The organism is Streptomyces sp. NBC_01618 (genome assembly GCF_045209435.1).
Lineage (GTDB): Bacteria > Actinomycetota > Actinomycetes > Streptomycetales > Streptomycetaceae > Streptomyces.
This window is the reverse complement of the sequence record NZ_CP109297.1, coordinates 6468783-6525338: the sequence shown is the minus strand read 5'-3', so window position 1 is coordinate 6525338 and position 56556 is coordinate 6468783. Positions and strand designations below refer to the sequence as shown.

At 70.2% G+C, this 56556-nt stretch carries 52 protein-coding genes and 2 pseudogenes (2 of these 54 running past the window's edge); 23 read left to right on the top strand and 31 right to left on the bottom strand.

Annotation, left to right across the window (positions count from 1 at the left end):
• The 6 genes from OH735_RS30175 to OH735_RS30150 all read left to right on the top strand — a co-directional run.
• A protein-coding gene (locus OH735_RS30175) for an FGGY family carbohydrate kinase (protein ID WP_406384839.1) crosses the window boundary here: on the top strand, window positions 1–237 show its 3' portion. 1335 nt of this gene lie to the left of the window's left edge; 237 of the gene's 1572 nt are visible here — the last part of the coding sequence; the start codon falls outside the window, past its left edge; it ends in the stop codon at window positions 235–237.
• 77 nt (window positions 238–314) lie between these two features.
• Window positions 315–1988, top strand: a complete 1674-nt coding sequence (locus OH735_RS30170) for an FAD-dependent oxidoreductase (RefSeq protein WP_406384838.1) — start codon at window positions 315–317, stop codon at window positions 1986–1988.
• On the top strand, window positions 1985–3538 hold the full coding sequence (locus OH735_RS30165) for an FAD-binding oxidoreductase (RefSeq protein WP_406384837.1): 1554 nt from the start codon (window positions 1985–1987) through the stop codon (window positions 3536–3538). Before OH735_RS30170 ends, OH735_RS30165 begins: the two co-directional genes overlap by 4 nt.
• A 214-nt stretch (window positions 3539–3752) precedes the next feature.
• A complete protein-coding gene (locus OH735_RS30160) occupies window positions 3753–4412 on the top strand; it encodes a glycerol-3-phosphate responsive antiterminator (RefSeq protein ID WP_406384836.1) in 660 nt (219 codons plus the stop codon).
• Window positions 4413–4417: 5 nt separating this feature from the next.
• Complete coding sequence (locus OH735_RS30155) at window positions 4418–4720, top strand: putative quinol monooxygenase (RefSeq protein WP_406384835.1); 303 nt, start codon at window positions 4418–4420, stop codon at window positions 4718–4720.
• Complete coding sequence (locus tag OH735_RS30150) at window positions 4717–5856, top strand: zinc-binding dehydrogenase (protein WP_406384834.1); 1140 nt, start codon at window positions 4717–4719, stop codon at window positions 5854–5856. Before OH735_RS30155 ends, OH735_RS30150 begins: the two co-directional genes overlap by 4 nt.
• Before the next feature lie 313 nt (window positions 5857–6169).
• Here the strand turns inward: OH735_RS30150 and OH735_RS30145 are convergent, their stop codons facing one another.
• The gene (locus tag OH735_RS30145) at window positions 6170–6577 is read right to left on the bottom strand and encodes a nuclear transport factor 2 family protein (RefSeq protein ID WP_406384833.1); all 408 of its coding nucleotides are present in this window, start codon (window positions 6575–6577) and stop codon (window positions 6170–6172) included.
• Between the two features lie 238 nt (window positions 6578–6815).
• Between OH735_RS30145 and OH735_RS30140 the strand changes: the two genes are divergently transcribed.
• Window positions 6816–8072 carry an MFS transporter gene (locus tag OH735_RS30140; RefSeq protein WP_406384832.1) on the top strand — a complete coding sequence of 419 codons (1257 nt, stop codon included), beginning with the start codon at window positions 6816–6818 and terminating at the stop codon, window positions 8070–8072.
• Here the strand turns inward: OH735_RS30140 and OH735_RS30135 are convergent.
• From OH735_RS30135 to OH735_RS30100, 8 genes are all read right to left on the bottom strand, one after another.
• On the bottom strand, window positions 8059–8223 hold the full coding sequence (locus OH735_RS30135; protein ID WP_406384831.1) for an SDR family oxidoreductase: 165 nt from the start codon (window positions 8221–8223) through the stop codon (window positions 8059–8061). The two genes, OH735_RS30140 and OH735_RS30135, sit on opposite strands and share 14 nt — an antisense overlap.
• A 55-nt stretch (window positions 8224–8278) precedes the next feature.
• The gene (locus OH735_RS30130) at window positions 8279–9022 is read right to left on the bottom strand and encodes an urease accessory protein UreD (protein ID WP_406386804.1); all 744 of its coding nucleotides are present in this window, start codon (window positions 9020–9022) and stop codon (window positions 8279–8281) included.
• A gap of 2 nt (window positions 9023–9024) precedes the next feature.
• Window positions 9025–9687 (bottom strand): urease accessory protein UreG, encoded by a 663-nt coding sequence (ureG, locus tag OH735_RS30125; RefSeq protein WP_406386802.1) that lies wholly within the window; start codon window positions 9685–9687, stop codon window positions 9025–9027.
• 109 nt (window positions 9688–9796) lie between these two features.
• Window positions 9797–10462: an urease accessory protein UreF gene (locus tag OH735_RS30120; protein WP_406384830.1), complete on the bottom strand. Its 666-nt coding sequence runs from the start codon at window positions 10460–10462 to the stop codon at window positions 9797–9799.
• On the bottom strand, window positions 10462–12165 hold the full coding sequence (locus OH735_RS30115; protein ID WP_406384829.1) for an urease subunit alpha: 1704 nt from the start codon (window positions 12163–12165) through the stop codon (window positions 10462–10464). The genes OH735_RS30120 and OH735_RS30115 overlap by 1 nt, the downstream gene beginning before the upstream one ends.
• Window position 12166: 1 nt before the next feature.
• On the bottom strand, window positions 12167–12547 hold the full coding sequence (ureB, locus tag OH735_RS30110) for an urease subunit beta (RefSeq protein WP_406384828.1): 381 nt from the start codon (window positions 12545–12547) through the stop codon (window positions 12167–12169).
• Window positions 12544–12846 (bottom strand): urease subunit gamma, encoded by a 303-nt coding sequence (locus OH735_RS30105; RefSeq protein ID WP_406384827.1) that lies wholly within the window; start codon window positions 12844–12846, stop codon window positions 12544–12546. Before OH735_RS30105 ends, ureB begins: the two co-directional genes overlap by 4 nt.
• Window positions 12847–13164: 318 nt before the next feature.
• On the bottom strand, window positions 13165–16923 hold the full coding sequence (locus tag OH735_RS30100) for a S8 family serine peptidase (protein WP_406384825.1): 3759 nt from the start codon (window positions 16921–16923) through the stop codon (window positions 13165–13167).
• 165 nt (window positions 16924–17088) lie between these two features.
• Between OH735_RS30100 and OH735_RS30095 the strand changes: the two genes are divergently transcribed.
• The gene (locus tag OH735_RS30095) at window positions 17089–18828 is read left to right on the top strand and encodes an IS1634 family transposase (RefSeq protein ID WP_406384824.1); all 1740 of its coding nucleotides are present in this window, start codon (window positions 17089–17091) and stop codon (window positions 18826–18828) included.
• Here OH735_RS30095 and ltrA (OH735_RS30090) read toward each other — a convergent pair.
• Entirely contained in the window at window positions 18798–20561 is a 1764-nt protein-coding gene (gene ltrA / locus OH735_RS30090) for a group II intron reverse transcriptase/maturase (RefSeq protein WP_406384823.1), read from the bottom strand. The genes OH735_RS30095 and ltrA (OH735_RS30090) overlap by 31 nt on opposite strands.
• Before the next feature lie 866 nt (window positions 20562–21427).
• Entirely contained in the window at window positions 21428–22060 is a 633-nt protein-coding gene (locus OH735_RS30085; protein ID WP_405680137.1) for a hypothetical protein, read from the bottom strand.
• Window positions 22061–22890: 830 nt separating this feature from the next.
• Here OH735_RS30085 and ltrA (OH735_RS30080) point away from each other — a divergent pair.
• A complete protein-coding gene (ltrA, locus tag OH735_RS30080) occupies window positions 22891–24654 on the top strand; it encodes a group II intron reverse transcriptase/maturase (protein WP_406384823.1) in 1764 nt (587 codons plus the stop codon).
• A 242-nt stretch (window positions 24655–24896) separates the two neighbouring features.
• On the opposite strand, the gene OH735_RS30075 is transcribed toward ltrA (OH735_RS30080), so the two are convergent.
• The 5 genes from OH735_RS30075 to OH735_RS30055 all read right to left on the bottom strand — a co-directional run bounded on the left by OH735_RS30075 (window position 24897) and on the right by OH735_RS30055 (window position 31864).
• Entirely contained in the window at window positions 24897–26048 is a 1152-nt protein-coding gene (locus OH735_RS30075; protein ID WP_406384822.1) for an XdhC family protein, read from the bottom strand.
• Between the two features lie 57 nt (window positions 26049–26105).
• Complete coding sequence (locus OH735_RS30070; protein ID WP_406384821.1) at window positions 26106–27557, bottom strand: NCS2 family permease; 1452 nt, start codon at window positions 27555–27557, stop codon at window positions 26106–26108.
• 433 nt (window positions 27558–27990) lie between these two features.
• A complete protein-coding gene (pucD, locus tag OH735_RS30065) occupies window positions 27991–30375 on the bottom strand; it encodes a xanthine dehydrogenase subunit D (protein WP_406384819.1) in 2385 nt (794 codons plus the stop codon).
• Between the two features lie 2 nt (window positions 30376–30377).
• The gene (locus OH735_RS30060) at window positions 30378–30971 is read right to left on the bottom strand and encodes a (2Fe-2S)-binding protein (RefSeq protein WP_406384818.1); all 594 of its coding nucleotides are present in this window, start codon (window positions 30969–30971) and stop codon (window positions 30378–30380) included.
• Window positions 30972–30973: 2 nt separating this feature from the next.
• Window positions 30974–31864: an FAD binding domain-containing protein gene (locus OH735_RS30055; protein WP_406384817.1), complete on the bottom strand. Its 891-nt coding sequence runs from the start codon at window positions 31862–31864 to the stop codon at window positions 30974–30976.
• A 249-nt stretch (window positions 31865–32113) separates the two neighbouring features.
• On the opposite strand from OH735_RS30055, the gene OH735_RS30050 reads away from it, so the two are divergent.
• On the top strand, window positions 32114–33850 hold the full coding sequence (locus OH735_RS30050; protein WP_406384816.1) for a PucR family transcriptional regulator: 1737 nt from the start codon (window positions 32114–32116) through the stop codon (window positions 33848–33850).
• Window positions 33851–34014: 164 nt separating this feature from the next.
• Window positions 34015–34800 (top strand): hypothetical protein, encoded by a 786-nt coding sequence (locus OH735_RS30045; RefSeq protein ID WP_406384815.1) that lies wholly within the window; start codon window positions 34015–34017, stop codon window positions 34798–34800.
• Window positions 34801–35047: 247 nt separating this feature from the next.
• Here OH735_RS30045 and OH735_RS30040 read toward each other — a convergent pair whose 3' ends face one another.
• Window positions 35048–35899, bottom strand: coding sequence for a GntR family transcriptional regulator (locus OH735_RS30040; RefSeq protein WP_406384814.1), 852 nt, complete (start codon window positions 35897–35899; stop codon window positions 35048–35050).
• Window positions 35900–36044: 145 nt separating this feature from the next.
• On the opposite strand from OH735_RS30040, the gene OH735_RS30035 reads away from it, so the two are divergent.
• On the top strand, window positions 36045–36893 hold the full coding sequence (locus OH735_RS30035; protein WP_406384813.1) for a (2Fe-2S)-binding protein: 849 nt from the start codon (window positions 36045–36047) through the stop codon (window positions 36891–36893).
• Window positions 36894–37084: 191 nt separating this feature from the next.
• Window positions 37085–38161: a DUF2637 domain-containing protein gene (locus OH735_RS30030; protein WP_406384812.1), complete on the top strand. Its 1077-nt coding sequence runs from the start codon at window positions 37085–37087 to the stop codon at window positions 38159–38161.
• Window positions 38162–38243: 82 nt separating this feature from the next.
• On the opposite strand, the gene OH735_RS30025 is transcribed toward OH735_RS30030, so the two are convergent.
• Window positions 38244–38606, bottom strand: coding sequence for an ATP-binding protein (locus OH735_RS30025; RefSeq protein ID WP_406386801.1), 363 nt, complete (start codon window positions 38604–38606; stop codon window positions 38244–38246).
• A gap of 424 nt (window positions 38607–39030) precedes the next feature.
• Here OH735_RS30025 and OH735_RS30020 point away from each other — a divergent pair.
• Together OH735_RS30020 and OH735_RS30015 are read left to right on the top strand one after the other, a co-directional pair.
• Window positions 39031–39132 (top strand): annotated as a pseudogene (locus OH735_RS30020) (ribonuclease); the annotation flags it as partial.
• A 91-nt stretch (window positions 39133–39223) separates the two neighbouring features.
• Window positions 39224–39610, top strand: coding sequence for a barstar family protein (locus OH735_RS30015; RefSeq protein WP_406384811.1), 387 nt, complete (start codon window positions 39224–39226; stop codon window positions 39608–39610).
• Window positions 39611–39782: 172 nt separating this feature from the next.
• On the opposite strand, the gene OH735_RS30010 is transcribed toward OH735_RS30015, so the two are convergent.
• A complete protein-coding gene (locus tag OH735_RS30010) occupies window positions 39783–41525 on the bottom strand; it encodes a pyruvate dehydrogenase (protein WP_406384809.1) in 1743 nt (580 codons plus the stop codon).
• A 65-nt stretch (window positions 41526–41590) separates the two neighbouring features.
• On the bottom strand, window positions 41591–42982 hold the full coding sequence (locus tag OH735_RS30005) for a protein phosphatase 2C domain-containing protein (RefSeq protein ID WP_406384808.1): 1392 nt from the start codon (window positions 42980–42982) through the stop codon (window positions 41591–41593).
• A 245-nt stretch (window positions 42983–43227) separates the two neighbouring features.
• On the opposite strand from OH735_RS30005, the gene OH735_RS30000 reads away from it, so the two are divergent.
• From OH735_RS30000 to OH735_RS29980, 5 genes are all read left to right on the top strand, one after another.
• On the top strand, window positions 43228–43419 hold the full coding sequence (locus tag OH735_RS30000) for a hypothetical protein (RefSeq protein WP_406384806.1): 192 nt from the start codon (window positions 43228–43230) through the stop codon (window positions 43417–43419).
• A 276-nt stretch (window positions 43420–43695) separates the two neighbouring features.
• Window positions 43696–44685, top strand: a complete 990-nt coding sequence (locus tag OH735_RS29995; RefSeq protein WP_406384804.1) for a helix-turn-helix domain-containing protein — start codon at window positions 43696–43698, stop codon at window positions 44683–44685.
• Window positions 44686–44851: 166 nt separating this feature from the next.
• On the top strand, window positions 44852–45334 hold the full coding sequence (locus OH735_RS29990) for a DUF456 domain-containing protein (RefSeq protein WP_406384802.1): 483 nt from the start codon (window positions 44852–44854) through the stop codon (window positions 45332–45334).
• Between the two features lie 165 nt (window positions 45335–45499).
• On the top strand, window positions 45500–45808 hold the full coding sequence (locus OH735_RS29985; RefSeq protein WP_406384801.1) for a hypothetical protein: 309 nt from the start codon (window positions 45500–45502) through the stop codon (window positions 45806–45808).
• A 32-nt stretch (window positions 45809–45840) separates the two neighbouring features.
• Complete coding sequence (locus tag OH735_RS29980; protein WP_406384800.1) at window positions 45841–46083, top strand: hypothetical protein; 243 nt, start codon at window positions 45841–45843, stop codon at window positions 46081–46083.
• A 7-nt stretch (window positions 46084–46090) separates the two neighbouring features.
• Here the strand turns inward: OH735_RS29980 and OH735_RS29975 are convergent, their stop codons facing one another.
• Together OH735_RS29975 and rsgA are read right to left on the bottom strand one after the other, a co-directional pair.
• Window positions 46091–47470, bottom strand: a complete 1380-nt coding sequence (locus OH735_RS29975) for a DNA-3-methyladenine glycosylase 2 family protein (protein ID WP_406386800.1) — start codon at window positions 47468–47470, stop codon at window positions 46091–46093.
• 82 nt (window positions 47471–47552) lie between these two features.
• A complete protein-coding gene (gene rsgA / locus OH735_RS29970; protein ID WP_406384798.1) occupies window positions 47553–48746 on the bottom strand; it encodes a ribosome small subunit-dependent GTPase A in 1194 nt (397 codons plus the stop codon).
• A gap of 376 nt (window positions 48747–49122) precedes the next feature.
• On the opposite strand from rsgA, the gene OH735_RS29965 reads away from it, so the two are divergent.
• Window positions 49123–49623, top strand: a complete 501-nt coding sequence (locus OH735_RS29965) for a DUF5949 family protein (RefSeq protein WP_406384797.1) — start codon at window positions 49123–49125, stop codon at window positions 49621–49623.
• A 161-nt stretch (window positions 49624–49784) separates the two neighbouring features.
• Here the strand turns inward: OH735_RS29965 and OH735_RS29960 are convergent, their stop codons facing one another.
• The 6 genes from OH735_RS29960 to OH735_RS29935 form a co-directional block, all read right to left on the bottom strand.
• The gene (locus OH735_RS29960; RefSeq protein WP_406384795.1) at window positions 49785–50195 is read right to left on the bottom strand and encodes a rodlin; all 411 of its coding nucleotides are present in this window, start codon (window positions 50193–50195) and stop codon (window positions 49785–49787) included.
• A gap of 118 nt (window positions 50196–50313) precedes the next feature.
• Window positions 50314–50505: a hypothetical protein gene (locus OH735_RS29955; RefSeq protein WP_406384793.1), complete on the bottom strand. Its 192-nt coding sequence runs from the start codon at window positions 50503–50505 to the stop codon at window positions 50314–50316.
• 254 nt (window positions 50506–50759) lie between these two features.
• Window positions 50760–51170 carry a rodlin gene (locus OH735_RS29950; protein ID WP_406384792.1) on the bottom strand — a complete coding sequence of 137 codons (411 nt, stop codon included), beginning with the start codon at window positions 51168–51170 and terminating at the stop codon, window positions 50760–50762.
• A gap of 151 nt (window positions 51171–51321) precedes the next feature.
• Window positions 51322–51612: a hypothetical protein gene (locus OH735_RS29945; RefSeq protein WP_406384791.1), complete on the bottom strand. Its 291-nt coding sequence runs from the start codon at window positions 51610–51612 to the stop codon at window positions 51322–51324.
• Between the two features lie 246 nt (window positions 51613–51858).
• Window positions 51859–52092 (bottom strand): chaplin, encoded by a 234-nt coding sequence (locus tag OH735_RS29940; RefSeq protein WP_406384789.1) that lies wholly within the window; start codon window positions 52090–52092, stop codon window positions 51859–51861.
• Between the two features lie 279 nt (window positions 52093–52371).
• Window positions 52372–52773, bottom strand: a complete 402-nt coding sequence (locus tag OH735_RS29935; RefSeq protein ID WP_406384788.1) for a rodlin — start codon at window positions 52771–52773, stop codon at window positions 52372–52374.
• A gap of 362 nt (window positions 52774–53135) precedes the next feature.
• On the opposite strand from OH735_RS29935, the pseudogene OH735_RS29930 reads away from it, so the two are divergent.
• Both OH735_RS29930 and OH735_RS29925 read left to right on the top strand, forming a co-directional pair.
• Window positions 53136–53747: pseudogene (locus OH735_RS29930) on the top strand (chaplin); the annotation flags it as partial.
• On the top strand, window positions 53739–54452 hold the full coding sequence (locus tag OH735_RS29925; protein ID WP_406386798.1) for a chaplin: 714 nt from the start codon (window positions 53739–53741) through the stop codon (window positions 54450–54452). The pseudogene OH735_RS29930 and the gene OH735_RS29925, both read left to right, overlap by 9 nt.
• A 95-nt stretch (window positions 54453–54547) precedes the next feature.
• Here OH735_RS29925 and OH735_RS29920 read toward each other — a convergent pair whose 3' ends face one another.
• The 3 genes in view from OH735_RS29920 to OH735_RS29910 are tightly spaced (each overlapping or abutting the next) and all read right to left on the bottom strand, a layout consistent with a single transcriptional unit that may run on beyond the window.
• On the bottom strand, window positions 54548–55483 hold the full coding sequence (locus OH735_RS29920; RefSeq protein ID WP_406384787.1) for a dihydrodipicolinate synthase family protein: 936 nt from the start codon (window positions 55481–55483) through the stop codon (window positions 54548–54550).
• Window positions 55480–56487, bottom strand: a complete 1008-nt coding sequence (locus OH735_RS29915; RefSeq protein WP_406384786.1) for an ABC transporter ATP-binding protein — start codon at window positions 56485–56487, stop codon at window positions 55480–55482. Before OH735_RS29915 ends, OH735_RS29920 begins: the two co-directional genes overlap by 4 nt.
• On the bottom strand, window positions 56484–56556 hold the end of the coding sequence (locus tag OH735_RS29910) for a dipeptide/oligopeptide/nickel ABC transporter permease/ATP-binding protein (RefSeq protein ID WP_406384785.1). Its footprint extends 1895 nt past the window's final position; 73 of the gene's 1968 nt are visible here — the last part of the coding sequence; its start codon lies off the right edge, out of view — the gene reads right to left on this strand; the stop codon is at window positions 56484–56486. The genes OH735_RS29915 and OH735_RS29910 overlap by 4 nt, the downstream gene beginning before the upstream one ends.

Genomic DNA, 56556 nt, shown 5'->3' with positions numbered 1-56556 from the left:
GACTCCGCCACCGCCAGCCTGCGGGGCACCGCCTACCTGGCCGGGGTCGCCCAGGGCCTGTGGTCCTCGCTCGAAGAGGTCGTCGAGGCCCAGCCGCACGGCCAGGTCTTCGAGCCGTCGATCACTGCGGCCGAGCGCGCCGAGCAGCGGGCCGCCTGGCGCGACGTGCTGATCGCCCACCTGAACGACGCCGCGCTGCTTCCCCTGACGGACCCCGAACCCCGAACCCCCCACTGACGGCCCTCCCGACCGTCGCACTGGCGGCCCGTACCCGACCACGCGGCCGCCACACCGAAACACCAGGAGTTGATGTTGTGATCACCATGCCCGCCCGGAAACCGCGGCGCAGCGCCGCGGCGACCCGCCGAACGCCCCTGCTGCTCGGCCGGGCAGCCCTCAAGCGCCGGCTGGCCGACGACACGTACGACGTGCTCGTCATCGGCGGTGGCATCACCGGGGCGTACGCCGTGCTCGACGCGGCCTCGCGCGGGCTGCGCGCGGCACTGATCGAGAAGGACGACTTCGCCTCCGGCACGTCGTCGAAGTCCTCGAAGATGGTGCACGGCGGCCTGCGCTACATCGAGCAGGGCAACGTCAACCTGGTCCGCCACTCGCTCCTGGAGCGTCACCGCTTCCGCAAGAACGCCCCGCACCTGGTGCACCGGCTGCCGTTCCTCTTCCCGATCCTGGAGAAGGAGGGCATCTTCGACGCCCGCCTCGCCAAGGGCTTCGAGGGTCTGCTGTGGACGTACGACCTGGTCGGCGGCTGGCGGATCGGCAAGCTCCACCAGCGGCTCACCGTCCCGGAGGTGCTCGCGCAGGCGCCGACGCTGCGCGCGGAGAACCTCAAGGGCGGGCTGATGTACTTCGACGCCCGTACCGATGACGCCCGGCTCGTGCTGACCATCGTCCGGACCGCCGCCGCGCTCGGTGCGACGATCCTCAACGGTGCCAAGGCCGAGGGTCTGCTGATGCAGATGGGCAAGGTGTCCGGAGCCCGGGTCTCGGCGGACGGCGACACCATCGACATCCGATCGCGGGCCGTAGTCAACGCCACCGGTGTGTGGACCGACGAGCTCGACGCGAAGGCCGACGACGGTCACAAGCCGCAGGTACGGCCTGCCAAGGGCGTCCACATCGTGGTGCCGTGGGACAAGGTGCGGATCAACTGCACGGTCACCGTGCCGATCCCCGGCCGGGCCCGCCGCGCGACCTGCACCCGCTGGGGCAACAGCGTCGTGCTCGGCACCACGGACGAGGACTACCAGGGCTCCCCCGACGATGTGCACTGCACCCGCGAGGAGATGGACTTCCTGCTGGAGGGCGCCAACACCGCCTTCGAGGGGAAGCTCACCCCGGACGACGTGGTCGGCTCCATCGGCGGCCTGCGCCCGCTGGTCGGCGGCAAGGAGGGTGCGACCCTCGACATGCGCCGCGACCACCACATCACCGTCGGCCGCACCGGCATGGTGACGGTGACCGGCGGCAAGCTCACCACCAGCCGGCACATGGGCGAACTCGTCATCGACAAGGTGATGACGGTCCTCGGCCGCAAGGGCAGGAGCCGCACCACCGACCTCCCGCTGCTCGGCGGTGCCGGTTACGACGCCGAGGCCGTCGCGGCCTCCGGTGGCATCGCCGCCCACCTCGGCGAACGCTTCGGCACCGAGGCCCGGTTCGTCGGCGACCTGATCCAGGACGACCCGACGCTGGCCGAGCCGGTCGTCGCGGGACTCCCGTACACCAAGGCCGAGGTCGTGTACGCGGCCCGCGCCGAACTGGCCCGCTCGGTCGACGACGTGCTCTCCCGGCGGCTGCGCGCCCGGCTGTTCGCCCGGGACGCCTCCGTGGACGCCGCCGGGGCCGTCGGCGCGATCCTCGGCCGGGAACTGAACCTCTCGGAGGCCGAGGTGGAGCGTTCGGTCTCCGAGTACCTCGCAGCCGTCCGTCACGAAAAGTCCGTACTCCTCGAAGGAGCAGCAGCATGATCAGCCGTCAGACCATCACTCACCCGTTCAACCGGGGCAACTACACGATCGGCGCCCCCAGCTTCGCCAAGTGGGCGCAGAACACCCCGATCGGGGACGGCGAGGCCGCCCTCCAGGTCGACCCGGTCGACGTTCCCGAATCCGTGATCGAGGCGCTGCGCGGGGCCGCGCACGCGGTACACACCTCCCGCGACGAGGTCGTCACCCGGACCCGCGACTGGTGGGCCGGCTCGATGATCGGCGAGACCGAGGGCCGTCCGGCGACGCCGAACGCCGTGATCGTCGAGGCGGCCGACGCCGACCAGGTCGCGGCCGTGCTGCGGATCTGCCACAAGGCCGGCATCCCGGTCACCCCGTCCGCCGGCCGCTCCAACGTCACGGGCGCGGCGCTCCCCGTCTTCGGCGGCGTCGTCCTGGATGTCTGCGGACTGAACGAGATCACCGGCTTCGACGCCGAGTCGAACATCGTGGACGTCCAGGCCGGCATGTTCGGCGACCTCTTCGAGAAGCAGCTCCAGGAGGAGTACGGCGTCACCACCGGCCACTGGCCGTCCGCGTTCGCCGTGTCCACGGTCGGCGGCTGGATCGCCTGCCGCGGCGCCGGCCAGCTCTCCACCCGGTACGGCAAGATCGAGGACATGGTCGTCGGCGTCGACGTCGTGCACGCGGACGGAACCCGTGCCACGTACGGCGACTACGCGCGCGCCGCGGTCGGCCCGGACCTGCGCCAGCTGTTCGTCGGCTCCGAGGGCACCCTCGGCGTCATCGTCTCCGCGCGCCTGCGCGTCCACCCGCTGCCCGAGTACGCGAACGCCGTCGCGTACGGCTTCAACACCTTCGCGGAGGGCCTGGACGCCTGCCGCCGGATCATGCAGCGCGGTGCCACCCCGGCCGTCCTGCGGCTGTACGACACCCTGGAGTCGGGCACCCACTTCGGCCACCCGGAGACCAATCTCCTGCTCGTCGCCGACGAGGGCGACCCGGCCATCGTCGACGCCTCGATCAAGGTGGCGCGGGAGGTCTGCGAGGCGTACGGCCCCGAGCTGGACAGCAAGGCGGTCTTCGAGCGCTGGCTGGACGAGCGGATGCTGGTCGGCAAGTCCGCCGACGGCTTCAAGCCGGGTCCCGGCTTCGTCGCCGACACCCTGGAGATGGCCGCTTCCTGGACCGACCTCCCGGTGATCTACGACGAGGTGGTCGCCGCGATCCAGTCGGTGGACGGCACCCTGGCCGCCTCGGCCCACCAGTCCCACGCGTACACCGACGGCGCCTGCGTCTACTTCTCGCTGCGCGGCGACGTGGCTCCCGAATCGCGCCGCGACTGGTACCGCTCGGTGTGGGACGCGGCCAACGCCGTACTCATCAAGCACGCGGCGGCGCTCAGCCATCACCACGGCTGCGGCCTGCTGCGCGGCCCCTACCTGGAGGAATCCCTCGGGGCGGGCTTCGCGACGTTCGTCGCGGTGAAGAAGGCCCTGGACCCGGCCGGCATTCTCAACCCTGGCAAACTGGGCCTTCCCAGCCGATTCGGTACGTCTGCGCTGAACTGACGCCAGGGCCTTTCGTTTGGATCAGGCCGGACCAGAGAGCGGGGTCTGGTGCGTGCGATCGCAAGGCGCAGGAGGGAGGCATGGCGGAGCCATGGCGACCGACGACAACGCGGCGAGCGTGCGTGCCAGACCCCGCGACCCCGGCAGGATCCAAACGAGAGGCCCTGGGCCAGCAGCAGCCACGAACCCCTCCCTCCCCAGGCAGGCCCTTGCCATGACCCCTTCCCCCTCCCGGTCCGGTGCCCCGCTCGACCCCCGGCTCACCACGGCGTTCGCCGAGGTGCCGGTCGTCGCGTCGGTCGTCGGTACCCAGCCGCTGCGGCAGTTCCTGACCGCGCCGGCCAAGGTGTGCATCCTCGCCTCGTTCGCGGTGGGGCAGTTGCCCCAGGTCGTGCCGGCGCTGGGCCGGGCGGGGAAGACCGTGTTCGTGAACGTGGACAGCAGCCCCGGTCTGGCTCAGGACCGGGGCGCGCTGGAGTTCATCAAGAACATGGGCGCGCACGGCGTGGTCAGCACCCGGCTCTCCCTCATAGAGAAGGGCCGCCCGCTCGGCCTGCTGACGATGATGAAGGTGTTCGTCACCGACCGGTCCAATCTGCGCCGCTCCACGGACGCGATCTCGCGCGGGGCGCCGGACCTGGTCGAGATCATGCCCGCGCCGATCATCGGCCGGATGAGCGCGCAGGCACAGCGCGCGATGTCCCCGTCGGTCGCCGCCGGCTTCGTGGAAACCGCCGCGGACGTGGCGCTCGCGCTGGCCCTCGGGTCGGCCGCGGCAGCCACCTCCGACCCCCGCCTCTGGCACCTGCGCCGGGACCAGCTGCCGCCGGTCCCGCCCACCACGCCGAAGAGGCCCCCCGCACCCCAGGAGTAAGCCCCATGACATACGTAGTCGTCGCCCGATACCGCACCAGGGCCGGCGAGGAGGACACCGTCCTCCCCCTGCTCGACACGATGGCCACCGCCTCCCGCCAGGAGCCGGGCAACCTCGCCTACCGGGTCCACCAGGGCACCGAGGACCCGCGGGCGATCGTGCTGTACGAGGAGTACGGATCCGAGGCCGACTTCACCGCGCACTGCGCCACCCCGCACTTCCAGGAGATCGTGCTCGGCAAGGTCGTCCCGCTGCTGGAGAGCCGCGACGTGCTGCGCTGCGCCCCGCGCCCGGAGGTGCGGGCGTGAAGACCCGTGCGGTGGTGCTGCGCGGGATATCGACGGCCCGCCCCTACTCCGGGACCCGCCCGGTGGAGGTGGAGGAGCTGGAGCTGGGCGCCCCGCGCGAGGGCGAGGTACTGGTCCGTATCGCGGCCGCCTCGCTCTGCCACTCGGACCTCTCGGTGGTCAACGGCGACCGGGTCCGCCCGCTGCCGATGGCGCTCGGCCACGAGGCGGTGGGCGTCGTCCAGGACACCGGACCGGGTGTCGGCCGGGTCTCCCCCGGTGACCACGTGGCGCTCGTCTTCGTGCCGAGCTGCGGCTTCTGCGCCGACTGCGCGGCGGGCCGGCCCGCCCTGTGCGCGCAGGCAGCGGCGGCGAACGGATCGGGTGCGCTGCTGCACGGCCCGTCGCTGCTGACCGACGCCTCCGGCAACCGGGTCCACCACCAGCTGGGCGTGTCCGCTTTCTCCGAACACGCGGTGCTGGCCCAGGAGTCGGTGGTCCCGATTCCCAAGGACATCCCGTTCACCGTGGCGTCGATGTTCGGCTGCGCGGTCCTCACGGGCGCGGGCGCGGTCATCAACACGGCGGCCCTGCGTCCCGGCCAGTCGACGGTGGTCTACGGCCTGGGCGGCGTGGGGCTCTCGGCGGTGCTGGGCGCCCGCGCTGCGGGGGCGTACCCGATCATCGCGGTCGACCCGGTCCAGGAGAAGCGCGAGCTGGCCGTCCGGCTGCGTGCGACGCATGCGTACGCCCCCGGCGAGGCGGTCGAGGCGATCCGCGAACTCACCTCCGGTGGCGCCGAGTTGGCGGTGGAGGCGGTGGGCAGCCCCAAGGTCATGGCGGAGTGCCTGACGGCCGTTGCCCGGGGCGGCACCGTCGTCTCGGTGGGCCTCCCCGCGCCCGACCGGGTGCTGGAGGTCCCGGCGCTGGCGTTCGCGGGCGAGGGCAAGTCCCTGCTCGGCTCGTACATGGGCGACGCGGTACCGCGCCGCGACATCCCGAGGTTCCTGGACCTGTGGCGGGCGGGCCTGATGCCGGTGGAGCAGATGCACACGGGCACGCTGCCGCTGGCCGACATCAACGCGGCGATGGAAGAGCTGGCTTCGGGCCGGGCGATCCGCCAGGTCATCGACACGTCAGGCATGTTGGACGCCTGAGCGATCCGCCCCGCACACGGGCACGCTGCCGCTGGCCGACATCAACGCGGCGATGGAGGAGCTGGCTTCGGGCCGGGCGATCCGCCAGGTCATCGACACGTCAGGCATGTTGGACGCCTGAGCGATCCTGCCCGCGCCCGGGCTCGGCCGCCGGCGCCCCCACTGGTTGCGGGGGCGCCGGCGGCGTCGGCGTGCGCCGCCTGGCATGCGACATGCGATATGTGGCATGTGGCATGTGGCGCGATACCGGCACATGCGGCATGTCACGTGTGGCATGCCGTACGGCACCCGCACCTGTGACATGTCATGCGGTCTACTCCTTGGCAGCCGCAGGCATATTCCGCACGATGATCTTGCGACGGCTGATGCGCCAGCCCTGCTCGCCGCGCACGATCACGTCGTCGTAGGTCACGCTTCCACACGTACCGTCCGCCTTGATGCCGATCCCCTTCGACCGGGCGCGCACCCGGTCGTCACGGGCCTCGGTGAGCACGATGTTGGTGACGTGATGGCTGACGGGACCGCGCTCCGCCATCGCCTGCGCCGCGGCCCGGAAGGCCGCCAGCCCGTGCATCTCGCCATGCCCGAGGTCCGAGGTGTCGTAGACGATGTCGTCGGTGAACAGCTCGTCGAGTCGGTCGAGTTCGCCGTCGTCCACCAGATGCCCGTGCAGGGCGATCAGTTCGGTGATGGCCAGACGGTCCTCGGCTGCGAGTGTCATCGCCGGTCCTTTCGTCGATGCCCCAGTCTCACACCCTGCCTTCCCCGACGGCGGCAATTAGGGCGGGGCATCGGAAGCCGGGTCACACGTTTCTCGCCCTGGTACGTTGGCACGCATGTTCCTCTCCCGTGCGTAGGACCCCGTACCGACCGCACCCCGTCCCACCGGGTGCGGCCCCTCGGTGTCCCCGCATGCCCGCGGCGCCCTGTACCGCGCCGCCCTCACGAGGAACGTCCTCATGCCTTCGCGCTCACCCGCGCCTTCGCGCGCCCCTTCGTACGCCACCGTCCTGCGTACCCGCCATGCCTCCCGCACGTTCGGTGCCGCTCTGCTGGGGCGGCTGTCGTACGGGATGATCTCCCTCTCCCTGATGCTGGCGGTGAAGGACACCACCGGCTCGTACTCCGTCGCGGGCGCCGTCATGGCCCTGTTCGGGGCGACCAGTGTCTTCCTCTCCCCCGCCCATGCCGCGCTGATCGACCGGTACGGGCCGCGCCGGACGCTGCCGCCGATGGCCGGTGTCTACGCGACGCTGCTCGCCGCCCTGGCGTGCGCGACGTGGCGGCCGGGCACCTCCTCGCTCCTGGTGGGGGTGCTCGCCGTGGCGGCGGGCGCCTGCACACCGCCGTTGGGACCGGTGATGCGGACCCTGTGGAGCACCCTCGTTCCGGAACAGGAGCTGTTGCGGCGCGCGTACAGCCTGGACGGCGTCGCGGAGGAACTGCTGTTCGTCACCGGTCCGTTGCTGGTGGGCGTCGTGGTCACCTTCACCGTGCCCGCGGCGGGTGTCGCGATCAGTGCCGTGCTCGTGCTGGTGGGCGCCCTGGCGCTGGTGTCCTCGCCCGCGGTCCGCGGCATCACCGCGGCACGTTCCGCCCAGGAGGCCGCCGTGTCCCCGGACGCGCCTCGCGAGCGGCGGCTGCTCGGCGTCGCCGGGGTGCGGCACGCCGTGATCGTGACGGCGTCCGTGGGGCTGTGTCTGGGCGGGCTGGACCTGCTGGTGGTGGCGTTCACCGAACAGCGCCACCAGGGCGCGTCGGTGGCGTGGGTGCTGGCCGCGCTCTCGGCGGGAAGCGCGGTCGGCGGGCTCGGCTACGGCGCCGTCTCCTGGCGCACGCCGAACCGGGTACGGCTGCCGGTGCCGGCCGCCGGCCTGGGGGTGGCGATGGCCGTGGCCGGGCTGTCGACCGATGTGTACGTGCTGGCCGCGGTGCTGGCGGTGGCCGGGGTGTTCGTCGCACCGGCCTTGACGACCGCGTATCTCGTCGCGGACGAGTCCGTGGGCGCGGGGAGCCGCACGCAGGCGGGTGCGTGGGTCAACACCGCCGTCAACGCCGGGTCCTCGGCGGGCACCGCGGCGATGGGTCTGCTGGTGGACCGCCTGCCGCCGGCCGTGTGTTTCGCGGTCGCGGCGGTCCCCGCGCTGCTGGGCGCGGCCGCGGTGGCGCGCGGTGCGGCCGGCCGCTCCCGGATCAGCCGGGTCAGCGGAGCTTGATCGCCCCGCCGTCGGCCATCAGCGTCTGACCGGTGATGTACCGGGCGTCGTCGCTCGCCAGGAACGCGACGACCGGGGCGACATCCTTCTGCGGGTCGCCGAAGCGGCCCAGCGGGACCTTGGCGGCGCCCGGTGCCCCGCCCCGCACCACGCCATCTCCTCGGCACGATTTCTATGCGCGATACATTTTGTGTGCACGACGCGTATCAGTCCGTGCCGAGCCAGTCCTCCCAGACCGCCGCCAGTTCCGCGTCGATCGCCGGTGTCACCGTGTCCAGCAGCCGCACCTGCGCCCCCGGCCCCGCCAGCTCCATGCGGTACGGGTGGGGCGGTCCCCCCGGCCTCGTACCGAGAGCGGTGACCGAGCCGATGACGCGGTTCGGGCCCAGGATGCCGGGGAGTTCGCGCAGTTCCGGGTCCGTGAGGTCCAGGTCCTCGACCAGCAGCTCGTGGCCGTCGTACGTGGCGCGGGTCGTCGCCCGTACGCTGCCGCCCCGCTCGCCGGAGCGCCCGAGGACCAGGGTGTCGCGCCACAGCATCCGCGCCCCGGCCGCCAGCGCGATGTCCATCGAGCGCTCGACGCGGGCACCCGTCGAGATCACGAACGGCCGGGCGTCCCAGCGCAGTTCGCCGCCCTCCGCGATGTCGACCCGGGCCCGCCAGGTCGATGAGCCGCCGCGATGGTCGTACGCCACCAGGCCGGCCGGTTCGACCAGTTCCAGTCGGGCACCAGGGCCGACCGAGATGTGCAGCAGCAGATCGTCGCCCGCGAGGAGTCCCGCGCGGGTGCCGACGAGGGCGACCCGGAGACGGTCGGGGGACGGCAGCAGGGGGCGGGGGGCGAGGAAGGCGCCGGGGCTCAGTTCACGGGCGAGATGGCGGCCCGAGCTGTCGCACTCCGCGGCGACGACCGTGGGGTCGGCCGGCTCGGCGGGAGCGGCCGTCCGCACGGTCACGAGCCGTCGTGGCTGTGACTGTGGGGTGCCATCGGGCCCGGGTCGGTGGGGATGTGGGTCCCGGAGCGGTGGCGTACGAGCACCGCCCGTACCCACTCGGCGAGTTCGGCGATCGACTCCGGGTCGTTCTTGGAAAGCGCGAGGACCGGGAGGCCGCCGCGGGCGTTCTCGGCGTCTGCGACCATCGCGTCCACGTCGACCTCCACGTACGGCGCGAGGTCGGTCTTGTTGATGATCAGGAGGTCGGCGCCGGTGATGCCGGGGCCGCCCTTGCGGGCGACGTCACCACCGCCCGCGACGTCGATGCAGAAGAGCTGCGCGTCGGCGAGGGCGGGGCTGAAGGTGGCGGTGAGGTTGTCGCCGCCGCTCTCGATGAGGACCAGGTCGAGCGGTCCGTACGCCTCCTCCAGGTCCTCGACCGCGTCGAGGTTGGCGCTGACGTCGTCGCGGATCGCGGTGTGCGGGCAGGCGCCGGTCTCGACGGCGCGGATTCGTTCGGTGGGCAGGACGCCGGCCGAGCGGAGGAAGCGGGCGTCCTCGTCGGTGTAGATGTCGTTGGTGACGACGGCCATGGAGAGTTCACCCGCGAGCTCGCGGCACAGGGTCGCGAGAATCGAGCTCTTGCCGGTGCCGACCGGACCGGCGACCCCGAGGCGCATGGCGCGCGGCTGGTTGAGCGGCTGGTGGTAGTGCACGTTGGGGCCCTGGTCGGGCTGCTGGGTGGGCTGTTCGTCGCGCCGCTGGTCGGGGTGCTGGTCGGACTGCTGGTCAGGCAAGGAAGAGTTTCCGTTCTCGTGGTGCGTGTTCGAGTGCCCACTGCTCGGTGAGCGGGGGTGTACGGGCGGGCAGATCGGCCGGGGTCCGTACCGCGAGGGCCTCGGCCACCGCGGCCGTGGCGTCCGGCTCCGCGGCGAGGATCCAGGCGACGGAGTCGAGCGGATCGCCGGGCAGCAGCTTGAGCGCGGCGGAGGCGATGGTCTGCAGTTCGTCGTAGACGACGCCGTACGCCAGCTCCTCCTCCGACACCTTCATGACGGCTCCGAGGGCGCCCAGCGCGATCGGTCTCAGGGGGCGCGGGCGGATCGCGGACAGCGCGGTGACCGCGGGGTGGTCCGGAGCCAGCCGCCGTGCCAGGCGGTGCACGCCGCGGCCGAGCGTCGTCGACGCCTCGCGCAGGGGTGCGGCGGGGATCCGGGCGGCGAGGGCCTGTTGTACGGGGCCGTAGTCCACCGGGTCCTGGCCTGCGGCCCGCAGGGCGAGTACGGCGGCGGCTGCCTCGGTGACGGCCGCGGTGTGCAGCCGGGCCCGCAGCAGGGCGGGGACGCGGTCGCGGGTGAGACCTGCCGCGACGGCCGGTTCGAGCCCGGCGCTGTAGGTGTACGCGCCGACCGGGAGCCGCCCGTCGCCGAGCAGGAGGGGTGCGAGGCCCGCCATCAGAACATGGAGTACCGCTGGGCCAGCGGCAGTTCGGTGGCGGGGGCGGGCTCGACGAGTTCCCCGTCGATGCGGATGGCGAAGGTCTCCGGGTCGACGTCGATGTCCGGCAGCGCCGTGTTGTTCGGCAGGTCCGCCTTGGTGAGGTGGCGGGTGGGCCGTACGGCGACCAACTCCCTTACCAGACCGAGACGTTCGGCGAGTCCGTCCTCCAGGGCGGCCGGGGCCACGAAGCTGACCGAGAGGTGCGGGGCGGCCTCGGCCGCGGCGGTGGGGCGCAGCAGGACGGGCTGGGTGGTGGGGATCGCGGCGTTGGCGTCGCCGAGCGGCGCGTACACCACCATGCCGCCCTTGATGACGGCGGCGGGGCGGATGCCGAAGAAGGCGGGGTCCCACAGCACCAGGTCGGCGAGCTTGCCGGATTCCACGGAGCCGACGACGTGGTCGATGCCGTGGGCGACGGCGGGGCAGATCGTGTACTTGGCGACGTAGCGGCGGGCGCGTTCGTTGTCGGCGGGAAGTTCGCTGTCGCGGTCGCCGAAGCGCTGCTTCATGACGTGGGCGACCTGCCAGGTGCGGCAGATGACCTCGCCGATGCGGCCCATGGCCTGCGCGTCGGAGGAGGTGATGGAGAGGGCGCCGATGTCGTGCAGTACGTCTTCGGCGGCGATGGTGGTGGCGCGGATGCGGGACTCGGCGAAGGCGAGGTCCTCGGGGACGCGCGGGTTGAGGTGGTGACAGACCATCAGCATGTCGAGGTGCTCGGCGACGGTGTTGACGGTGTGCGGGAGCGTCGGATTGGTGGACGCGGGAAGGATGTTGGGGTGGGAGGCGACGGTGATGATGTCAGGGGCGTGGCCGCCGCCGGCGCCTTCCGCGTGGAAGACGTGGATGCCGCGCCCGGCGATGGCGTCGAGGGTTCCTTCGACGTATCCGGCCTCGTTGAGGCTGTCGGCGTGCAGGGCGACCTGGAGGCCGTAGCTGTCGGCCGCCTTCAGCGCGGCGTCGATGGCGGCGGGGGTGGCGCCCCAGTCCTCGTGGACCTTGTAGCCGCCGGCGCCGCCGAGCGCCGCCTCGCGCAGGGCGTCCTCGCCGACGGTGGAGCCCTTGCCGAACAGCATGATGTTGAGCGGGACCCGGTCCAGGGACCGGTGCATCATCGCGAGGTTCCAGGCGCCCGGGGTGACCGTGGTCGCCTTGGACCCCTCGGTGGCGCCGGTGCCGCCGCCGATGACGGTCGTGGTGCCGGTGGCGAGGGCCTCGTGGAGGGTCTCCGGCATGAGGAAGTGGACGTGGGTGTCGATGGCTCCGGCGGTGAGGATGCGGCCCTCGCCGGAGACCACGTCGGTGCCGGGTCCGATCACCAGGTCGGGGTGGACGCCGTCGCTGATGTCGGGGTTGCCCGAGCGGCCGAGGGCGACGATCCGGCCGCCCCGGACGCCGACGTCGGTCTTGACGATGCCCCAGTGGTCGAGGACGACGACATTGGTGATGACGAGGTCCAGGGCGCCGTCGGCGCGCGAGGTGGTGGCCTGACCCATGGACTCGCGGATGGACTTGCCGCCGCCGAACACGGCCTCGTCGCCGCCGAAGCAGCGGTCCTCCTCGACCTCGATCCAGAGGTCGGTGTCGGCGAGGCGGACGCGGTCGCCGGTGGTGGGGCCGTAGAGCGACGCGTAGGCGGCGCGGGTCATTTGTGCCATGTCACATGTCCTCCGTTCGTGACTCGGGGGCGGAGTCCGGGGCGCACGCGTCTGCGGGGTTGTCGAGGGGCGCGCCGGTGGACGCGCGGACGCCGGGGAGCACGAGTCCGGGCACCAGTCGCCGGCCGCCGAGCGCGACGAGGGTGACATCGGCGCCGACTCCGGGTTCGAAGCGCAGCGACGTACCTGACGGAATATCAAGCCGGAATCCCACGGCTGCGGCCCGATCGAAGGAAAGCGCCGGATTCGCGTCGGGGAAATGCAGATGAGATCCGATCTGAATGGGCCGGTCTCCGTCATTCACCACGGTGAGTTGCCTCGTGACGAGATTTTCGTTGATTTTCAGTACGCCGGACCCGGTCCGGACCTCGCCCGGGATCACGGGATCGGAGAGGTGATCGTGACGAGCTTGCGCCCGTCCGGGAAGGTCGCCTCGACCTGGACGTCATGGAGCATCTCGGGGACGCCTTCGAGCACGTCGGCGCGGGTCAGAACGTTCCTCCCCTCGGTCATGAGGTCGCTGACCATGGCTCCCTCGCGGGCTCGCTCCAAGGCCCAGCAGGACAGCAGGGCGACGGCCTCCGGATAGTTGAGGCGCACACCCCGCTCCCGCCGGTCGCGGGCAACCATTCCGGCAACACTCAGCAACAATTTCTCCGTGTCGGACGGAGTCAGAAACATGGGAAACCTCCGTGGCGGCCTCCCGGAATTCCCGGTATCGCCTGGGCCACATTCCTCTTATAAGCCTCCCCACCCGGTCGTGGCAACTTGCCACGCACCGTAAAAAGTCCCTTTCTGGGATTACGACCCACTAAATACGGGCAAACTAGACAAATTTTGTTGATCAGGAAAGCGTAAAAAGTGACTCCACACCCCTGTCGGAGGGTGTGGAGCCACCTCGTTCGGAACCGCCCGAGCACCTCCCTCGTGCCTCCCGAGCAACCTCAAGAGGGACTGTCAGCAGGTCACTTCAGCCGGACATTCACTTCAGGCGGACATTCACTTCAGGCCGAACGCCCGGATGATTTCCTGATCGACGCCGAGCCCGTCTTCGGTCTCGGCGTGCGCCTTGATCGAGACGAATCCGCCGGCCTGCTTGGGCGTCGTGAACCGGGCGGTCCAGTTGCCCTCGGAGGTCTTGCGCAGCTCCACGGCATTCCAGCTCTTGCCGTCGTCGTAGCTGACCGACAGCGAGGCCTTCGTCGCCTTCACCGCGCCCTTCAGCCACTCCTGCGTACCGGAGGTCAGACCGATCTCGGTCCACTTGTCGGCCTTGACGTCACCGGCGAGGTCGGTGCCGACCTTGTAGTCCAGCTGCAGCAGCGGAATATCCGCCTTGCCCGGGCCGTTCTCGTCCATCGCTCCCGAGACGAAGTTCCACTCGGTGTGGGTGCGGGTGGAGGTCTTCCACACGTCCGCGTCCCGGGTGGCGTCGAGCACGAAGCGGTAGGGCAGCTTCTCGGGCGAGACGTCCCAGGCGTAGCCGGCCCGGCCCTTGACCTTCTTGATCAGGGTGTCGCCCTGGTAGAAGGCGGTGGTGGTGGTGTCGTACTCGTCCGCGTACATGTCGCCCGCGTGGCCCGCGCCCGAGTCCGTCCACGGGGTGAGGTTGAACTGGATGTCGTTGTAGATGGTCCGGAACGGCCCCCAGTAGCCGGTGCCCAGACGCGGACGGGTGATCGGCGCGAACCACTCCGCAGGGTAGGTGCGGCCCGCCGTGTAGTCCAGGTCGCCGCTGCGCATCTCCTGCGCGAAGTCCGTCTCGGTGGCGTTGAAGATCGAGTGGTTCTCGTACCAGAAGGAGGCGCCCGGAAGCGGGGTGACCCACTCCTCGCGGGTGCCGGGGAACTTCTCGTACTCCTCGAAGCCGAGACCCGGGCCGTAGTCCGGGATGTCGTAGCGGAAGCCCGCGCCGAGCACGCCCTTGTGGCCGTAGAAGGTGTTCTCCACCTTCGCCAGCTGACGGGGCGAAGGGGCGAACTCCAGCGAGCGGTCCGGGACGACGCCGTCGTGACGGTCGACCAGGTCGTACACGTAGCGGGCGAACCGGTGCTGATCGATCGTCAGCTTCGCACCCTGCTGGACGGACTTGATCAGGTCCTCGCCCGCCAGGCGCTGGACCGAGGCGACGGGGATGGTGCCCTTGGTTCCCCAGGGGGTGTAGCTCTCCATCAGGACGCCGTCGCCGTCGTTGACGACGAACAGCGCCTCGGCGCCCGCGGCCACCGCGCCCGCGAGCCGGTCGGCGGGAGCGACCGCATCACTGCTGCGGATGATGACGGCCTTGCCCTTGACGTTCAGACCTTCGTAGTCGGCCACGGCGCCGTTGCCCGCGAAGACGCCGGCCAGCTTCTTCTCGCCGTCCTCGGCGATGGCCGCACCGCCCTGCGGGAAGACCGGCACATCACGGCCCTCGGCCGACACATCCAGCTGCTTCTCGCCCTGCCGCCAGCGGGTCAGGAAGGAGAAGCTGCCCTGCGTGACCTTCTTGGTGGGGCTGGCCCACAGCTGGTCGTAGGTCAACGGGATCTGGTACGCGTCGCGCTGGACCGTGCCGTCCGGTGCGGTACGTGCCATGTCGTATCGCAGCTGTCGGGTCTCGGTCTCCTTCGGCGTGCGCACGCTGACCTTGCGGGCCTTGGACGCGTCGAGGGTGACCGTGGCCGCCTTGTCGAGAATCGTCTCCGGAGCCGCGAGGAAGGCCACGGCCTTCGAGTCGGCGCGGTCACCGGCGATGTCGACGGAACTCCAGGCGCTGTAGTTGCCCGGCGGCAGCCGCAGCGTGGTCTCGCCCGACACCGGAATGATGCCCAGGTCCGGGTCGCCGAGTGCGCCGATGACGACCAGGCCGTCCATCGGCTTGCCGTCGCGGTCACGGAGCCTGAGCGTCAGGTCGTACAGCTCCCGCTCCTTGTTCAGGGCGAAGCCGGTGTGGGCGACGACGGTGCCCGCCGCGTCCTTGGCGATGACCTGACCGGAGAACTGTGTGTCGTTCGCGACCTTCGACGGGTCCAGCGAGAGCACGGCCTCGGCGGTGGAACCGGCCGGTACGGTCAGCTGCTTCGCCGACAGGGTGTAGGCCTCCGCGTCGGTGCCCGTGGCCAGGTCGAGGGTGACGTCCTTCGCACCCGTATTGCGGTAGGTGATCGTCCGCTGGGCGACCGGGTCGGACGCGGAGTGCGGCCAGTTGTAGGAGGCGACCGCGACGGAGCCGGTGGCCTCGATGGTGGTGTCGACGGCCGCCTTCACATCGAGCCGACCGGTGCCCTGCTGGTACGGGGTGTACGCGTCGAGCTTCTTCGACGAGCTCATCAGCGCGTCCTTGATCCGCTGGCCGGACCAGTCGGGGTGACGCTGCTTCAGAATGGCTGCGGCGCCCGCGACATGCGGGGTCGCCATCGACGTACCGGACATCGACCGGTACATCCCGCTGACGCCCGGCACCGCCTGCGAGGCGGCCGCGTTGATGTCCACGCCCGGTGCGGACAGGTCGGGCTTCAGGCCGTAGGACCTGACGAGCGGGCCCATTGACGAGAAGGCCGCGCGGTTGTCCTTCCTGTCGACGGCGGCGACGGTGAGTGCCTTCTCCGCCGAGCCGGGCGAGCCGATGGTGCCAGCGCCGTACGCGTTGCCCGCGGCGATCACGAACAGCGGTCCGCCGTCGGCGGAGAGCGCGTCGACGGCCTGGGACATCGGGTCGGAACCGTCGTCCGGGATGCTGGAGCCGAGGCTCATGGAGACGACGTCGGCGCCTTCGGCCTTCGCCCACTCCATGGCCTCGATGATTCCGGAGTCCTCGCCGTACCCGGAGTCGCCGAGCACCTTGCCGTTGATCAGGCCGGCGCCGGGGGCGACGCCCTTGTTGATGCCCTCCGAAGCGGCGCCCGAGCCTGCGATCGTGGAGGCGACATGGGTGCCGTGGCCGTGCTTGTCGACGACCTCCTCGCCCGGCACGAAGCTCCTGGACTCGAGAATGCGGTCCTTGACGTCCGGGTGGGTCGCGTCGACGCCGGAGTCCAGGACGGCGACCTTGGAGCCCTTGCCGTCATAGCCCTCGGCCCATGCCTGCGGGGCGTCGACCTGCGGCACGGAGTCCTTGAGCGCGACCTCCACCCGGCCGTCGAGCCAGAGCTTGGCGATGCCGTTGTCCAGCGAACGGGCCGTGGGAGTACGGGCGATGTCGTTCCAGAAGGCCCGGGCGGTGTCCTTCCCGGCCTTCAGCGCGGCGCCGTGAATACTCTCCAGAGTGCGGGTCTTCTTCGCACCGCGAGGGGCGGCGGGCAGTGAGCGGCCCTGACTCGCCGAGTAGGTGGCGATCAGCGGAATGCCGCCCGACTTCCTGTCGTCGTACCTCATCTTGGCCAGAGCCGAGACATTGAACAGCCGACGGTCCAGCTTGCCTGCTGCGAGGAGGGAGTTGGTCTCGTCGGGCAGGACGTACAGATCGTCACCGGCCTGCTGGACGTGCACGCCGCCGACTGCTCCGTCGGGGCGGTCCACGGTGACGGTGTCCTGCTTGCCGACACCGTCCGAGTAGTGCACGACATCCCCCGTGAGCAGGGTGATGTCGTACTCCTTGACAGGGGCGGCGGCCTGACGGTCGACGGGCCCGGACTGACCCGCGGCGGCGGAAGCGGAGCCCGCTGCGGGCAACAGCGCGCCACTCACCAGGGCGACCGAAGTCGCTATGAGCAGAGCCCTGCGTCCCGCACGAGCGGATCTCGCCCGACCGGAAGCGGAGGAGGATGTGAATGTCATGCAGCAGGTCTAGACCCGTACTTCGCGGGTCGTTGAATCGGTTGGCTCGGGCCCGGGACGGGTGTCCTGGGTCGGCTTGGCGTCGTTGGATCGGGTGTGTCGATGACTTTCCGGTCCCCGCGGCCCCGGTCTGAGCGTCAGCGCCTTGAGTGCGTGGTGACGTCCGTGGTGGAGAAGCGTCTGGGCGCTCTGCCTGTCGCTGCCGAGTTTCTGCGCCGGCTGGATGTGGCCGGGATCGTCGATGGGCTGTGTCCTTCCGCTGCGAGTGCTCACCTGACGCACGGCCAGGTGATCGAGGCGCTTGTCGCGAACCGGCTCACTTCGCCGATGCCGTTGTTCCGGGTCGGTGACTGGGCTCGGGTCTGGGCGGTGGAGGAGGTGTTCGGGATGGAGCCGGCCCTGCTCAACGACGACCGCCTGGCCCGCGCGCTGGACGCGATCGCCCCGCACCTGGAACAGCTCGCGGGCACGGTTGGCGCGCGGGCGATCGCCGAGTTCGGCATCGACGTGTCGCGGCTGCACTGGGACATGACCAGCATGTCTGTCCACGGCGCCTATCCGGAGGAGGACCAGGACGAGCAGTTCCCGGTCATCAAGTACGGGCACCCCAAGGACCGGCGCACGGACCTGAAGCAGGTCCAAGCGGGCCTCGCGGTCACCGGCGACGGCGGAATCCCGGTCCACGCGCGCGTCTTCGACGGCGGGGCCGCCGAGGTCTCCCAGATCGTCGGCGCGATGAAGGACCTGCGCAAGCTGGCAGGCCTGCAGGAGTTCCTGATGGTCGCGGACGCCAAGTTGGTGTCCTATGCGAACATCACCGCCCTGTTGGAAACCAAGGTTCCGTTCATCGCACCGCTCCCGGCCGCCCAGGTCAAGGACGGGGTCTACGCCGCCCTCGACCTGGAACAGGCCACCGTCGTGGACTGGACTCCGGAACGGGACGCGGGCAAGACCCCGGCCGAGCGGGAGGTCTACCGGGTGCTGGAGGACGTCCACACCCTGACGGGCCCGCGCAAGCGCGACCCGCAGCTCACCCTGCGGCGGATCCTGGTCCACTCCACCGCGAACGCGGCCGGCCAGCAGGCCGCCCGGGCCAAACGCCTGGCCAAGGCGGCCGAGGACCTGGACAAGCTCGCCCGCGCCGCGGGCGGGCGGCATTACAAGACAGCCGAGAAGATCGCCGCCCGCGCCGGAGTGATCGCCGCCAAGCGCCGCGTGACCGCCTGCCTGCGCTGGCACGTCCACGAGGACGGGGACGGGGTCCCGTCGCTGCAGTGGAGCTTCGACCAGGACGTGATCGACGCCGAAGCCAAGGCCGACGGCTGGTACGCGCTGATCACCCCGCTCCCGGCCGAACAGACAGACTTCGCCCAGGTCCTGATCCAGTACAAGGGCCAAGGCACGGTCGAGCGCCGCTACGCAGACTTCAAGGGGCCACTCGCGGTCACCCCCTTCTTCGTTCAGCACAACCGTCGCGCCGCCGCGCTGATCCAGGTGATCTGCCTGGCCCTGCTGGTGTTCTGCCTGATCGAACGCCAGGTCAGACGCGCTCTGGGCCCGGAGCAGACCATGGCGGGGCTCTATCCGGACAACCGCAGAGTGCGGCCCACCGGCCGGATGGTCCTCTACCACCTCGGCGAGCTCAACCTGAGGATCGGGAACGTGACCGACCCGCCAACCGTACAGATCACCCGCGGCGTCCAACTCCACCTCCTCGAACTCCTCGGCATCGAAGTCACACAAACCGGCTGGCCACAGACCTGTGGTCGGGTAGCCGGATCACGTTGCCGTGACCCGGCCCCCTCAGAACCGGACGTGCACCTTTCAGCGCATCCGGCTCAAGCAAGCCACGAGGGCTTCGCAGGTCAGCAGGGTTATGCGGTCCGTGCGCTGTCGCCAGCGTGATGCTGGCGGTGGCATTCGGAGTGCACGAGGCGAAGGTTGTTCCGCTTGTCCGTGCCGCCGTCTCGCCGGTAGGTGAAGTGATGCTTGTGGAGCATCTTCTTCGAGGCCGCGAACCAGTTGATCCACTCGCGTGGACTGTCCGGTTCGTACTCGGCTCCGACAATCAGCGCCTGCTTGCAGAGAGGACACAGCCCCTGCTGCCGAACCGCCAGGAGAAGACTCGTCTTGTCCATCGGCGGCGGCGCTTTCCTGCGGCGGCGATCCCGCCAGTACTCGACCAGAGCGGGGTCGTCCGGAGACGCCCCGCCCTTGACGAGTTGGTGGCGGACGATGCCGGTCCAGGCGAACTTGATGAGGAAGGCGCCGCTGTCGCGGTCGCCGAACACCCACCGGTCACGCCGGGACGGGTGGAACCTGCCGAAGTACCGGTCCACGACCCAGTACCTCGACTTGTTGCGGTGACGACGCCTGGCCCATTTGAAGGTCAGCCGCCACATGTAGTGATCCAGCGACGAGAACGTTGTCGAGGACGCCACCGCCCGGTAGTAGGCCGCCCAACCGCGAACGAGCGGGATCAGCTTGCGCAACACGGCCTCGGCGTTGGCCCCGTGCAGGGCCTTCACCTCGGTCCGCAGCCGCGCCCGGAGCCTCGCGCAGGCCGCTGTGCTCGGGGTGATGATCAGCTTCTTCTGACCCTTCCGGCGGACGTTGAAGCCGAGGAAGTCGAACCCCTCATCGAGGTGGACGACCGAGGTCTTCTCCTCGTTGAAGTGAAGACCTTTCGGCGCCAGCCAGTCCTCCAGCCGGGCTCTGACCTGGTGCACCTCCGCTTCGTCGTGACAGAGCACGACGAAGTCGTCGGCATACCTCACCAGCACCGGGGTGCCGGGCATCGCGCCGGGCTCGCGCCCGGCCCGCACCGTGTATTGGCACCCTGCGGCCTGTTCCAGTCCGTGCAGAGCAACGTTCAACAACAACGGGCTGATCACACCGCCTTGAGGAGTTCCCTCCTTCGTCGGTGCGAATCGGTCCCGGTCGATCACGCCCGCCTTCAGCCAACCCCGGATCAGATCCTTGGCAGGGAACTGGCCCAGCATGGTCATGAGGTGGTCGTGATCGATGCGGTCGAAAGCCGCCGACAGGTCCGCATCCAGGACCCATAGACGTTTCGGGTTCTTGCCCTTCACCGTCCAGAAGATCGCGGATATCGCGTCCTGGCAGCTGCGGCCGGGCCGGAAGCCATAGGACCTCGGCTCGAACCGCGCTTCCCACTCGGGCTCCAGCGCGTTCTTCACGCGGGCCTGGAGGACCCGGTCACGGATGACCGGAATGCCGAGCGGTCGCTGTTTCCCGTTGCTCTTGGGGATGAACACACGCTTGACCGGCATGGCCTTCCAGGGCTTCGACGACCGATGGATCTCGGCCGCCAGCGTGCCTCTCGCCTTCGGCGTGAGGGCCCGTTCCCCGTCGATGCCAGCGGTCATGCGACCACTGCTCTGCTGCGTCACACGCTTCACGCTGATCAGCGTGTTGCTGCGGCTTCGCAGCATGAGTTTCTGCAAGTTGCGGACCTTTTTGAGGTCCCCGTCCTGCGTCGCCTTGAAAATCCTCTGCCTCAGCCGCCGTACGTTCTCCTCGCAGGTGGCCCAGTCGATGCCGTGCCAGTCGAGTAAGACGTCCTCGGGTCCGTTCACCGCAGGCGAGGACGTCACGACAGGTGTCGTGATCCCCATGTTTGCCTCCGGTGTCTAACTTGTCCCTTGGTTCCGGTTTCCTTGCAGTGGTGACTTCAAAGGCTCACCTGATCCACGTGGGCGCCCCTTCGGGCCGGACCACCCGGGCCCGTATCCGGCGAGTTATGCGAGAGCGGGTGAAGGTCCCGATCTCCCGGTTTCCTCTGGCCTTTCGGCCCGCCGGCCTTCGCTTCTTGGATCTTCCTTCTCCCGCCGGGGACTTCCGCCTTCCTTGCGGTCGGCCTACCAAGCCGAGGCTTGGACCCCGTCGGGGTTTCCACGTTCCGCACCAGTAAGACGCGGCTGGGGTGGGCGCCCCCTCTACCCCGGGACCAGCGGTGTCCTCCCTCCGGGCTCAGTTACCCGAAGGTCGCTTGGTGCCTTTCAGCACCGGGTCCTGTGACCGCCGCCAACACGCCATCGACGCGATCTTAAAGTCACGAGGCATCATCGAGGGTTCACTTGCGTTCGCCCGTCCAGCCTTCCCCTCACCTGTTGCACCCCGATGGCCGGGACGCTCTTGGGCTTGAACGCTCCGCTTCACACCCCGCCGTTACCAGCGACGCATGGGAGCGTGGGGACGGGCCCTGGACACTGGCCCGAAGTCCAGCTTCCTCAACTTCCCTTCATACGGCTGTCCTTACTTACCTGGTGCGACCTCGTGTCGCACACTGAGCGCTTCAGTTGGCCAGTTGAGCGGGAAGCTCGTCCATCCCGGCCCGTCAGCGGCGCTCCACGCCGCCGCGGATGTACGCCGCCTGTCCCGTGTGCTGGTTGCACTCGGCGATCGCGCTGTCTCATGACGCTGCGGGCGTACGAGGGACAGGCGGCCGCCACCGAAACTCATCGGGGCGACCCGGCCGGCTTCAGCACCGCTGCCCGGGGCCGATGACCGTGAGTCCCGCCTGCTTCGCGAGCCAGTGCGCGAACGGATCCCTCATCTGGCGACCGTCGACGCTGACGCTGCGGACGTGAACGAGGACGGTGTGGTCGTCGGCCGGCTCGTCGAGGTCACGCGTGGAAGTGTTGAAGAGGAGCGTCACCTCGGCATGCTTGGACTCGCCGCGAAAGCCCAGCTCGGGCGCGTCCGGCCAATGCAGCGCCTCCCAGTTGACCTCGCCCCTGTTCGGACCGACCGCCGCCGTGAAGACGTCCTCGATGCTGCCGACCGGCAGGTCGAGCAGCTCGCACTCCACCGGCAGCCGTCCTTCGTACGCGGCCGGGTCGGCCGGCAGACCGGCCCCCTGAACGCCGAGGACCAGCGCGGGCTGGTCCTCCAACGGCACCCCGTCGAACTCTCCGTACGCCTCCTGCCCCCGAAACCACCCCTCGGGCAGCTCCTTCGCCACCCGCCGCACCTCGGCGACGGAGCGGAGATCTGCGTACACGGAGACCTCGGAGTACTCGCAGCGGCCGAACTCCATGAGGCGACGCGCGACGCTCAGGGCGAGTGCGGGGTCGGGTGTCCGAAAGACGGGATAGGCGATGTCGTTGGACATGCGGCGAGCATGCCACGTTCCGTCACCGCAGGTCATCGCATTTTCGGCGCGGTCGTACGCACGAGTCCGCTCGTGAGGTGAACGCTCGGAAGGCGAAGACAGGGCCACCTCTGCTCAGCCGGCCAACTCAGCTACTCACTGGCCAATTGAAGCGCTCAGTGTGCGACACGAGGTCGCACCAGGTAAGTAAGGACAGCCGTATGAAGGGAAGTTGAGGAAGCTGGACTTCGGGCCAGTGTCCAGGGCTCGTCCCCACGCTCCCATGCGTCGCTGGTAACGGCGGGGTGTGAAGCGGAGCGTTCAAGCCCAAGAGCGTCCCGGCCATCGGGGTGCAACAGGTGAGGGGAAGGCTGGACGGGCGAACGCAAGTGAACCCTCGATGATGCCTCGTGACTTTAAGATCGCGTCGATGGCGTGTTGGCGGCGGTCACAGGACCCGGTGCTGAAAGGCACCAAGCGACCTTCGGGTAACTGAGCCCGGAGGGAGGACACCGCTGGTCCCGGGGTAGAGGGGGCGCCCACCCCAGCCGCGTCTTACTGGTGCGGAACGTGGAAACCCCGACGGGGTCCAAGCCTCGGCTTGGTAGGCCGACCGCAAGGAAGGCGGAAGTCCCCGGCGGGAGAAGGAAGATCCAAGAAGCGAAGGCCGGCGGGCCGAAAGGCCAGAGGAAACCGGGAGATCGGGACCTTCACCCGCTCTCGCATAACTCGCCGGATACGGGCCCGGGTGGTCCGGCCCGAAGGGGCGCCCACGTGGATCAGGTGAGCCTTTGAAGTCACCACTGCAAGGAAACCGGAACCAAGGGACAAGTTAGACACCGGAGGCAAACATGGGGATCACGACACCTGTCGTGACGTCCTCGCCTGCGGTGAACGGACCCGAGGACGTCTTACTCGACTGGCACGGCATCGACTGGGCCACCTGCGAGGAGAACGTACGGCGGCTGAGGCAGAGGATTTTCAAGGCGACGCAGGACGGGGACCTCAAAAAGGTCCGCAACTTGCAGAAACTCATGCTGCGAAGCCGCAGCAACACGCTGATCAGCGTGAAGCGTGTGACGCAGCAGAGCAGTGGTCGCATGACCGCTGGCATCGACGGGGAACGGGCCCTCACGCCGAAGGCGAGAGGCACGCTGGCGGCCGAGATCCATCGGTCGTCGAAGCCCTGGAAGGCCATGCCGGTCAAGCGTGTGTTCATCCCCAAGAGCAACGGGAAACAGCGACCGCTCGGCATTCCGGTCATCCGTGACCGGGTCCTCCAGGCCCGCGTGAAGAACGCGCTGGAGCCCGAGTGGGAAGCGCGGTTCGAGCCGAGGTCCTATGGCTTCCGGCCCGGCCGCAGCTGCCAGGACGCGATATCCGCGATCTTCTGGACGGTGAAGGGCAAGAACCCGAAACGTCTATGGGTCCTGGATGCGGACCTGTCGGCGGCTTTCGACCGCATCGATCACGACCACCTCATGACCATGCTGGGCCAGTTCCCTGCCAAGGATCTGATCCGGGGTTGGCTGAAGGCGGGCGTGATCGACCGGGACCGATTCGCACCGACGAAGGAGGGAACTCCTCAAGGCGGTGTGATCAGCCCGTTGTTGTTGAACGTTGCTCTGCACGGACTGGAACAGGCCGCAGGGTGCCAATACACGGTGCGGGCCGGGCGCGAGCCCGGCGCGATGCCCGGCACCCCGGTGCTGGTGAGGTATGCCGACGACTTCGTCGTGCTCTGTCACGACGAAGCGGAGGTGCACCAGGTCAGAGCCCGGCTGGAGGACTGGCTGGCGCCGAAAGGTCTTCACTTCAACGAGGAGAAGACCTCGGTCGTCCACCTCGATGAGGGGTTCGACTTCCTCGGCTTCAACGTCCGCCGGAAGGGTCAGAAGAAGCTGATCATCACCCCGAGCACAGCGGCCTGCGCGAGGCTCCGGGCGCGGCTGCGGACCGAGGTGAAGGCCCTGCACGGGGCCAACGCCGAGGCCGTGTTGCGCAAGCTGATCCCGCTCGTTCGCGGTTGGGCGGCCTACTACCGGGCGGTGGCGTCCTCGACAACGTTCTCGTCGCTGGATCACTACATGTGGCGGCTGACCTTCAAATGGGCCAGGCGTCGTCACCGCAACAAGTCGAGGTACTGGGTCGTGGACCGGTACTTCGGCAGGTTCCACCCGTCCCGGCGTGACCGGTGGGTGTTCGGCGACCGCGACAGCGGCGCCTTCCTCATCAAGTTCGCCTGGACCGGCATCGTCCGCCACCAACTCGTCAAGGGCGGGGCGTCTCCGGACGACCCCGCTCTGGTCGAGTACTGGCGGGATCGCCGCCGCAGGAAAGCGCCGCCGCCGATGGACAAGACGAGTCTTCTCCTGGCGGTTCGGCAGCAGGGGCTGTGTCCTCTCTGCAAGCAGGCGCTGATTGTCGGAGCCGAGTACGAACCGGACAGTCCACGCGAGTGGATCAACTGGTTCGCGGCCTCGAAGAAGATGCTCCACAAGCATCACTTCACCTACCGGCGAGACGGCGGCACGGACAAGCGGAACAACCTTCGCCTCGTGCACTCCGAATGCCACCGCCAGCATCACGCTGGCGACAGCGCACGGACCGCATAACCCTGCTGACCTGCGAAGCCCTCGTGGCTTGCTTGAGCCGGATGCGCTGAAAGGTGCACGTCCGGTTCTGAGGGGGCCGGGTCACGGCAACGTGATCCGGCTACCCGACCACAAAGACCTGAATCGGTGACCCGCGAAGTACGGGTCTAGAGGCAAAACCGAGGCTACGGTTGAGTTCACGCCTGGCGTAAATCCGCCGTGGCGGCAACCCGCCCACGGACAACCGTGGTTCACGGAACGGTTCAGGCCACGGAAGTGACCACTGCCGTCGACGCCCCGTCGCCTTCGTGATGGATCGGCGTGTGCGCCCCCTTGAGCGGTACGCCGCTGCCTCCGCGCCGGTCGGCGACGATCTCGGCGGCGATCGACAGCGCGGTCTCCTCGGGGGTACGGGCGCCGAGGTCGAGGCCGATCGGCGAGTGCAGCCTGGCCAGTTCAAGCTCCGTGAGGCCGATCTCGCGCAGCCGGTCGTTGCGCTCCAGGTGGGTGCGGCGCGAGCCCATCGCTCCGACGTACGCCACCGGCAGCCTCAACGCCAGTTCCAGCAGCGGGACATCGAACTTGGCGTCGTGGGTGAGGACGCACAGGACGGTGCGCGCGTCGACATCGGTCGCCGCGAGATAGCGGTGCGGCCAGTCGACGACCAGCTCGTCGGCCTCCGGGAAACGGTCCTTCGTCGCGAAGACGGGGCGTGCGTCGCACAAGGTGACGTGGTACCCGAGAAATTTTCCGGCCCGGACCAGCGCGGACGCGAAGTCGATGGCCCCGAAGACGATCATCCGGGGCGGCGGGACGCTCGATTCGACCAGCAGGGTGAGCGGTTGCCCGCAGCGCGAGCCGTCGGCGCCGATGGTGACGGAGCCGGTACGGCCCGCGTCCAGCATCGCGCGGGCGTCGGCCGCCGCGGTGCGGTCCAGCTCCGGATGTCCGCCGAACCCGCCCTCGTACGAGCCGTCGGGGTGGACGAGCAGGGGGCGGCCGAGGAGCTCCGCGGGCCCGTCGGTGATCCTGGCGACTGCCGCCGCCGCGCCCCGAGCGGCGGCGGCCAGCGCGGCGGCGAACACCGCCCGTGCGGGGTCGTCCGCACGGACCGGTGCTACCAGGATGTCGATGACGCCGCCGCAGGTGAGCCCGACCGCGAAGGCGTCCTCGTCGCTGTAGCCGAACCGCTCCCGGACGGTCGTGCCGTCGTCGAGGGCCTGCCGGCACAGCTCGTACACCGCGCCCTCCACACACCCGCCGGAGACCGATCCGATCGCCGTGCCGTCGCGGTCGACGGCGAGGGCGGCTCCCGGCTGCCGGGGCGCGCTCCCGCCGACCGCCACGACGGTGGCCACGGCGAAGTCGCGGCCCTGCTCGACCCACCGGTTGAGCTCCTCGGCGATGTCCAGCATGGCGATTCTCCTTCTACGGGGGTGCGGACGGACGGGCCGATCCCGTTACGGACGGGCCTACTTGGCCCCGATCCAACTCTCGATCGGGCTGATCGCGAAGTACACGACGAACACACCGGTCAGTACCCACATGAACGCGCCGACCTCACGGAATCTGCCCTGCGCCGCCTTGATCGCGACGAAGGAGATCACTCCGGCGCCGACACCGGCGGTGATGGAGTACGTGAACGGCATCAGGGCGACCGTCAGGAAGACCGGCACCGCGACGGAGCGGTCGCTCCAGTCGACATGGCGGGCATTCTGCATCATCATCGCGCCGATGACGACCAGTGCGGCGGCCGCGATCGGCCCCGGCACGATCTGGGCGAGCGGGGTGAAGAACAGTCCGGCGGCGAAGAGTACACCGGTCACGACGGAGGACAGACCCGTGCGGGCCCCCTCGCCGACGCCGGTCGCCGACTCGATGAAGACGGTCTGGCCGGAGGCTCCGGAGACGCCGCCGACCGCCCCGCCCACGCCGTCGATGAACAGCGCCTTGGACAGGCCGGGCATCCGGCCCGTGCTGTCGGCGAGCCCGGCCTCGGTACCGACGCCGATGATGGTCGCCATCGCGTCGAAGAAGCCGGCCAGCACCAGGGTGAAGACGATCATGCCCACGGTCATGACGCCGATGTCGCCCCAGCCGCCGAACTCGACATGGCCGAAGAGTCCGAAGTCGGGCATCGAGACGGCGCTGCCCTGCAGTTCGGGTGCGCTGCCGCCCCATGCCTTGGGGCTGATGTCGCCGACGGCGTTGACGATGACGGCGAGCACCGTGCCGACGACGATACCGATCAGGATCGCGCCGGGCACGTTGCGGGCCTGCAGCATGAAGATGAGCAGCAGGGTGACGCAGAAGAGCAGTACGGGCCAGCCGGAGAGCTGTCCGCCCACGCCGAGCGTGACCGGGGCGCCCTTGCCGACGAAGCCGGCGTTGACCAGGCCGATCAGCGCGATGAACATGCCGATGCCGATGGTGATGCCGTGCTTCAGGGCCAGCGGTATCGCGTTCATGATGATCTGGCGCAGCCCGGTGACGACCAGCAGCACGATCACCACGCCGTACATCACACACATGCCCATGGCCTGCGGCCACGTCATGTGGGGCGCCACCTGGGTGGCGAGCACGCCGGAGACGGAGAGTCCCGCGGCGAGGGCGAGGGGCACCTTGCCGATGAAGCCCATCAGCAGGGTGGAGACGGCGGCGGCGAGCGCGGTCGCCGTGATCAGCCCGGCGTGGCTGAGCCGGTGGCCCGCCACGTCCGGTCCGGACAGCAGGAGCGGGTTGAGCAGGAGGATGTAGCACATCGCCATGAACGTCGTGATGCCACCGCGCACTTCGCGTGCGACGGTCGAGTCACGTTCGGAGATGTGGAAGTACCGGTCGAGCCAGGATCTTCCTGCGGGGATGCGCGAGCCGGAGCCCGCGTCCTCCGCAATGGTTCCGGGCTCCACTGACTGCTGGGTCATGATGCCTGACTCCCAAGGTTCACAGGGGCACCCGCGATGCAGAATCGAAATGCGGGATTTGGGATGACTGCGCTGGCGGCACGACCCGGGGGACGGCCCGAGACGAACTGTGCATGCAGAGTGGAATGTGCTGGTACTACGGAACTGCGGGACTGCTTCGTCACCGCGGGACTGCGTCACCGCGGGACTGCTTCGTCACCGCGGGACTGCGTCACCGCGGGGCTGTGGGACTGCGGGACTGCGGGACTGCGGGACTGCGGGACTGCGGGACTGCGGGACTGCGGGACTGCGGGACTGCGGGACTGCGTTACTACTTGTTGTGCCAACGGATCTGAAAGATGCGGCACTTGAGTGCTCCGGGCGGTGCGGGCAGCGGAAGTGTGACGTTCCTGGGAGGCACGCACCGCCCGGAGGGTTCGGGAGGAGCCGGGACTCAGGTGCCCGTGAGGTGCTCGGGGCGTACCGGAGTCCTGTTGAGCTCCAGGCCCGTCGCGTTCCTGATCGCCGCGAGGACGGCCGGGGTCGACGACAGGGTGGGGGCCTCGCCGACGCCACGGAGCCCGTACGGGGCGTGGTCGTCGGCGAGTTCGAGCACATCGACCGGGATGGTCGGGGTGTCGAGGATGGTGGGGATCAGGTAGTCCGTGAAGGACGGGTTGCGCACCTTCGCGGTCTTCGGGTCGACGAGAATCTCCTCCATGACGGCGACGCCCAGGCCCTGGATGGTGCCGCCCTGGATCTGGCCGACCACGGAGAGCGGGTTGAGCGCCTTGCCGACGTCCTGGGCGCAGGCCAGTTCGATGACCTTGACCAGGCCGAGTTCGGTGTCGACCTCGACGACCGCGCGGTGGGCGGCGAAGGAGTACTGGACGTGGCCGTTGCCCTGTCCGGTACGGAGGTCGAACGCCTCGGTGGGCCGGTGGCGCCATTCCAGCTCGATGTCGACCGCTTCGTCCTCCAGTACGTCGACCAGATCGACCAGCACTTCGCCGCCGTCGGTGACGACCTTGCCGCCCTCCAGGAGCAGTTCGGCGGTGGCCCAGGCGGGGTGGTACGTACCGAACTTGCGGCGGCCCATCTCCAGGACCTTCTCGCGGACGGCCTCGCAGGAGTGCTTCACGGCGCCGCCGGTGACATAGGTCTGCCGGGAGGCGGAGGTGGAGCCGGCGGAGCCGACCCGGGTGTCGGCCGGGTGGATGGTGACCTGGGTGACGCCGAGTTCGGTACGGGCGATCTGGGCGTGGACGGTGACGCCGCCCTGCCCGACCTCCGCCATGGCGGTGTGCACGGTCGCGACGGGTTCGCCGGCGACGACCTCCATGCGCACCCGGGCGGTGGAGTAGTCGTCGAAGCCCTCGGAGAAGCCGACGTTCTTGAGGCCGACCGCGTAACCGATGCCGCGTACGACGCCTTCGCCGTGGGTGGTGTTGGAGAGTCCGCCGGGCAGGGCCCGTACGTCGGCCTGTTCGCCGGCCACCTCCCACTGGCGCTCGGGCGGCAGCGGCATGGCCTTGACCCGGCGCAGCAGCTCGGCGACCGGGGCGGGCGAGTCGACGACCTGTCCGGTCGGCAGGACGCTGCCCTGCTCCATGGCGTTGAGCTGCCTGAACTCGACGGGGTCCATGCCCAGTTCGGCGGCGAGCTTGTCCATCTGGGCCTCGTAGGCGAAGCACGCCTGGACCGCGCCGAAGCCGCGCATGGCCCCGCACGGCGGGTTGTTGGTGTAGAGCGCGATGGCCTCGATGTCCACGTCGTCGACGACGTACGGGCCGACGCCGAGCGAGGAGGCGTTGCCGACGACGGCCGGGGAGGCGGAGGCGTAGGCTCCGCCGTCCAGTACGATGCGGCATTTCATATGGGTCAGCTTGCCGTCGCGGGTGGCGCCGTGCTCGTACCAGAGCTTCGCCGGGTGACGGTGGACGTGTCCGAAGAAGGACTCGAACCGGTTGTAGACGATCTTGACGGGCTTGCCGGTGCGCAGCGCGAGCAGGCAGGCGTGGATCTGCATCGACAGGTCCTCGCGGCCGCCGAAGGCGCCGCCGACTCCGGAGAGCGTCATGCGGACCTTGTCCTCGGGCAGGCCGAGGACGGGCGCGATCTGGCGCAGGTCGGAGTGGAGCCACTGGGTGGCGACGTAGAGGTCGACGCCGCCGTCCTCGGCGGGCACGGCGAGTCCGGACTCGGGGCCGAGGAACGCCTGGTCCTGCATGCCGAAGACGTACTCACCGCTGACCACGACATCGGCGCGGGCCGCCGCCGCGTCCGCGTCGCCGCGGACGATGGGCTGGCGGTGGACGATGTTGGGGTGCGGTACGTGCCCCGCGTGGTGGTCGTCGCGGCCCTCGTGGATGAGGGGCGCGTCGGGGGCGGTGGCGGAGGCCTCGTCGGTGACGACGGGCAGCTCGCGGTACTCGATCCTGATCTTCGCGGCTGCGCGCCGGGCCGTCTCGGGGTGGTCGGCGGCGATGAGCGCCACCGGTTCACCGTGGTGGCGGACCTTGCCGTGGGCGAGGACCGGGGTGTCCTGGATCTCCAGCCCGTAGTTCTTCACCGAGGTCGGCAGGTCGTCGTAGGTGAGTACGGCGTAGACGCCGGAGGTGGCGAGCGCTTCCGAGGTGTCGATGGAGACGATCTCGGCGTGCGCGACCGTGGAGCGCAGCGTGTGGCCCCAGAGCATGTCCTCGTGCCACATGTCGGAGGAGTACGCGAACTCGCCGGTGACCTTCAGGATGCCGTCGGGGCGGAGCGTGGACTCGCCGATGCCGCCCTTGGTACGGGTGCCCTGGTTGATGCTGGTGGGGTTGCCGGTAACGCCCATCGTCAGACCGTTTCTTCCGCGCGGGCGGCCGCCAGGCGGACCGCGTCGAGGATCTTCTCGTAGCCGGTGCAGCGGCAGAGGTTGCCGGAGAGCGCCTCGCGGATGTCCGCGTCGGACGGTTCCGGGTTGCGTTCGAGCAGTTCGTCCGCGGCGACCAGCAGGCCGGGGGTGCAGAAGCCGCACTGGACGGCGCCGGCGTCGATGAACGCCTGCTGGATCGGTGAGAGTTCACCGGTGTCCCGGCTCTCCTCGCCGGCCGGCTTGGCCTCCCACTGGCGGGCCTTGTCGAGTGCGGTGCCGCAGGCGCCGGAGGCGCAGCCACTGCCCGGGTGTGCCTGGGAGCGGTGGGCGGCGAAGTCCGCGAGGCCCTCTACGGTGACGACCTCGCGGCCCTCCACCTGGCCTGCGGCGACCAGGCAGGAGCAGACCGGGACGCCGTCCAGACGGACCGTGCACGATCCGCACTCGCCCTGCTCGCAGGCGTTCTTCGAGCCGGGCAGGCCCATCCGTTCACGCAGCACGTAGAGGAGCGACTCGCCCTCCCAGACGTCGTCCGCCTCGTGCCTGCGTCCGTTGACCGTGAAATTGACGCGCATGATCAGGCAGCTCCTTCGGTGCTGCGGCCGTTGCCGCGGTACGACTCCCAGGTCCAGCCGAGGGTGCGGCGGGCCATGATCCCGACCGCGTGCCTGCGATAGCTCGCGGTGCCGCGCACATCGTCGATCGGGTTGCAGGCGGCTGCGGCGAGCGCGGCGAACTGCGAGGCGATGGACGGGGTGATGATCGTGCGGCTGTCCCAGAACCCGCCTTCTTCGAGCGCGGCGTTCAGGAATTCCTCCGCCGCCTTCGCCCGTACGGGCGTGGGGGCGGCCGAGCCGATGCCGGTGCGGACCGTGCGGGTCTCGGGGTGCAGGGCCAGGCCGAAGGCGCAGACCGCGATGACCATCGCGTTGCGGGTGCCGACCTTGGAGAACTGCTGCGGCCCGTCGGCCTTCTTGATGTGCACGGCCCGGATCAGCTCGTCCGGTTCGAGGGCGTTGCGCTTGACGCCGGTGTAGAAGGCGTCGATGGGGATCAGCCGAGTTCCGCGTACGGACTCGACCTCGACCTCGGCGCCCGCGGCGAGCAGCGCCGGGTGGGCGTCCCCGGCGGGCGACGCCGTGCCCAGGTTGCCGCCGACGCCACCGCGGTTGCGGATCTGCGGCGAGGCGACGGTGTGCGAGGCGAGCGCCAGTCCGGGCAGCTCGGCGCGCAGGTGCTCCATGATCTGGCTGTACGGGACGGAGGCACCGAGCCGTACGCTCTCCTGGCCCACTTCCCATTCGGACAATTCTCCGATGCGGTTCAGGTCCATGAGGTACTCGGGCCGCCGGTGGTCGAAGTTGATCTCGACCATCACATCGGTGCCACCCGCAATGGGCACAGCCGTCGGGTGCTCGGCCTTGGCGGCGAGCGCCTCCTCCCAGCTGGCGGGGCGAAGGAAGTCCATGAGTGGCTCTCTTCTTCTCAATCGGGTCGTTCGTTGGGGCCAGGGCCTCGGCTGGTCGTTCATGTGTTGTTGACGCGGTGCGGGCCCAAGTACACAAGCCGTGCTCCACCTGGTGCAGTCACCGAAACCATGAAGGAGTTGGCTGATCGATCTCCTCTTCTTGTAGATTCGAACGAATGGCGGGGATCAGTGACCTCGCCGCATTAACCAGTTTTCACCCGCACCAACGAAAGAGACGGCGGCGACGAGATGCGGCTGCGCGCACTTCTGGAGACCGACGCGCTGGGCCTGCGGCTGCTCGGCGGCGAGGACGAGCTGGACAGGACCGTCCGCGGCGTGATGACCACCGACCTGCGGGATCCCAGCCGCTATCTGTCGGGCGGTGAGCTGGTCCTGTCGGGCCTGGCCTGGCGCCGGAACGCGACGGACTCGGAGCCGTTCGTACGGATCCTCGCGGGCGCCGGGGTCGCCGGGCTGGCGGCGGGCGAGGCGGAGCTCGGCAATGTTCCCGGCGATCTGGTGGAGGCGTGTGCGAAGCACCGGCTGCCGCTCTTCGCCGTCCATGAGACCGTCGCGTTCGCAACGATCACCGAGCATGTGGTGCGCCAGGTGTCCGGCGAGCGGGCGGGCGATCTGGCCGCGGTCGTGGACCGGCACCGCAGGCTCATGACCTCGGGGCCGGCGGGCGGCGGCCCCGAGGCGGTGCTCGATCTGCTCGGATCCGACCTCGACCTGCACGCCTGGGTGCTCTCCCCCACCGGCCGACTGATCGCCGGTGCCGGTGACGCGCCGCTGGCCGGACCGGTGGGCGCGGCGCTCGCCGGCCACCATCTGGCCGCCACCCGGACCGGCCGCCGGGCCCCGCACCGGACCACGGTCGGCGGCACCACGTATTCGCTCTTCCCGATCCGCAACACCGGGCGGGGCGCGCTCCCTTCTTCCCGGGATGTGCGCGAGTCGGTGCTCTCCGACTGGCTGCTCGCGGTCGAGGCCGACGCGAGCGACTGGCCGCCCGCCCGACTGGATCTGCTCCAGGGCGTCACCCAGCTGATCGCGGTCGAACGGGACCGGCGCGACGCCGCCCGTACGGTACGCCGCAGGCTCGCCCAGGAAGTCCTGGAGCTGGTCCAGACGGGCGCCCCGCCCGCCGAGATCGCCGCACGGCTGCGGGTCGCCGCCCCGGTGCTGCTGCCGGAGCTCGGAGCCGCGCCGCACTGGCAGGTCGTGGTGGCGCGGGTCGAGTGGGGCGACGCGGGTACGGGCGGGCCGTCCGCCTCCGTCGCGGGCGCCCCGGCCGGCGGCCCGGTCGCCCGGGCGCTGCTGGAGGAGATCCTGGCCGACCCCGCGGTCACCGGCCCCGACTCCGCGGACCGGATCGCGGTCGCCCACACGGGCGACGAGGCCGTGGCCCTCGTAGCGCTGCCCGCCCTCACCGCGCTCGCACCGGCCCACGACTCCGCGCCCGATGCGGCACCCGCCGAGGAGGACTCCGCGCTCCACGCCGACGTGCTGCTCGCCGCCGTCCGCGAACCGCTCTGTGCGGGTCTCGCCGACGACGGCCGGCTGACACTGGGTGTCAGCGCGGCCGTGCATTCGCCCGAGGGCCTGCGCGGCGCCCTGGAGGAGGCCCGGCACGCCCGCCGGGTGGCGGCGGCCCGCCCCGGCCGGGTGTGCGCGGCCGGCCATCACGAGCTGGCCTCGCACGTCCTGCTGCTGCCGTTCGTCCCGGACGACGTGCGCCGCGCGTTCACCGCACGGCTGCTCGACCCGCTGCGCGACTACGACCGGCGCCACCGCGCGGAACTGATCCCGACACTGGAAACGTTCCTGGACTGCGACGGTTCCTGGACCCGCTGCGCGTCCCGACTGCATCTGCACGTCAACACGCTGCGCTACCGGGTCGGGCGAATCGAGCAGTTGACGGGGCGTGACCTTTCGCGCCTGGAGGACAAGCTCGATTTCTTCCTCGCCCTGCGTATGAGCTGACATCGGGGACCTGCCGCGGCTCCCGGCGGGTCCCGTCGTTTGTGAAATCTTTCACCTGACATTGACCCGACCCCTTGGCCCGGCGTGCCAATCCGTGCTGAGATGCGGCCCAGACTCAACAGCTCAATGGCGCGCTCGGGGAGGGCAATGTGGCGCATACCGCCATGTCTGGTTCCGGAACGACAGCAGATGACGATCCGCCGCTCCAGACAGCGGTATGGCGGCTGCGGTCACGCGCCTGCTGGACGGACGCCGCAGCGCTGCTCGATCCCGACGCCACCACCGATCCGGCGGCGGCACTCCAGCGGACGGCCCTGCTGATCGAACGGTGCCTGTACACCGGGCAGGGCTGGACCGACGCCGAGGACGCGCTGCGCACCGCCGAGGCGCTGGCCCACGACGACGCCGAGCGGGGCGCGGCCGCGTGCGAGCGCGGTCATCTGGCGTACGCGTCGACGCTCCTGGGGGTACGGGACCGGGCCGACGAGGCCAGCGTCGCGCTGAGCCGGGCCGCCGCGCTGCTCGCCCCGTCCGCGCCGGGACGCCCGCTGCTGGACTTCCGCCGGGGCCTGATCGCGCAGAACATCGCCGATTCGCCGCAGGCCGCGCGCGCCGCTTACCGCAGGGCCCACGTCGGTGCGACCGCGCAGGGCGACGCACTGCTGCTCTCCTCGACCTGGCGTCATCTCGCCCTGCTGTCCCTGCGCGAGGGCGAACTCGCCGAGGCCCGGCACGGCTTCGCCGAGTCCCTGCGGATAAGGGAGGAGCTGGGCTATCTCATCGGTACGGCCCCGGCCCTCATCGCCCTCGCGGACTCCGAGCCGGAGCCGGAGGCGGCGGCCCGGCTGCGCGCCGAGGCGGGCCGGCTCTTCCGGCTGCTCGGGGGCGTACCGACCTGGCTGGCCCCGCATCTGGACCCGCCGCCCCCGGAGACGGCCGAAGCGAACTAGTGCCGTGACCGGCAATGTTTGCCCGGAAGGAGCGTCGTCCAGTGCGTGCGATCGCAAGGCGGCCGGAAGCCCTTGGATGGGGCCTCCCCTGCTCGAACGAAGTTGAGAGCTTGGGGAAGGAGCTACCAGGGCTTTTGGCCAACGCCGCGAGCTTGCCGGGAGGGGCACTAGCTAGGGGCCGGTGGCTCGGGGTCGGGCCCGGCCATGATCCGCCGGACGGGCCCTGAGCCCCAGGGACGGTGCTCGGTCAGCTCTCGGCGCCGGCGAAGTGTTCCCGTACGAGCGACTGCACGACGGTCAGGTCCTGGGCGATGAGCGCGTCGAGCAGGGCGGTGTGCTCGGCGGCGTCGGCGAGCAGGTCGGCGCGGCGGGTGACGGGGTTGTTCCCCAGGGGCCACTGGGAACGGCGGTGCAGGTCGTCGGCGACCATCACCAGCTGCTCGTTGCCGCAGAGCGCGAGGACCGCGCCGTGGAAGGCCCGGTCGGACTCGGCGTAGCTCGCCCGGTCGCCCACGGCGGCGGCCGTCACCGTGGCGTCGGCCAGCGGGCGCAGGGCGCACCAGCGGGCCGGCGGGACGGTGCGGGCCAGTCGCAGCATGACGGGGACCTCGATCAGCGCCCGTACCTCGGCCAGCTCGGCCAGCTCGCGCGGGCCGCGCTGGGACACCCGGAATCCGCGGTTCGGTACGACCTCGACGGCGCCCTCGATGGCCAGCTGCTGCATCGCCTCGCGCACCGGGGTCGCGGAGACCCCGAAGCGGGCGCCGAGGGCCGGTGCGGAGTAGACCTGCCCGGGGACCAGCCGGCCGTCGACCAGGGCAGCGCGCAGGGCGTCGAGGATCTGGCCGCGTACGGAGTGCCGCTGCACCGCCGCGCGCGGGGCGGGCGGCTCGCTGTGGGTGTGCTCGCCACGTGCCTGGCCCGTGCGCGCCTGTGCACCACGCGCCTCGTCCCTGTGTGCCTGGCCCCTGTGCGTCTGCGCACCGCGCGCCTGCTCGACCCGTGGCTGTTCGGGTACGCGTACGGATGCCGGGCTGGTCGCGGACGCGACGGACGCGCGCGTCGGTCGCGACTGCTCTCGCGCGCTGCCCTGCTCCACTCGGACCTCCTCGGCCTGCCGTGGGCGCGGCTCGCGTGCGCCATGCCCCCTGTGCACGATAGGCGGAGCAGCCCGCAGTTCAAAGATCACTCCGTTCGGGTAAGGTAAGGCTTACCTGCAAACGATCGCGATTCGGTGGTCCTGCATGACACTCCCAGCACTGCTCCCCGGCACCACCGCGTCCGCGTTGACGGGCGCGTACACGCGTCTGGCCGAGGTCTTCCCCGGCCTGCGCGCAGAGGTGCTGACGGACGATGACGCCGCACCTCGCGGCGCCGGCTGGGTGGGCGCGGACGAGCTCGCGGCCGGTGGCGCCGCGCTCGACGCCTTCCTCGCCCGGGACCACGCGCAGGTGGTGCGGGACTACGGACAGCAGCCCCGCCCCGATGTGGTCGCCAGCTTCGGGCTGCACCGGTACGCCTGGCCCGCCTGCCTGCTGGTGACGGTGCCGTGGTTCCTGCACCGGCGGGTGCCCCGGATCTCCGTCGGCGATGTGGCGTTCCAGCGCACGCTGGGCCATCTGTCCGTCCGGGTAAGGGAGTTCGCCTGTCTTCCGGATGATCCCGCGGCCGGGGTGCCGGGCGCCCGGGTGGTCCCCGACGAGGCGGCGCTGCGGGCCGAGGTGCTCGCCGCGGTGGCCGACCACATCGGTCCGGTACTGGACGGCTTCGGACCGCGGATGCGGCGGGGCAGGCGGGCACTGTGGGGCATGGCGACGGACGAAATCGTCGAGGGCCTCTGGTACGTCGCCCATCTCCTCGGCGAGGAGCGGCGTGCGATGGCCGAACTGGAGGCGCTCCTGCCCGGCACCACGAAGCCGTTCGTCGGCTCGGCAGGCTTTCGCGAACTGACCGGGCCGGACGGCGGGTCGCTGCCCACCCGCGACCGGGCGAGCTGCTGCCTCTTCTACACGCTGCGCCCCGAGGACACGTGTGTCACCTGCCCCCGAACCTGTGACGCGGACCGGGTACGGAAACTGACGCCCACTCATTGATTCACACCACCTGCACGGGTAGTACTATTCGAACGCACATCATCGGCCGTGCACGGGTATTCGATCAGATCCCGGCTATCCGTATGCCCTGCCAACCCAATGGCGTTCTCTTGCCCCGAAACCCCCTGAGCGTGGCGGGGTTTCGGCAATCATGGCGCCCGAAATGCCCTACGCGACGCAAGGGACCGCGCATGAGACTGACCGACATATCGCTGAATTGGCTGCTTCCGGGCGCCGTGCTGCTCGTGGGGGTCCTGGCGGCGGTGGCGGTGGTCGCACGCGGCAAGCGCGCCGCTGACAATTCCGCTGCCGAAGACAGCTGGGAACGCAGCGAGGAGCGTCGCAGACGCAAGGAGGCGCTGTACGCCACCGCCTCGTACATCCTGCTGTTCTGCTGTGCGGCGGTCGCCGCCGCGCTCTCCTTCCACGGGCTCGTCGGCTTCGGCCAGCAGAACCTCGGCCTCACCGGGGGCTGGGAATACCTCGTTCCGTTCGGCCTCGACGGGGCTGCGATGTTCTGTTCCGTACTCGCGGTGCGCGAGGCCAGCCACGGCGACGCGGCGCTGGGCTCACGGCTGCTCGTCTGGACGTTCGCCGGGGCCGCGGCCTGGTTCAACTGGGTGCACGCACCGCGCGGCATGGACCACGCGGGCGCCCCGCAGTTCTTCGCGGGGATGTCGCTCTCGGCGGCGGTGCTCTTCGACCGGGCGCTGAAGCAGACCCGCCGGGCCGCGCTGCGCGAACAGGGCCTGGTGCCCCGTCCGCTGCCGCAGATCCGGATCGTACGGTGGCTGCGCGCCCCGCGGGAGACCTTCGGCGCCTGGTCGCTGATGCTGCTGGAGGGCGTACGCACCCTGGACGAAGCGGTCGAGGAAGTACGTGAGGACCGGCGGGAGAAGGAGCAGAACCGTCTCCGCAGGAAGGACCAGGAGAAGCTGGACCGAGCCCACATCAAGGCGCTGAACCGGCAGAACCGGGCCTGGCGCCGGGTCGGCCGGGGCGGCACCCAGGTGGACATCCAGGCGATCGCCCCGACGGCGGCCTCCGCTCAGTCCGTCGCGGAGCCCGCCATATCCGAGCCGGGACAACTGCCGTTGCGCGCCCGGCCGTCGCTGCAAGCCGTGACGGGTCCGCACACCGGCGTCCCGGAGTGGAACGCGCTTGATCCGGTCACCGTCGACCTCACCGCCGAGGACGACACCCAGGCACTGCCCCGGCTCGATTCGCTGGAGCGGAAGCTGAAGGATCTGGAGCAGCAGTTCGGCTGATCCGCTGATCCAGATCCACGTGTCCACATGAATGTGCTGATCCGTCGCAAGAGGCCCTGACGGCCCGGTCTTCTCCGGGCTCTCAGGGCCTTTCGCCGTGCAGTTCGAACCAGACGACCTTGCCCAGCGCGTGCGCGCCGACCCCCCAGGCGTCCGCGAGGCTCTGCACCAGGAACAGCCCCCTGCCATGCGTACCGTCGTCGGCGTCCGGTACGTACGACGGGGGCAGCCCGGACACGAAGTCCCGTACCTCCACCCGCAGCCTGGTGGGCGACACGCTCACCGTGACGACCGCGCCTTGGCTCGTGTGGATCAGCGCGTTGGTCACCAGCTCGCTGAGCAGGAGCTCCGCCACCTCGGCCGGCTCGTCCGGCCACCGGTAGCGCAGGAACTCCCTTAACGCACACCGCACTTCACTCACGGCCGCCAGATCGGTACGGGCCAGTCTGCGATGCAGCCGGACCGGCTGCCGCCGCTGCGCCCCGGGCTCGTGAGCCGGCCCGTCAGGCATGGAATCGGACTCTCCCTGACACTTCATCATTTCCCCCGCCCGCACGGTGAATCGCCCCCTGTTCGCCGTATCGTCGAACGCCTTCGTGGAACATCTCCACGGGGATGCATGCCCCACAGACCGGCCGCCACGCTTGTCGACTCATCAATAAGTGAACGGCCGCACGGAAACGGCCCGTCGGCCCCGGACACATCGGCGTCACATTTCCGCCCCTCCGGATAACTTCCAAAAAATTCACATCGATTGGCGTTGACGGCACCGTGTCTACGCGCGTCATCATGGTGGCTATGCGAATCCCCCCACGGTTCACCACGCTCGGTGGCGCTGCCGTCCTCCTGTCCGTCCTCTTCGCCGGCGGACCCGCGGCGCGCGGCGCATCGTCACGGGTGAAGAGGCACAGGAGGACTACTGCACCGGCGACCACTACGCCACCTTCGACCTGATCGACCAGGGCTGCTGAAGCCCGGCCCCCGAACCGATCCGCGCCGTAGTCCCCCACCTGCGGCGCGGATCACGGACCGGTGGAGGCAACCGGACTTGTACCCCCACCCATGACCGTGACCTATGTGATCGACGGCTCCCGGGTCACCGGCCTGGAGCAGTTCTGGACAGTGATCGGCGAGGCGGTGAACGGCCCCGGCGGATACTTCGGAAGCAACTTCGACGTCCTCGCGGACTGTCTCAGCGGCGGGATGGGCGCGCCGGACGACGACTTCGTCTTCGAGTGGTGGGACCACGCGCTCTCCGCGCAGGCCCTGGGCCATGCGGAGACGGCACGCTATCTGCGGCAGAGCCTGGACCGGGTGCACCCCACCAACAGGCCCGCGGTCCGACTACGGCTGGACGACGCCCTGGCAGGGCGGGGGCCGACCCTGTTCGACCTGCTCGTGGAGACCCTGACGAACGGATTGGGGCCCGGCGGGCTGCGGTTGCTGTGAACCGCCGCGACACACGGCAACGACCGGCCGGTCGTTCTGTCGCTGCGGCCGTTCCAGATCCTGACGGTGCGACTGACCCCGGCGTGAGGTCCGGCCGGCCCCCGGCTCGGCTTCCGCCTCCGTCCGCGGCTCGGCTTCCACCTCTGGCCTCGGCCCCCGGCCCGGATTCCGGTCAGGGGCGGGGCACGTTCCGCAGATTGGAGCGGGCCATCTGGACCATCCGGCCCACTCCCCCGTCCAGCACGATCTTGCTGGCGGAGAGCGCGAAACCGGTCACCATGTCCGCACTGATCTTCGGCGGGATGGAGAGCGCGTTGGGGTCGGTGACGACGTCGACGAGCGCCGGGCCCTTGTGCTTGAAGGCGTCCTTGAGGGCGCTCTCCAGCTGCTTGGGCTTCTCGACCCGGACGCCGTACGCGCCAGCGGCCCGGGCGATCGCCGCGAAGTCCGGGTTCTTGTTGTCCGTACCGAACGACGGCAGTCCGGCGACCAGCATCTCCAACTCGACCATGCCGAGCGAGGAGTTGTTGAACACCACGACCTTCACCGGCAGGTCGTACTGCACCAGGGTGAGGAAGTCGCCCATCAGCATGGTGAATCCGCCGTCGCCGGACATCGACACCACCTGCCGGTTCCGGTCGACGAACTGGGCGCCGATGGCCTGCGGCAGCGCGTTCGCCATCGAGCCGTGACTGAACGAACCGATGACGCGGCGCTTGCCGTTGGGCGAGAGGTAGCGGGCCGCCCAGACGTTGCACATGCCGGTGTCGACGGTGAACACGGCATCGTCGTCGGCCAGTTCGTCCAGCACCGAGGCGACGTACTCCGGGTGGATCGGGATGTGCTTCTCGACCTTGCGGGTGTACGCCTTGACCACGCCCTCCAGCGCGTCGGCGTGCTTCTTCAGCATCCGGTCGAGGAACTTGCGGTCGGTCTTGACCTTCACCCGCGGAGTCAGACAGCGAAGCGTCTCGCGGACATCGCCCCAGATCGCCAGATCCAGCTTGGAGCGGCGGCCGAGGTGCTCGGGCCGCACATCGACCTGGACGATCTTCACATCATTGGGGAGGAAGGCGTTGTACGGGAAGTCGGTGCCGAGCAGGATGAGGAGATCGCACTCGTTGGTCGCCTCGTAGGCGGCGCCGTAGCCGAGCAGCCCGCTCATGCCGACGTCGTACGGGTTGTCGTACTGGATCCATTCCTTGCCGCGCAGCGCGTGCCCGACCGGGGACTTCACCCGCTCGGCGAACTCCATCACCTCGGCGTGGGCGCCCGCCGTGCCGCTGCCGCAGAACAATGTCACACGTTTCGCCTCGTCGACCATGCGGCAGAGCTTCTCGATCTCGGCATCTCCGGGCCGTACCGTCGGCCGCGAAGTGACCAGGGCGTGCTGGATCGACTTCTCCGGGGCGGGCTGCGAGGCGATGTCTCCCGGCATCGCGACGACGCTGACCCCGCCTCGGCCGATCGCGTGCTGAATGGCCGTCTGGAGCAGCCGCGGCATCTGCTGCGGGTTGGAGATCATCTCGTTGTAGTGGCTGCACTCCTGGAAGAGCAGCTCCGGATGGGTCTCCTGGAAGTAGCCCAGACCGATCTCGCTCGACGGGATGTGCGAGGCAAGGGCGAGAACGGGTGCCATGGAGCGGTGCGCGTCGTAGAGGCCGTTGATGAGGTGCAGATTGCCGGGGCCGCAGGATCCGGCGCAGGCCGCCAGGGAGCCGGTGATCTGGGCCTCGGCTCCGGCGGCGAACGCGGCGGTCTCCTCGTGCCTGACCTGGATCCAGTCGATGGCCGAGTTGCGGCGGATGGCGTCGACGACCGGGTTGAGGCTGTCGCCGACGACCCCGTACATGCGCTTGACCCCCGCCCGGACGAGGATGTCGACGAACTGCTCCGACACGTTCTGCTTCGCCATGGGTGCGTAACCTTTCCGTGCTTCGGATTCCGGACTCCGCATCCATCAACCCATGACGCGCGCGGTTACGCCTCCCAGACTCCGACACTCGTACGGTCGTCGGCGTACCCCTTCACCCTCAGCTGGGAGTCCGCGAGGAAGGCCGCGAGCCCGGGCGCCCGGTCGTCGGCCCAGCGTTCGGCCAGCTCCCGGGCCAGGTCGGGCTCGCCGCGCAGTGGTTCGGCGAGGCCGGTGCTGCACAGCAGCAGCGTGTCCCCCGGCCGGGCCACCGAGGCCCGGAATCGGAACGGCTCGGCGGGCGGGGGCCCGGATCCGGCCGCGGTTTCGCCGCCCGCGTCACCGCCGGGTTCCGGAACCTCCGGTTCGAGGTCCTGCCAGACCCCGTCGCGCAGCCGGAAGAGCCCTCCGGCGCCGACGCCGAAGAAGATCCTCGTGCGGCAGCCGGGATCGGCCGACAGCAGGAGGCAGCGCAGGCCCGCGGTGTACTGCTCCGGTTCGAGGCCCAGTTCGGCGGCGCGAGCGCGCAGCTTGCCGTAGGTGCGGTCGGTGAGGCGGTGCAGACCGGATTTGAGGTCGCCGCGGCGGCCGGCCCCTATGTCCTCGGAGAGCCTGGCGTGGCTGCGGCCCACCGCACCGCCGATCCAGCGGCAGGCGTCGGCCGCCGCCAGATGTCCCCGCTCGGTGGCGCGGGCCCCGGTGGCGACGGCGACCAGGACGAGCGCGCTCCGGTCGGTGCCGAACCGTGCGGTGAGCAGCGCGTCGCGGCGGGGCTCGCCGCGAAACCGCGCGGAGTCCCCGCGCACGGAGGCGGCACGCAGGGTGTACGTGCCGTACCGGGCGCCGTCGAGCACGGTGTCGGCGACGAGGCCGTCGAGCTCCTGGGGGACGGTGGCGGGCAGCACGGTGGGATCGGCGTCGTAGGTGGGCGGCCGGTCACCCACATGGCCTACCACGGGGCGCCCGGCGGGAGCGGATGCGGGCGCGGGGGCCTGTGCGGTGACGTCGCTGGCGGGGCGTTGCGGGGCAAAGTTTCTCCCGGCGACCGGCCGCTTGGGCAGCGGCGGCACGGGCGGCTCGGGCGCGGACGCTCCGACGGCGACGGCCGGGCGGGACGACTCGCCCGCCCCGGGCGCGTGGGACGCCCCAGGCGCCTCGGGGACTTCGCTCGACTGGGGCGGCAGATCCGGTAACGAGTGCGGGTCAGGGACGGCCGGTGACACAGACACCGGAGACGCACCCGCGACCGAAGCCCCAGCCCCGCCCACGTGCCCGTCCCCATCCCCGTCCCCCACGCTCCCCCCACGCCCGACCCGACCAACCGCGTCCGACGCCGAGTCGAAGCGGTCGTCGAGGCTGTCGGCGGCGTTGGTCGCCCCGGTGTCCCTGGCGGTCTCGTCGTACAGCCTGCGCCACCAGTCGTCCTCGTGGGCGGCGGACCGCTCCCCCTGCTGACTCATGCCCTTATTGTCGGCCGCCCGGGCCGCACGAAAACGGGTCATCCGGAAATAGTGGCCGCGGAAAGGGCTCCGCCGGGCGCCCCCGTACTTCGTCGACCGTGCCCGCGGCCGGCGCTGTAGGAGTAGACGTCGAGGTCCTTGCCTGACTCCCTGGTCTGTACGAGGGTGACGGTCCGGCCTCGCAGGGCAGGGCGGCGGCCGAAGCGGCCCCCGAACTGTCCATGCTCACCCGGGCTTTGTCGCCGGTGACCAATGTGACGGTGACCGGTTCGGTCGCCTTGGCGCGGGCGACCGCACTGCTGGTCAGTGGACTCTTCGCGCTCGTATTGTCCTGCGGCGCCGCGGCGGAAGGCGCGATCGCGGTGATGGCCAGGACGGCGGCGGTGGCCGCTCCCAGCGCCGTACGCGATATCGGACGCGCCGCTCTGTCCGAGTGAAACCGGAACACCTGTCAACTACCCGGGATCGAAGTCCTGGGCTTGCTGCTCGGCTCCGTCGGTCCTGAAGCCCCGGAGCTCCTCGCAAGAATCCTCTGAACAGACCGTGGGATTCCGGAGGTTGTCGGTACTGCGGTGGCGCCACATTGGCAGAGCGACAGGTGTTGAAGGGATGATGTACAGCGCGGGTTTACGCCGTGGCCGTTTTCCGCCACGGCCGGACGCCCGAAGGCATCGACATCGTGCGGAATCAATGCGTCCGGGAGGGGTCCGGGGATGCTGGGAGCCATAGGTCTCGACGAGATACAGGAGTCGGCTTACCGCGCGCTCGTGACGGTGGGAGCCGCGGAGGTCTCCGATCTCGCGCACCGGCTGGCTCTTTCCGAGTCGGACACGGAGCGGGCGTTGCGCCGGCTGGAACAGCACGGGCTGGCCGCACAGGCGTCGTCGCGCACGGGCCGTTGGGTGGCCGCGCCGCCCGGGGTGGCTCTGGGGGCGCTGCTGACCCAGCAGCGTCATGAGCTGGAGCAGGCGGAGCTGACGGCGGCACTGCTCGCCGAGGAGTACCGGGCGGAGGCCACCGAGCCGGCCGTGCACGATCTGGTCGAGGTGGTGACGGGCGCGAGAGCGGTGGCGCACCGCTTCCACCAGTTGCAGCTGGGTGCGACGAGCGAGGTGTGCGCCCTGGTCACCGGCAAGCCGATCGCGGTCAGCGGAATGGAGAACGAGGCCGAGGAGCAGGCCGCCACGCGCGGGGTGTCGTTCCGGGTGGTCATCGAACGCGAGGTGCTGTCGCTGCCGTCCGGGATTCTGGAAGTGTCGGCCGCGCTGAGCCGTGACGAGCGGTGCCGGGTCGTCGACCGGGTGCCCACCAAGCTGGTTGTCGCCGACGGCGCCCTGGCGATGGTTCCGCTGACCGGACGGGGCGCCGAGCCGGCGGCGCTGGTGGTGCATGCCTCCGGGCTGCTGGAGTCGCTGATGGGCCTCTTCGAGGCGGTGTGGCGCGAGGCCATGCCGCTCAGGCTCGCCGAGAGCGTCCCGTTGGAGGAGGTGTCCACCGGGCCCGATCCGACGGACTTGGAGATCCTGTCGCTGCTGCTGGCCGGGCTGACGGACGCGAGCGTGGCGAAGCAGCTGGATCTCGGACTGCGGACCGTGCAGCGGCGGGTGAAGGGGCTGATGGAGCTGACCGGGGTGTCGACCCGGCTGCAGTTGGGCTGGCACGCGTACGAGCGGGGCTGGGTGTCCCGGGAGGCGCGGACCTGAACCGGCCGTCCCCGCCGGCCGCCTTCGTCCCGGCACGGCACCGGCCCCGCCGGATGCCCCGGCAGGGTGTTCGCGCCGTGCCGTTACGGCCCTGAGCTGCGTCGACGGCCCCTGCCCGGGGTCGCGCTGACGGGCGGGACCGGCCGGACTCCGGCACCCTGGTCAGATGGGTGTGTGGCAACTCGTCGCCGTCGGTCTGGTCATGTTTCTCGGCCTGGTCGGCGTACTGGTGCCGGGGGTTCCGGGGCAGGCGATCGTCTGGGCCGCCGTGCTGTGGTGGGCGCTGACCGACATGACTCCGGCGGCCTGGGGCGTACTCATCGGGGCCACGGCGCTTCTGCTGGTCAACCAGGCGCTGAAGCCGCTGCTGCCGCCTCGCCGCCCCCATGAGTCGGGGGCCCCGCGCAAGACGCTGATGCTGGGCGGGATCGGCGGGATCGTGGGCTTCTTCGTGGTGCCGGTGGTGGGCGGGATCATCGGCTATGTGGGGGCGATCTACGGGGCGGAGCGGCTGCGGCTCGGCAGCAGCGGGGCGGGGTGGACGTCGGTCCGTTCGGTGATGCGGGCGACCGGCTATGCGGTGCTCGTCGAACTCTTCGCGTGTCTCCTGGTGACGGGGGCCTGGCTGGGCACGTTGATCTGGAGCTGACCTGCCCCGCCTCCCCCGGCACAACCAGGTGAATGCCGTACAGATAGACAGAAGCACATCGGATGTCTCCCGCTCTATTGACGCAAGGATTCCCGGTGCCTACCTTCCCTGAAGGAATAGCTCGGATGAATTGCTGTGCCTGCATACGAGTCGCCAGGAGACGCCTTGCCCCCAGCACCGGACCCCTCCAGCCCCTCCCGCCCCTCTCGCAATGAAGCCCCGGCCCCTTCCCGTAGAAGCGTTCTAGCCACCGGCAGCGCGCTCGGCACCGCGCTCGTGGTGGGCGGCGCGGCGGCCGTCCCCGCCCGCGCGGCCACCCCCGGCGCCCCGGCGCCCACCGCCCCGGCCCCCGTCACCGTCCACTCCCCCGACAACGCCTGGCGCACGGTCCTGGACGACGCCGACCTGCTCTGGCAGAAGCTCCCGAAGACCTGGTACGAGGGCCCGTGCCTGGGCAACGGCCGCCTCGGCTGAGCGCGGTACGGGAAGAAGGCCGGACCCGCTGGGTGCGGGTGACCAGCGAGGCGGGCGCGCCGTGCGTCGTACACCATGGCATCGAGGGTGCCGTCGAGATCCGCGACCGGCACGGACACCCGCTGGATCACGAGGAGTTGGCCGACGGCACGGTACGCATCCGGCTGCGCAAGGGTGACTCGGCGCTGATCACGGCCAAGGGCGACAGCCCGGACCTGACCATCCGCGCGGTCACGGCGAACGAGCCCGCACCACGCTGGGGCCTGCCCACCTGACCCCCCGTCACCAGAGTTCATGCACCGAGGGCAGGTCCAAGAGGCTCAGATGACGCACGGCATACGAACGCCACGGCCGCCACCGCTCCGACCCGGGCCTGCCCTCCGGATCCACATCGGGGTCGCCGAGCGCCCGCATCCGGATGAGTGCCGCCGCTGCCGGGCCGATCCCCGGCAGCCGCAGCAGTACCTGCTCGGCCTCGTCGCGGTCGGCCCCGGCATCGAGTCGTACGTCCCCGCCGGCGAGCGCGGCCGCCAGCGCCCGCAGCGCCGGGTCGTCCACCGCACCGGCCAGCGCCCCCGGCTCGGGAAACACATGTGTGAGCCCGCCGCAGGGGACGTCGAGGACCTTCCCGTACGTCTCCACGAGCCGCTCCGCCCCGGACCTGCCCACCAGCGTCCGTACGGCGAACTCCTCCGGGTCGGCGGCGCCCGGCGAGCGCAGCCCGGGGCGCGCTGCGACGCCCGGTGCCAGGCGCGGGTCGGCGCCGAGCCGCTCGTCGACGGCGTACGGATCGGCGTCCAGGTCGAAGAGGCGACGCAGCCGCTGCACGGCCGTCGCCAGATCCCGCAGGTCCGTGAGGTGGATCCGGGCATCGAGCCAGGCCCCGGCGGACCGCTCGTCGACGGCCGCGAGGCCCGTCCCGTACGGCAGACGCAGGGTGCGCCGGTAGGTGCGCGTGCCCGGCTCACCGCTGACCTCCTCGATCCGGGCGACCGTCTCGCCCGCCAGCAGATCGAAGACCTCGCGGGCCGCGTACGGCCCCCGGTGGGCCAGCCGCAGCGGGACCCCGGTGGTCCGCGCCTCCCGTACCGCCGCGCCCAGCCCCGTACCGGCCTCGGCCCGCAGAGCACTGGGCGTACGGGCGTAGATCTGCCGGATCGTGTCGTTGAACTGGCGCACGCTGGCGAATCCGGACGCGAAGGCGATCTCGGTCACGGGCAGCGTGGTCGTCTGGAGCAGCACGCGTGCGGTGTGGGCCCGCTGGGCGCGGGCGAGCGCGACGGGCCCGGCGCCCAGCTCCGCGTTGAGCTGCCGCTGCACCTGGCGTGAGCTGTAGCCGAGTCGGTGGGCGAGACCGGGCACGCCCTCCCGGTCGACGACGCCGTCGCCGATCATCCGCATGGCGCGGCCCACGACATCGGCCCGTACGTTCCAGTCGGCGGAGCCGGGCACGGCGTCCGGGCGGCAGCGCCTGCATGCCCGGAAGCCGTTGCCCTGCGCGGCGGCCGCGGTCGGGAAGAACCGCACGTTCTTCCGCCTGGGAGTGACGGCGGGGCAACTCGGCCGGCAGTAGATGCCGGTCGTCTCGACGGCGAAGAAGAACTCCCCGTCGAATCGGGCGTCGCGGCTGCTCACCGCCTCGTACCTGGTCCGTTCGTCCATCACACCGTCCAGTGTGCGGCACCTCCCGGTACCGCACTCGCGGTTTTCGGACGTCGACCGATTCGGGACCCGCCGGCTGCGGCTACCGCAGCCGACCCCGCTTCGCGTCCATGGCCGCCCGGCCCTCGGCCCCCTTGCGCTTCCATTCACGCAGCATTTCGGACCGCACCCGGGCATCGGTCTTGGCGACGATGCGCTGGTTCTCGCGAAGCAGCTTGCGGAAGCTGTCGAGGCGCCGCTCGGGCAGCGAACCGTCCTCGACGGCGGCGAGCACCGCGCAGCCGGGCTCCGACAGGTGGGCGCAGTCGTGGAACCGGCACTGCTCGGCCAGTTCCTCGATCTCGGAGAAGACCTGGCCGACGCCGGTCTCCGCGTCCCAGAGGCCGACCCCGCGCAGCCCGGGGGTGTCGATCAGTACGCCCCCGGAGGGCAGGACCAGCAGATTGCGGGTCGTGGTGGTGTGCCGGCCCTTGCCGTCGACGTCACGGGCGGCCTGCACCTCCATCACATCGCGGCCGAGCAAGGTGTTGGCGAGGGTCGACTTGCCCGCACCGGAGGCCCCGAGCAGCACACTCGTACCGCCCGAGACGATGGCGGCGAACACATCGAGCCCCTCCCCCGTGGCGGAGCTGACGGTCAGCACCGGCACACCGGGCGCGATGCCCTCGATGTCCTGGACGAGGTACGCCAGTGTGGCGGTGTCCGGCACCAGGTCGGCCTTGGTCAGCACCACGATCGGCTGGGCGGCGCCGTCCGCGGCGAAAGCCCCGTCGCGCAGCAGCGCGTCGCCGCCGGCGCTGGACATGGCGAGCGCGAGGAAGCGCTCCACCCGCCCCAGATCCAGTTCCACGGCAAGGGAGACGCAGATGGCGATGTGGTCGACGTTGGTGGCGAGCACCTGGCCTTCGGAGCGCTGCGACGACGTCGAGCGGACGAAGGCCGTACGCCGCGGGAGCAGCGTCCGTACGAATTGCGGGTCCCCGTCGGGATCGACGGCTACCCAGTCGCCCGTGCACACGATCCGCATCGGATCGCGCGGGACGACGAAGGCGGTGTCGGCCCGGAGCGTGCCGTACGGGGTGACCACGTCGCACTGCCCGCGGTCCACCCGCACCACACGTCCGGGCAGCAGGCCCTGCTCGGCGTACGGGGCGAACACGGCGGCCCAGTCGTCGTCCCAGCCGTACGGGGACAGCGGATGCGACACGGACGCGCCCTGAAGAGAAGAAGAAGGAGACGCGGAAGACGGAACGGACGGAGAAGACGGGAAAGACAAGGGAAACCCTTCACAGGGTGGCCCCGGCAACGCGCGTAAAAGCGCGGAGAGTTGAGGAAAGGTCAGCCGGCGACCACGGGGGTGGGAACGATGATCTTCTGGTCGTGGGCAGCGCCCATCGCAACGACAGTCATCAATGTCCTCACCTCCTGGTTCAAGCACGGGCCCGGCACCGGCGGTTCTTGCCCGCCGTCCGGAACGCTGCACACGATAGCCCGCGGCCATCGGGCGGCGTCAACACATTTATCCACGCCGTCCACCCGCCCCGCAGACGGGAGAGCACGACGACCGCATTCGTCGGAGATATCATTAAATCTCCCTCGATCAGATGATACTCATGCACATTGACCGGTTCCCGGCCGTTAGGGTGCCGAGCATGACCTCACCCCAGACCGCCACCGGCACGTTCACCCAGGCCCAGTTGGGCACGATCACACTGATCGGGTGGAGCGGCGCCCATCCCGATGGCGGCTTTGATGTCGCCTTCCTCCTCGTCTACTCGCTCGGCGACGGGACGGACGGCCCGGCTGCCGGTGAGGCCGCGATGCGCGTGGCCCTGGGCCGCAGCGGACTGCCGGTCGGCGCCGGCCCGGTGTACGCCGCCGAGACGCCGGGCCTCCCGGTGAAACTGCTCGTTCAGGCCGGTCAGGCCGTGCTGACGCTGCCGCACTTCACGGCGCAGTACCCCGCACCGCGCGAGTGGCTGGCCGCCGCCGAGCAGCGGGGCGAGGTGCACACGATGTTCGCCACCCGTCCTTGGCGCGAAGGCACCCCGGGCCGGCCGGTCAGCGAGGAACTGCTGCGGTCCTTCGCCGCCGACGCGGAGGTCATCATGACCTCCGCGCACTGCGTCCTTCCCCTGCGCAGCCTGGGCTGAGCCGCCCCCGTACGCCGGATGCCCACCGCCCCCCGTGGAACGGTGGGCATCGTCATGCGTGGAGCCCTGGGGCCGCGCCCCGGATGTTTCCCGGCGGTGCCGTGCACCGGAATGCGGGCGACCGCGGGAGGTTCCCGCGATCGCCCGCACTCACGTGGGTATCAGCTGTTGCCGATGCCGTTGCCCGAGAACACCGGGATTTCGTCCACGAGGTGCGACAGCGCCTCGTCACCCTTGGCCTGGGTGGAGTTCTCGGCGCACTGCTGGTTCTGCGGCGAGGCCAGGACGTTGACGTCCTGGACCGCGACCGGCACGAGCACACCGACGAGCGAACCCGCGTTGGCCTTGAGCGGCAGGCCCACGCAGGCCTTGTTCAGCGTGCCCTGGACGAGCTGGACCTGCGGGCTGCCGTCGCCCTGGGTCACGCTGTTGCCGAACGAGTCCACGGCGTCGTTGACGTTGACCGACGTGGTGCCCTCGTCGTTGCCGATCGCCATGGCCGACGGGGCCGCGGCGGCGGACAGACCGATCAGGGACACGGCCACTGCTGCGCCGGCCATCATCTTCTTCATCACGCTTCACCTTTCGGAGCGTCCCGTTGCGGAACGTACTGATCAACCCGCAACGGAAGCGTCGGTTCTGCACTACCACTCAAACGGGTTCGATTCGGCGTGAGTTCGACGCGCCCCCTCACCCGTCGATGGCGTCGTCGGACGTACGGGCGGAGGGCACGCGGCTCCCCGCACAGGGCCGCTCGGGAGGGGCCGGCTCCGGTCCGCCGCGGGTCGCCTGCCATTCGGCGAGCAGCCGGTCGTAGATGGGTGTGGCGTCGTGTGCGTGGCGCTGCCGACCACAGGGGTGTTGGCTGTCGTACTGGTCCATGGGTGGCCCCTACCCGGTGCGACGGGTTACGCCCGCCGTCACTACGGCAACCGGCCCAGTGCGCCCGCCCCTTCGAGGGGCCGGCGCCCACGACGTGGGGCCGGCACATCCGGGCTGCCGACGATCAGCTGCCGCGCGGATGTGCCGGCCCCACGGTGTTTCACGCACTGCGGGCAGGCGGGCTCGAAGCCGCACACGGTGAAGTCCTCGACAGGTCCGAGGAATCACCGGCGAGCGACCGGAGCCTTACGGTTCTAGTTGTTGCCGGTGCCGTTGCCGGACAGGATCGGGATGCCGCTCAGGACGTTCGACAGTGCCTCGTCGCCCTTGGCCTGGGTGGAGTTCTCGGTGCACTGCTGGCTCTGCGGCGAGGCCAGGACGTTGATGTCCTGGACCGAGACCGGGACGGCGCCGAGGGCCGAACCGGCATTGGCCTTGGCCGGCAGGGCGATGCAGGGCTTGTTGAGCGAGCCCTGGATGAGCGCGAACTGCGGGCTCCAGTCACCGTGGGTGGCGGAGTTGCCGTACGACTGGACGGCTCCGTCGCCGTTGACCGACGTCGTGCCACCGTCGTTACCGAGGGCCATGGCCTGCGGGGCGATCGCAGCGCAGACACCGACGATCGAGGCGGCGACTGCTGTCGAGGCCATAATCTTCTTGATCATTGAATAGTCCTTCTGGGTTTTCTGTTGCTTGCCTGTCCGGAGCTCACTGAGCAACTCACGGCGACGGGGACGTTGTGCCGATTCACTCGAACGGTGCTTCCGCTGCCCGGAGGTTCGTCGCACCGGCGGGCAAGAGCCGAGGCCTGACGGGTCAGCCCCCAAGCGGCAGGCCGCCCATCAGCGGGGACGCGCCCTGGGCCGCACCGGTCGCCTGGCCGGCCAGCTTGGTGACGGTGCCGTTCTTCTGCATCGAATCGGCGGCTCCGCCGACCGTGCCGACGATCGGGTCGACAGCCTGCGGTGCTCTTCCCACCATCTGGTTGACGCCGCCGTTGAGGCTGAAGTCGGGGGCCGTGGTGGTGGTAACGGCGAAGGCAGGAGCAGCCGTTCCCAGAGCAGCCACGGAACCGGCAACGAACGCAGCGGTCTTCGCGTACTTCACTTTTGGGGTTCCCTTCTGCAGCGGCATCCATTTCGGCCGCGTATCCGCGCCGCACCAGCCTTCTTTAGCCGTGACTTCTGCCGCTTTTCACCTTGGGTAACGATGTGGTTGCGCCCGGGCTACTGGGCGGGATCGCTTTTCTCGGCGCCCTTCGATCGAATACCGGAAAAGGGGGAAGGCCCCGGATCGCTTCGAATGCGATCCGGGGCCTTCCCGTCATGAGCGTTCAGCTCGGCTGACCAGAGGTCAGGAGGTGGCGCAGGTGCCGCCGAAGGCGGGGTTGAGCAGACCGACCACGCCAACGCTGTTGCCGCAGAGGTTCAACGGGAGGTGGATCGGGGCCTGGACGACATTGCCAGACCCGATGCCCTGGGAGTTGCTGGCGGTGCCATCAGTGCCCGAGTCGGCGAAGGCGGGGGCGGCGGCACCGACCGCCATCAGGGTTCCGGCGGCGATGGCGGCAACCTTGGCGTACTTCACGTTTGTCCCTTTCTTTGACGGAGTCCGGAGCGGTCACGTCTTTCGTGCCGCACGAGCGCGGTCCTGATCACTCGTAACTCCGCCGCTGCAATTCGTAACGATTTAGGACCACAGTCGAAACTCTCCAAGAAGGAGATTCTCGAAAAAACGGCCCGAATGGAGCAGTACCGATTGCGCGACGTCATGGGCGGGATCGCCGGGCCAATCGGGCGCCGATAAGCGGGCCCGGGCCGCACGGAGGAGGAAGGCCGGCGGCCCGGGCCTGTCGCTGCGGCTGGATCAACTGTTGCCGGTACCGTTGCCGGCGAGCACCGGGATGCCGCTCAGGGTGTGCGACAGCGGCTCGTCGCCCTTGGCCTGGGCGGAGTTCTCGGCGCACTGCTGGCTCTGCGGCGAGGCCAGCACGTTGACGTCCTGGGGCGCGACCGGGACAAGACCGACGAGCGAGCCGCCATTGGCCTTGGCGGGCAGGCCGACGCAGGGCTTGTTCAAGCTGCCCTGGACCAGGCCGAACTGCGGGCTGCCGTCACCATGGGTCTCAGCATTGCCGAAGGACTGCGGGGCTCCGTTGCCGTTGACCGAAGTCGTACCGCTGTCGTCACCCATGGCCATGGCCTGCGTGGCGCCCAGACCGAGGATGGACGCGGCCACAGCCCCCGTAGCCAGAACCTTCTTGATCACGATTAACCCTTCTCGTACCGGATGCCCCGCGCCGGAGCCCCCTGCCCAACTCACGGTCGGACGTTTGGTTCTCTCCGTTCACCCGTATGCCCGGGCGTGACGTCACCATGAACGCGCATACGTCATCCGTTCGAGTAGTCACAAGATTTCCACCCATTTTCGCGTTTCCTCGACAATCCTCCCTCGTTATGGATGTCGGCAAGCGTGCGGTTCAGCGTTCGGTGTTCACCCTGCGGAAGAACCGCCGCTTGCCGACTCATGCATGAAGAACCCGGGGTGACGTTCCCGGCAGAAGCTGCACCGCGTGATGAATGAACCGCGAGCATCGCGCTCGCGCGAAGTGTCCTAGGAAAGGGCAATCAATGCGAAAAGCCTTGAGCAAGAGCGTGCTGGTGATGGCGGCGGCGTCAGGCATTCTGACGGCGGCCGGCGGATACGCCTTCGCGGACGCCTCCGCCGATGGTGCCGCCGTCGGTTCGCCGGGCGTCGGCTCGGGCAACGCCGTGCAGGTACCGGTGCACGTTCCAGTCAACGTGTGCGGCAACACGGCCAATGTGATCGGCCTGTTGAACCCGGCGTCCGGTAACAAGTGCGCGAACGTGAGCGGCGGAAGCGGCAACGGCGGCCAAGAGGCAAGCGCCGGAGCCACCGCGGCTGAATCTCCCGGTGTGCTGTCCGGCAACGTCATCCAGGCTCCCGTGCACGTTCCAGTCAACGTGTGCGGCAACACGGCCAATGTGATCGGCCTGTTGAACCCGGCGTCCGACAACGAGTGCGCGAACGTGAGCGGCGGAAGCGGCAACGGCGGCCAAGAGGCAAGCGCCGGAGCCACCGCGGCTGAATCTCCCGGTGTGCTGTCCGGCAACGTCATCCAGGCTCCCGTGCACGTTCCAGTCAACGTGTGCGGCAACACGGCCAATGTGATCGGCCTGTTGAACCCGGCGTCCGACAACGAGTGCGCGAACGTGAGCGGCGGAAGCGGCAACGGCGGCCAAGAGGCAAGCGCCGGAGCCACCGCGGCTGAATCTCCCGGTGTGCTGTCCGGCAACGTCATCCAGGCTCCCGTGCACGTTCCAGTCAACGTGTGCGGCAACAGCGTCGACGTCGTCGGTCTGCTGAACCCGGCGTCCGGCAACGCGTGCGGGAGTGGGCCGAGCACCGAGCCACCGGTGGTCAACCCTCCCGTGGAGCCCCCCGTGGTCACCCCGCCCGTGGTCACGCCCCCGGTCACCCCGCCCGTGGTCACCCCGCCCGTGGTCACGCCCCCGGTCACCCCGCCCGTGGTCACCCCGCCCGTGGTCACGCCCCCGGTCACCCCGCCCGTGGTCACGCCCCCGGTCACCCCGCCCGTGGTCACGCCCCCGGTCACCCCGCCCGTGGTCACGCCCCCGGTCACCCCGCCCGTGGTCACGCCCCCGGTCACCCCGCCCGTGGTGACCCCGCCCGTGGTCACGCCCCCGGTCACCCCGCCTGTGGTCACCCCGCCCGTGGTCACCCCGCCCGTGGTCACGCCGCGGACCGGCAACGAGCCCAGGGTCACCTCCGGAGACCCGGTCTCGGTCGCGCAGTTGGCGCACACGGGTGCCGACACAAACCTGGGCCTGGCCGGCGCGGCGAGCGCAGCGATGGTGCTCGGCGGAACCCTGCTGTACCGCCGCACGCGCGCGTCGAGGAAGTGACCGGCGCAGCCTGTAGGTAGCACGCGGAAGCACCGAGGTGCGTGGGTGACGGCCGAGGCCGTACCCACGCACCTCGGTGCGTTCTTCGGAACCCGTCAGACCCGGGAGAGCCCCGCGCGGTCCAGGCAGTCCGCGATCGTGGCGGTCTCCGCGGCGTCCAGTCGGCGCATCGGCGGGCTCACCACGTTGGTGGCGATGATCCCGCGCAGCATGAGGGCCGACTTGAACGCGCCGAGACCGGCGGCCGTGGCGGACGCCGTGCCGGGACGGGCCGCGCGAACGATGTCGAACAGTGCGACGAGGCGGTCCTGTTCTGCGCGTGCGGCGGCCCAGTCGCCACGTACCGCGGCCTCGTGGAGGCGTACGTACCCGTGCGGGTCCACATTGCCGAGCCCGGGGACGGAGCCGTCGGCGCCGCCGAGCATCATCGCGTCCACGACCAGTTCGTGCCCCGTGAGCACGGAGAACTCCGGCAGCTCCCGGGCGCCGATGGCCAGCCGGCGGAACGAGCCGTCGTCACCGCTGGAGTCCTTCACCCCGGCCAGCACACCGTCCGCGGCGAGCGGCAGCAGCAGTTCCGGGTCGAGTTTGCTGTGGACGCAGACCGGCACGTCGTACGCGAGGAGCGGCACGTCGACGGCGGCGGCGACATCCCGGAAGTGGCGGTCGATCTCGGTGTCGTGCGTGCGGGTGTAGAACGGGGCGGTGACGACGACGGCGTCGGCGCCGAGCCCTTGGGCGGCGCGGGCCCGCTCGATCGCACGGTCGGTGGTGGTCTCGATCGCTCCGACGAGGACCGGGACCTGGCCGGCCGAGGCGGCCGTGATGACCTTGATGACCTCGTCCTGGCGGCGGGGCGTCAGATAGGCGGTCTCGCCGGAGCTGCCGAGGGCGAACAGGCCGCTGACACCGCCGTCGAGCAGATGCTCCACGACCCTCTCCAGGGAGGGCCGGTCGATCTCGCCGTCCGCGGTGAGCGGGGTGACTACGGGCGGGATCACTCCGGAGTAGCGGGGTGTTCGGGCGGTCATGTGGTGCTCCTTGCGGCCGGTACGGCGGACTGGTCCCCGCCGGGGGTGGCGGGGATCTGGGGGTGGACGCAGTGCCAGTGGCGTTCCCCCGGTCCGGCGCTCTGCGCGGGGAAGACCGTGGCGCAGGCGTCGTCCGCCTTCCAGCAGCGGGTGCGGAAGGGGCAGCCGGACGGCGGGTTGGTGGCCGAGGGGACCGGGCCGGTGAGCACGATCCGTTCGGTGGTCTCCAGCAGGCTGGGGGTCGCCGAGAGCAGTGCCTCGGTGTACGGGTGCGCGGGGGCGCCCGCGACGTCGGACGCGCGCCCCTCCTCGACGATCCGGCCGAGGTAGAGGACGGCGATGCGGTCGGCGAGGTAGCGCACGGTCTGGATGTCGTGCGAGATGAACACCATGCCGAGGCCCAGGCGTTCGCGCAGGTCGACGAGGAGGTTGAGGACCTGGGCGCGGACGGAGACGTCGAGGGCGGAGGTCGGTTCGTCGGCGACGATCAGTTCCGGTTCGAGGGCCAGGGCGCGGGCGATGGCGACGCGCTGGCGCTGGCCGCCGGAGAGCTGTCCCGGCAGCGCGGCAAGGGTGTGGCCAGGCAGGCCGACCAGATCGAGGAGTTCCTCGACGCGTGCCTCGCGCGCCTCCCGGGTGCCCCGCTTGTGCACGTCGAGCGGGTCACGGAGGATCTGACGGACCGTGAGCCGGGGGTTGAGGGCGGTGGATGGGTCCTGGAAGACGACGCCGACCGCGGAGCCGAAGTCGTCGCGGCGCTGCGCCGCGGACATCTCCCACAGGTCGCGGCCGTGGAAGGTGACCTGGCCCTCGGTGGGCTTCTGCAGGCCCGTCAGCACCCGGGCCAGCGTGGACTTGCCGCAGCCGGACTCGCCGACCAGGCCGACGATCTCGCCCCGCTCGATCTCCAGGGTGGCGTCGGTGAGGGCGTGCACGGCGTCCCGGCGGAAGACTCCGCCGCTGCGTGCCTTGTGGCGTACGTGGACGCCGTCGAGCCTGATCACAGGGCGCTCCCTTCCAGCTGGGCGGCGTTCGCCGGGTGGTGGCAGGCGAAGCCGTGGTCGTTCGCGGCG

What these genes read in the sequence shown, in the direction of transcription:
- OH735_RS30120 (WP_406384830.1), bottom strand. Translation starts at nt 10,462, where the DNA reads ATGGCGGGCCTCGCACCCCTCCTGCTCGGCGACGGGCGGCTCCCGGTC.
- OH735_RS30165 (WP_406384837.1), top strand. Translation starts at nt 1,985, where the DNA reads ATGATCAGCCGTCAGACCATCACTCACCCGTTCAACCGGGGCAACTAC.
- OH735_RS29950 (WP_406384792.1), bottom strand. Translation starts at nt 51,170, where the DNA reads ATGATCAAGAAGATTATGGCCTCGACAGCAGTCGCCGCCTCGATCGTC.
- OH735_RS30030 (WP_406384812.1), top strand. Translation starts at nt 37,085, where the DNA reads ATGAGACTGACCGACATATCGCTGAATTGGCTGCTTCCGGGCGCCGTG.
- OH735_RS30050 (WP_406384816.1), top strand. Translation starts at nt 32,114, where the DNA reads ATGCGGCTGCGCGCACTTCTGGAGACCGACGCGCTGGGCCTGCGGCTG.
- OH735_RS29920 (WP_406384787.1), bottom strand. Translation starts at nt 55,483, where the DNA reads ATGACCGCCCGAACACCCCGCTACTCCGGAGTGATCCCGCCCGTAGTC.
- OH735_RS30070 (WP_406384821.1), bottom strand. Translation starts at nt 27,557, where the DNA reads ATGACCCAGCAGTCAGTGGAGCCCGGAACCATTGCGGAGGACGCGGGC.
- OH735_RS30115 (WP_406384829.1), bottom strand. Translation starts at nt 12,165, where the DNA reads ATGGCACAAATGACCCGCGCCGCCTACGCGTCGCTCTACGGCCCCACC.
- pucD (WP_406384819.1), bottom strand. Translation starts at nt 30,375, where the DNA reads ATGGGCGTTACCGGCAACCCCACCAGCATCAACCAGGGCACCCGTACC.
- OH735_RS30015 (WP_406384811.1), top strand. Translation starts at nt 39,224, where the DNA reads ATGACCGTGACCTATGTGATCGACGGCTCCCGGGTCACCGGCCTGGAG.
- OH735_RS29990 (WP_406384802.1), top strand. Translation starts at nt 44,852, where the DNA reads ATGGGTGTGTGGCAACTCGTCGCCGTCGGTCTGGTCATGTTTCTCGGC.
- OH735_RS29965 (WP_406384797.1), top strand. Translation starts at nt 49,123, where the DNA reads ATGACCTCACCCCAGACCGCCACCGGCACGTTCACCCAGGCCCAGTTG.
- OH735_RS30100 (WP_406384825.1), bottom strand. Translation starts at nt 16,923, where the DNA reads ATGACATTCACATCCTCCTCCGCTTCCGGTCGGGCGAGATCCGCTCGT.
- OH735_RS30005 (WP_406384808.1), bottom strand. Translation starts at nt 42,982, where the DNA reads ATGAGTCAGCAGGGGGAGCGGTCCGCCGCCCACGAGGACGACTGGTGG.
- OH735_RS30140 (WP_406384832.1), top strand. Translation starts at nt 6,816, where the DNA reads ATGCCTTCGCGCTCACCCGCGCCTTCGCGCGCCCCTTCGTACGCCACC.
- OH735_RS30105 (WP_406384827.1), bottom strand. Translation starts at nt 12,846, where the DNA reads ATGTTTCTGACTCCGTCCGACACGGAGAAATTGTTGCTGAGTGTTGCC.
- OH735_RS29975 (WP_406386800.1), bottom strand. Translation starts at nt 47,470, where the DNA reads ATGGACGAACGGACCAGGTACGAGGCGGTGAGCAGCCGCGACGCCCGA.
- ureG (WP_406386802.1), bottom strand. Translation starts at nt 9,687, where the DNA reads ATGCGCCTCGGGGTCGCCGGTCCGGTCGGCACCGGCAAGAGCTCGATT.
- OH735_RS30055 (WP_406384817.1), bottom strand. Translation starts at nt 31,864, where the DNA reads ATGGACTTCCTTCGCCCCGCCAGCTGGGAGGAGGCGCTCGCCGCCAAG.
- OH735_RS30035 (WP_406384813.1), top strand. Translation starts at nt 36,045, where the DNA reads ATGACACTCCCAGCACTGCTCCCCGGCACCACCGCGTCCGCGTTGACG.
- OH735_RS30155 (WP_406384835.1), top strand. Translation starts at nt 4,418, where the DNA reads ATGACATACGTAGTCGTCGCCCGATACCGCACCAGGGCCGGCGAGGAG.
- ltrA (WP_406384823.1), bottom strand. Translation starts at nt 20,561, where the DNA reads ATGGGGATCACGACACCTGTCGTGACGTCCTCGCCTGCGGTGAACGGA.
- OH735_RS30160 (WP_406384836.1), top strand. Translation starts at nt 3,753, where the DNA reads ATGACCCCTTCCCCCTCCCGGTCCGGTGCCCCGCTCGACCCCCGGCTC.
- ltrA (WP_406384823.1), top strand. Translation starts at nt 22,891, where the DNA reads ATGGGGATCACGACACCTGTCGTGACGTCCTCGCCTGCGGTGAACGGA.
- OH735_RS30010 (WP_406384809.1), bottom strand. Translation starts at nt 41,525, where the DNA reads ATGGCGAAGCAGAACGTGTCGGAGCAGTTCGTCGACATCCTCGTCCGG.
- OH735_RS30060 (WP_406384818.1), bottom strand. Translation starts at nt 30,971, where the DNA reads ATGCGCGTCAATTTCACGGTCAACGGACGCAGGCACGAGGCGGACGAC.
- OH735_RS30045 (WP_406384815.1), top strand. Translation starts at nt 34,015, where the DNA reads ATGTCTGGTTCCGGAACGACAGCAGATGACGATCCGCCGCTCCAGACA.
- OH735_RS30145 (WP_406384833.1), bottom strand. Translation starts at nt 6,577, where the DNA reads ATGACACTCGCAGCCGAGGACCGTCTGGCCATCACCGAACTGATCGCC.
- OH735_RS29995 (WP_406384804.1), top strand. Translation starts at nt 43,696, where the DNA reads ATGCTGGGAGCCATAGGTCTCGACGAGATACAGGAGTCGGCTTACCGC.
- OH735_RS29960 (WP_406384795.1), bottom strand. Translation starts at nt 50,195, where the DNA reads ATGAAGAAGATGATGGCCGGCGCAGCAGTGGCCGTGTCCCTGATCGGT.
- OH735_RS29955 (WP_406384793.1), bottom strand. Translation starts at nt 50,505, where the DNA reads ATGGACCAGTACGACAGCCAACACCCCTGTGGTCGGCAGCGCCACGCA.
- OH735_RS30075 (WP_406384822.1), bottom strand. Translation starts at nt 26,048, where the DNA reads ATGCTGGACATCGCCGAGGAGCTCAACCGGTGGGTCGAGCAGGGCCGC.
- OH735_RS30085 (WP_405680137.1), bottom strand. Translation starts at nt 22,060, where the DNA reads ATGTCCAACGACATCGCCTATCCCGTCTTTCGGACACCCGACCCCGCA.